Source organism: Bacillus sp. HMSC036E02 (assembly GCF_001836235.1).
Taxonomy (GTDB): Bacteria; Bacillota; Bacilli; order Bacillales; family Bacillaceae_G; genus Bacillus_A; species Bacillus_A cereus.
Genome location: NZ_KV827834.1, coordinates 18,518 through 76,188, shown reverse-complemented (window position 1 = coordinate 76,188; position 57,671 = coordinate 18,518). Strand labels below are relative to the sequence as shown.

Sequence of the window (57,671 nt, the reverse complement as noted above, 5' to 3'; positions counted from 1 at the left end):
GCATAGTAATGCAGGAGGATTATTTATTTCTGTTATGACTCACCCAACGACGGGCGGGGTTTCAGCGAGTTTCGCTTCACTTGGTGATTATAATCTTGCAGAACCAGGTGCACTTATCGGATTTGCTGGTAGACGTGTAATTGAACAAACGGTGCGTGAGAAACTACCGGAAGATTTCCAAACGGCAGAATTCTTACTAGATCATGGTCAATTAGATGCGGTGGTGCATCGTGATGATATGAGAGAATCGCTTCGCAAGATTTTAGAAGTTCATCAAGGAGGGGAAATGGCTGTATGGCAGAGCTAGAATTTGAAAAACCAGTTGTTGAGCTAAGAAATAAGATTCGTGAACTGAAAGACTATACGAAAAACAGCCAGATGGACTTCAGTGAGGAGATTCGTATTTTGGAAGAAAAGCTAGAAAATTTAGAGGAAGATATATACGGCAATCTAAAAGTATGGGACCGTGTTCAAATTGCTCGTCATGCAGAACGACCGACAACGCTCGATTATATTGAGCACTTATTTACTGATTTTTTTGAATGTCATGGAGATCGTCTATTTGGCGATGATGCAGCGATTGTCGGCGGCATTGCGAAATATAAAGGGATGCCTGTAACTGTAATTGGGCATCAGCGCGGAAAAGATACGAAAGAAAATATTCGCCGTAACTTTGGAATGCCTCATCCAGAAGGATATCGAAAAGCACTGCGTCTCATGAAACAAGCGGAAAAGTTTAATCGTCCTATTATTTGTTTCATCGATACGAAGGGAGCTTATCCTGGTAAAGCAGCTGAAGAACGTGGACAAAGTGAAGCTATTGCCCGCAACCTATTTGAGATGGCAGGTTTAACGGTACCAGTTATTTGTATCGTTATCGGTGAAGGCGGTAGTGGTGGTGCGCTAGGTCTTGGAGTAGGAGATTACATTCATATGCTAGAAAATTCCACTTATTCTGTTATTACACCAGAGGGTGCAGCGGCAATTCTTTGGAAAGATGCAGGAAAAGCAAAGGAAGCTGCAGAGGCAATGAAAATTACAGCAGCAGATTTGAAAGAATTAGGTGTAATTGACGAAATTATTCCAGAAGCAAGAGGCGGAGCTCACCGTAATATTTTAAAACAGTCAGAAAATATAGACTTAATGATTCGAAAAACTTTTGAACAATTAAACGGAATTTCGAAAGATGAATTAATCGAAAAACGTTATGAAAAATATATGAAAATTGGGCAAGTTTCGTTTTCAAACGCTTCCATTTGGATAAAATAAGAAAAGCGTGCGTTCCACTTCGCGAATGCACGTTTTTATTATGAAAAGACACATCTTCTCCATTGTATTTTTATATTTTTTCGTGTTATTTTATTATAAGGCAAATAATCTTTATGAGGTGAGTACAAATGAAACGTATTGGTGTATTAACAAGTGGTGGAGATTCACCTGGTATGAATGCTGCCATTCGTGCAGTTGTTCGTAAAGCGATTTTCCATGATATTGAAGTATATGGTATTTACCATGGATACGCTGGATTAATTTCTGGTCACATTGAAAAATTAGAACTTGGTTCTGTTGGCGATATTATCCACCGCGGTGGTACGAAATTATATACAGCAAGATGTCCTGAGTTTAAAGATCCAGAAGTACGACTAAAAGGTATCGAGCAATTAAAGAAACACGGTATCGAAGGACTTGTTGTTATTGGTGGAGATGGTTCTTACCAAGGCGCTAAAAAATTAACTGAACAAGGATTCCCATGTGTTGGTGTACCAGGTACAATCGACAATGATATCCCTGGAACAGACTTCACAATTGGTTTCGATACAGCTTTAAACACTGTTATTGATGCAATTGATAAAATTCGTGACACAGCTACATCTCATGAACGTACATATGTTATCGAAGTAATGGGACGTCATGCTGGTGATATCGCATTATGGGCTGGTTTAGCTGATGGTGCGGAAACAATCTTAATTCCAGAAGAAGAGTATGACATGGATGATGTTATCGCTCGTCTGAAGCGTGGTAGTGAACGTGGTAAAAAACACAGTATTATCGTTGTAGCTGAAGGTGTTGGAAGTGCAATTGACATCGGTAAGCACATTGAAGAAGCAACAAACTTTGATACTCGTGTAACTGTATTAGGTCACGTACAACGTGGTGGATCACCAAGTGCACAAGACCGTGTATTAGCAAGTCGTCTTGGCGCAAGAGCAGTTGAATTGTTAATTGCTGGTAAAGGTGGACGTTGTGTAGGTATTCAAGATAACAAACTTGTTGATCATGATATTATCGAAGCGTTAGCTCAAAAGCATACAATCGATAAAGATATGTATCAATTATCTAAAGAATTATCCATCTAATCGGCGTAATGTCAGATATTTGGGAACGGTTTCATAATTTTCGGAGGTGCAATATGCGTAAAACTAAAATTGTATGTACTATAGGTCCTGCTAGTGAAAGTATTGAAAAATTAGAGCAATTAATCGAAGCAGGTATGAACGTTGCTCGTTTAAACTTCTCTCATGGTAGCCATGAAGAGCACGGAGCTCGTATTAAAAACATTCGTGAAGCTTCAAAGAAAACTGGTAAAACAGTTGGTATCTTACTTGATACAAAAGGTCCAGAAATCCGTACTCACGACTTCGTAGACGGACAAGCTGAGCTTGTAACAGGTGCAGAAGTAGTTCTTTCTACTGAGCAAGTATTAGGTACTGCAGAGAAGTTCTCTGTATCTTATGCTGGTCTTTATGACGATGTAGACCCAGGTTCTCGTATTCTAATCGATGACGGTCTTATCGAACTAGAAGTAATCGAAAAAGCTGACGGAAACATCCGTACAAAAGTTCTTAACAGCGGAACTGTAAAAAATAAAAAAGGTGTTAACGTACCAAACGTAAGCATTAAGCTTCCTGGTATCACTGAAAAAGACGTAAAAGATATCATCTTTGGTATCGAGCAAAAAGTTGATTTCATTGCAGCTTCATTCGTACGTAAAGCGTCTGACGTATTAGAAATCCGTGAATTATTAGAAGAGCATAACGCTCAATACATCCAAATCGTACCAAAAATCGAAAACCAAGAAGGTATCGACAACATCGATTCAATCTTAGAAGTTTCTGACGGTTTAATGGTAGCTCGTGGTGACATGGGTGTAGAAATTCCACCAGAAGAAGTACCGTTAGTACAAAAACGTCTAATTAAAAAATGTAACGTGTTAGGTAAACCAGTTATTACTGCAACACAAATGTTAGATTCTATGCAACGTAACCCACGTCCAACTCGTGCGGAAGCAAGTGACGTAGCTAACGCAATCTTCGATGGTACAGATGCAATCATGCTTTCAGGTGAAACAGCTGCTGGACAATACCCAGTAGAAGCGGTAACAATGATGGCTAACATTGCGGTACGTGTTGAAAAATCATTACAATATGAAGATATGTTCAAAAAACGTATTAAAGAGTTCACTCCAACAATTACAGATGCAATTAGCCAATCTGTTGCGCATACAGCACTTGCTCTTGATGTAGCTGCAATCGTAGCTCCAACAGAAAGTGGATATACTGCGAAAATGATCTCTAAATACCGTCCAAAATCTCCAATCGTAGCTGTAACATCTGACGAGCAAGTAGGACGTCGTCTTGCACTTGTTTGGGGTGTACAAGCATTTATGGCTGAGAAGCGCGCAGCTTCAACTGACGAAATGTTAGATACAGCAATTCAAACAGGTATGGATGCAGGTCTAATCGGACTTGGAGATACTGTAGTGATTACTGCGGGTGTTCCAGTTGCTGAAACTGGTACAACAAACTTAATGAAAATCCACGTTGTTGGTGAAGAAATTGCTAAAGGACAAGGAATCGGTCGTAAAGCTGCAAAAGGTAAAGTAGTTGTAGCAAAAACAGCTGCTGAAGCTGTAGCGAACGTAAACGAAGGTGATATCCTTGTTACAACAAGCACTGATAAAGATATGATTCCTGCAATCGAAAAAGCTGCGGCTTTAGTTGTAGAAGAAGGTGGCTTAACAAGCCATGCAGCTGTTGTAGGCGTATCAATCGGTATTCCTGTTATCGTTGGTGTAAACGGCGTAACAGCAACTTTAAAAAATGGCCAAGAAGTAACAGTTGATGCAGCACGCGGAATTGTTTATAATGGACATGCGGAAGTGCTATAAGTAATACGGAGAGAAGGATCGGAGTCCTTCTCTTTTTTTTACACAAAAACGAGATAGAATTAGCTTGAAACGCCTAGAATTGCTTTTAAAAGCTGTTTGTTATGGGTTTTAATATGAAAGGATATCTATATTTCATATGATGTATATAGGCGTTGTGAGGGTGTTAAAAGTGAGATGTGAGAGAGGTGTAGAACTATGAAGTGGTTGCTATTCTTGTTTATTTTAATACCAGCGATTGAGATTACGGTCTTAATTGGATCGAGTCATGTAATAGGTTTATGGTCTACGTTCGCTATGATTGTATTTACAGGTGTTGTAGGTGTGTATTTGGCGAAAAGACAAGGGTTTAAAGTGCTTGGAGAGATTCAATCTAAGTTGAATAGAGGGGAAATGCCAGGTGAGGCGGTACTAGATGGTATTTTTGTATTTGTAGGAGGTATTCTCTTAGTGCTTCCTGGGTATGTGACAGATGTGCTAGGGTTTATCTGCGTGATCCCTATTACGAGAGCTTTATTGAAGCCGCTTGTTATGAAGTGGATGGAATGGAAATTTAGAAAGAACTCTACTATTATTATTCAGAAATAGCACTTAGATTGTAGAAATCTAAGTGCTATTTTTTGTCTTGTAAGAGGAGAGGAACTTTCTGATTGAAGCTTTGTTTTACCACGCTATTTGTGGGGGGGGATTTCTATCTCGAAATTGGGCTGCTCGTAAGTGTCTGATGTGGGGCGAATGATGAGCGGGGATGAACAAAACGTCTGCTCATTATATTTGCTATATAATTTTCATTTGAACTCTTGTTGTGCTTCGATTAAACTTGTGATTTTTTAGTGCTATTAATTTAGATGAATAAGATGGAGGGAAACGCTGCTAAATTAAAGTTTTGCTTTCTTATATAAAGGAACGATTGGTGTAAAAAATTCATATAAAAGGCGGAGATTGTTAGTTGAAGTCTTATTTTATGCTATTTTGTATATTTATTCATTTACATAAAAAGCAATAAATGTAAATAATAATTATAAAACAAATAGAATAAATATGTAAAAACACCACGAAATATGCGTTTTTTATGCAAAAAAACAAGAGAATTATCTTTTTTGAGTGCAATTCTCTTGTTTTATGTAATGAGTATGAAAAATAAGTACAAGGAATAATCAGTGGGAATTTCCCACTGATTACATGTAAGTTTTTTGTTGTGTATGAATTAGAAACTATTATTTTGAAGGTGAACCTTTAATATATTTCCACAAGTCATGGAAGACATTAGCTTTGTGTAATGTATTAAGTAGTACTAAGGTGACTGGGCCGATGATTAATCCTAAAAAGCCAAAAAGTTTAAAACCGACAAATAGAGCGACGAGTGTTGCTAATGGATCGAGACCGATGTTAGATGAAAGTACTTTCGGCTCCATAATTTGTCTTTGGACAATCACGACGATGTATAAAATGAGAAGACCAATGGCGAATGCGGTATCGCCAGTGAAAAATACGTATATAACCCATGGAACGAAGACTGCGCCTGTTCCTAAGTATGGTAGTAAATCTACAACTCCTGTAATAATCGCAATAGTAATGGCGTATGGTACGCGTAATATTAAAAGTCCGATTAGTACAATGACGGTTGTCATAGATACGAGTGTAAGTTGTGCTTTCACAAAACCAAACAAAGCTTTTCTTAAGTCGACAAAAATAGTTTTTCCATAGCCATGTACACGATTCGGTAGCAATTTTCTTGCTTTCTGAGCAAGACGGTGCCAATCGTAACTAATGAAGAAAGTGGCTAATAAAATGAATACAAGGACAGTTAAAGTTGTTGGCAGTGCACTAATGAAATTCGTTAACCCGCTTATAATGGCGGTTAAAAGTTCTTTCATTTGTGTTGTTGCTTCTGTTCCTAAGTTTTGAATGTTTTGTGTAATTGTATAGCGCTGTGGTTCTCCAAGATGATTAAATTTAGAGATTAAATCATCGTAGAGAGGCATAATATGATTAAGTGCAAATTGCTGAGCGAATGTAACGATATCTGGAAACTTTACTGTAACAAGTTGTAGTAAGTATGTTGTGGCAGATATTGCTTCAGTCACAAGATATGTAACAAGTCCAACGATAGCTCCAAATACGAGAATTAAGCTAACGAGTACTGCTAGTGCGCGAGGAAATTGTAGTTTTTGATTAAGGAAATTGACGACAGGATTAATCAAATAAGCAAATGCAAAAGCGATAATAAAAGGATAGATAAGCCCCGACATGTATAGTAATACATAGAACCCAGCTACCGTTGCTACAATGACAAATATGAGTCGCAATATCATATATAGTAAGTTTCGGTTCAAAGATGTATACCTCCCATTCCAATTTGGATTATCCTAATTCGTTCAACTTATAACGAGTGTGCCCCACTGATTAAAGTTTCACTTTATGTTATAGTGGAATGATGGATTTTTCCTGCTTTTTCAGTATGTGAGTGACTGTGAAAGCTTGGTGTTGATGCTTCTACTATATGGTAAAAACTTCATTTTCTCTTCTTTTTATTTTACCTGTTTCTAATTAGAAAAGAAAGAAGAGACGCCCGTTTTTTAAAATGTATACATGCTTAAATTTTGATGGTGAAAGTCTCAGTGTGTCATTTTAAAATACATGAAAAATGAAGTGATTCATGTTGAATAGGCATCGATATAGCATGTATAACGATAGGTTTAAAGGTATTTTTGTTTGGAAATGAGTTCATTATTTTCAGAAAGGAAGTGCAAACATGATTAGTCAGTCAACGTTATTTTTATTCATACTACTTATTATAGGACTTATTGCTAAAAACCAATCGCTTACTGTAGCTATTGGTGTGTTATTTTTATTGAAGTTTACGTTTTTAGGAGATAAGGTCTTTCCTTATTTACAAACGAAAGGAATTAACCTAGGTGTAACGGTCATTACAATAGCGGTGCTCGTACCGATTGCGACAGGGGAAATAGGTTTTAAACAACTTGGAGAAGCGGCGAAATCTTATTATGCGTGGATTGCTTTAGCTTCAGGTGTAGCGGTCGCTTTGTTAGCGAAAGGCGGCGTACAATTGTTGACGACGGATCCTCACATTACAACTGCGCTTGTTTTTGGGACAATTATAGCGGTTGCGCTATTTAATGGGGTTGCTGTTGGTCCGTTAATTGGGGCTGGAATTGCCTATGCGGTTATGAGTATTATACAAATGTTTAAATAAGGAATTTTATAGTAATATAAAATTTTTGAATTCTTTCTGTTCACAAAAGTCAGATAATTGTTTATAATAGGATTAGAAACTTTGAAAAGTTACATAACAGCAGAGACTTTACACCAGATAAAATAAAAACAACATAAAACAATTTTATAATGATATTGTTTTATGTTGTTTTTATCATAAAACTCTTCGGAATGTATTTTCCTCACTAACTTGTTGTTTTGAGCGTGAGGATTCGGGGAGACATTCACGCTCATGCTTTCCATGTAAACAATGGACAATAAGAGGGGAACATCGCAACAAATTTGCATGATCGTGCATTTTGCTTGCCTAAAGAGTGAACGGGCGTTCATAATTCAAAAGGGGAGCAAATAGATATAAGGAGCAAGGTTGGGAGAATTTTCAGGAAAAGGAGAGAATGTCATGACTGTTATTCGAGGTTTAGAAGGGGTAGTAGCAACAACATCATCTGTGAGCTCTATTATTGATGATACATTAACTTATGTTGGGTATAATATTGATGATTTAGCTGAGAATGCTACGTTTGAAGAAGTAGTGTACTTATTATGGCACCGCAAGCTTCCTAATGAAAAAGAACTAGCGGAATTTAATGAAATTGTATCAGAATACTATAAAGTTCCAGGTGAGATTTTAACATATTTGAAACAAGTAGATTTAAAAATTGCACATCCGATGTCTGTTTTACGAACTGCAATTTCCATGCTATCATTATACGATGAGAGCGCTGAAATTATGGATGAAAAGTCCAATTATTTGAAAGCGGTTAAATTACAGGCGCAAGTCGGAACTTTAGTTGCTGCTTACGCGAGAATCCGTAAAGGTTTAGATATTGTTGAGCCAAGAAAGGATTTATCATTAGCTGCAAACTTCTTGTACATGTTAAATGATCGCGAGCCAAATGAAGTTGAAATTGAAGCTTTTGATAAGGCGCTTGTACTTCATGCAGATCATGAGTTAAACGCTTCTACATTTACTGCACGTGTTTGCGTAGCTACACTTTCAGATGTATATTCTGGTATTACAGCAGCAATCGGTGCATTAAAAGGTCCTCTTCACGGTGGGGCAAATGAAAATGTAATGAAGATGTTAACTGAGATTGGTGAAGAAGAAAATGTAGAGTCATATATTCATAATGCTCTTCAAAATAAAGTGAAAATCATGGGCTTTGGCCACCGTGTGTATGAGCAGGGTGATCCACGTGCAAAACACTTACGTGAAATGTCTAAGAGATTATGCGTGCTTTTAGGAGAAGAGAAATGGTATAATATGTCTATCAAAATTGAAGACATTGTAACAAAAGAAAAAGGTCTTCCACCAAATGTTGATTTCTATTCAGCTTCTGTATACCATTGTTTAGGAATTGACCATGACTTATTTACACCTATTTTTGCAATTAGCCGTATGTCAGGCTGGTTAGCTCATATTCTAGAACAATATGAAAACAACCGTTTAATTCGTCCGCGTGCTGATTATAATGGACCAACGCATCAAGTGTATGTTCCAATTGCACAACGATAAGCGAATAACACTATTTTGATAGTGAAAATACGCTTTCAAAAGTCTGATTTTTTCGGAAAGATGTAATGATTAGAATATTTTAATTTGACTAACGGTTTGAACTGAGGGGTTATTCCCTCAGTTTCATACATATGAAATTTCAAACATGGGGGTTATCACATTGACGACAGGTGAAAAAATTACTGTAACTAATGGTGTTATGAATGTACCAAACAATCCGATTATTCCATTTATCGAGGGAGATGGAATTGGTCCTGATATTTGGGCAGCTGCATCTCGCGTACTAGAAGCAGCAGTTGAAAAAGCTTATGATGGTGAGAAGAAAATCGTTTGGAAAGAAGTGCTTGCAGGGGAAAAAGCATTCAACCAAACAGGCGAGTGGTTACCAGAAGAAACTTTAAACTTAATTCGTGAATATTTAATCGCGATTAAAGGTCCACTTACAACTCCAGTTGGCGGTGGTATTCGTTCTCTAAACGTAGCACTTCGTCAAGAATTAGATTTATATGTATGTCTACGTCCAGTTCGTTATTTTGAAGGTGTTCCTTCACCTGTAAAACGTCCGGAAGATACTGATATGGTTATTTTCCGTGAAAATACAGAAGACATTTATGCTGGAATTGAATATGCACAAGGATCTCCAGAAGCAGAAAAAGTTCTTGCTTTCTTAAAAGAAGCAATGGGTGTTAATAAAATCCGCTTCCCAGAAACATCTGGTATTGGTATTAAGCCGATTTCAGAAGAAGGGACAAAGCGTCTTGTTCGTGCTGCAATTCAATATGCAATTAACGAAAAACGTTCTTCTGTTACATTAGTTCATAAAGGAAACATTATGAAATTTACAGAAGGTGCTTTCAAAAACTGGGGTTATGAAGTAGCGGAACAAGAATTCGGCGACAAAGTATTTACTTGGGCTGAATACGATCGTATTGTTGAAAAAGATGGTAAAGATGCAGCGAATAAAGCGATGGCAGACGCTGAAGTGGCTGGAAAAATCATCGTAAAAGATTCTATTGCAGACATCTTCTTACAACAAATTTTAACTCGTCCACGTGAGTTCGATGTTGTTGCAACAATGAACTTAAATGGTGACTATATCTCTGATGCACTTGCTGCACAAGTAGGTGGAATTGGTATTGCACCTGGTGCAAACATTAACTATGTGACTGGACATGCTATCTTTGAAGCTACACACGGTACAGCTCCAAAATATGCAGGTTTAGATAAAGTAAACCCATCTTCTGTTCTTCTTTCAGGTGTATTATTATTAGAACACTTAGGATGGAACGAAGCTGCGAAATTAGTAACTGCTTCTGTTGAGAAAACAATTGCTTCAAAAGTAGTAACTTATGATTTCGCACGCTTAATGGAAGGTGCAACAGAAGTGAAATGTTCTGAGTTCGCTAATGAACTTATTAAAAACATGGATGTAGCGATAATCAAAAACGCATAATTAAAGCGGGGGGTAAATTATGACAATCAAACGCAAGAAGGTTTCAGTCATCGGTGCAGGATTTACAGGAGCAACAACGGCATTCTTATTAGCACAAAAAGAACTTGCAGATGTTGTATTAGTGGACATTCCACAACTGGAAAATCCAACAAAAGGGAAAGCGTTAGATATGTTAGAAGCGAGCCCAGTACAAGGTTTTGATGCTAACATTATTGGAACATCTGATTACGCAGATACTGCTGATTCTGACGTTGTCGTTATTACAGCAGGTATTGCACGTAAGCCTGGTATGAGCCGTGATGACTTAGTAGCAACAAACTCTAAAATTATGAAAAGTATTACGCGCGACATTGCAAAACATTCACCAAATGCAATTATTGTTGTGTTAACAAATCCAGTAGATGCAATGACATATTCTGTATTTAAAGAAGCAGGATTCCCGAAAGAGCGTGTTATCGGTCAATCGGGTGTATTAGATACAGCTCGTTTCCGTACATTCATCGCACAAGAATTAAATCTTTCTGTAAAAGATATTACAGGATTTGTTCTTGGTGGACACGGTGACGACATGGTACCTCTTGTGCGTTATTCTTATGCAGGCGGTATTCCGTTAGAAACGTTAATTCCGAAAGAGCGTTTAGAAGCAATCGTAGAACGTACACGTAAAGGTGGCGGTGAGATTGTAGGCTTATTAGGAAACGGTAGTGCATATTACGCACCAGCAGCTTCTTTAGTTGAAATGACAGAAGCAATCTTAAAAGATCAACGCCGTGTATTACCGGCTATTGCGTACCTTGAAGGTGAGTATGGTTATAGTGACCTTTACTTAGGAGTACCAGTAATTCTAGGTGGTAACGGAATTGAAAAAATTATTGAATTAGAACTTCTTGCAGATGAAAAAGAAGCGTTAGATCGCTCTGTAGAATCTGTACGTAACGTAATGAAAGTTCTTGTTTAATAATTGAATAGTAGTGAAAAAGATTCGGGATTCCGAATCTTTTTCTACTATTTACCGAATTGTTTTTTTGAAATAATATGAAAACGCTATCATTTGTAATATCCTATAATGAAACTTTAGATTTATACGATACATTGCCCTCATCATAGTAAATTTCGGATAAGGTATCGCTTTTAGTAGGATAATAAGGTGAAAAAATCGGAGGGGGTTGTAACATGTTAAAGAAAAAAGTTCAAATTGGTCGTAAAATGGATGAAATTACAGTAGGAGAGAAATTATCTATCACTGAAAAAATTGAGGATAAAGATTTGTTATTGTACTTAGGGTTAACGAATGATGCCAATCCATTATATATTCAGCATGATTACGCATCCCAAACTCCGTATGAAAAGCCGATTGTACCAAGCATTATGCTAACGGGAATGATTACAACGGCGGTTACGAAATATTTACCGGGTCCAGGAAGTCATATTACGAGAAAGGACCTTACATTCGTGAAACATGTTCACCATTATGAAACGTTACAAATCCACTTTGAAGTTGTGGCTGTTTCTGAGGAGGAACATACAATTGATATGCTTGTATCTGCTCATGATGAAAAAGGAGAAACTGTTGTAAAGGGTTCATTAACAGTAACGCCACCTTATAAATCTGTTTCCATTATGGAAAAAGCATTAGATAACTTTTAAAAGATGAAACTAAAAATAGCGCTAGCATACCTTTAATAAGGATGCTAGCGCCATTTTTAGTTGAAAAACCCTTCTTTGAACCCTTCAGCAAATTCTGAGCAACCCGTTTTAATCGTATCCCAGCTAGGAGCGTTAAAAGCAAGGATACATGTGACTGCTAAAGATAGAATGGATAGTATTAGTCGCATAATAGACCTCCAAATATTATTAATTTATATATTAAGATTAATAATATTATTATCGGTAATTGAAGTCAATTAAAGGAGTGGTTTTTTAGGTGAGGTGGAAAAGAGAAGAGTGATCTTTGAAACGGTAAGAGAAGCTGAAGTGTGGGCAGGCGGGTTTGTGAATGAAATGTACGAGAGAGTATTTGATGGATATGAAACACCAGATTATAAAATAGCGTATGCTTTATCTTTTCTTTTAGCGCAAAATTGAGAACTCAATATTCATACGGAAGTAGAATTTAATAACGATATGGAAGTATATAAAGTATGGATAACAAAACATAATTGAGGCGAACGTAATTGTTTTTAGGAATAACAATAGCACAATCCGAATCCATGAATAGACAATTATATTGAGAGGGACCTTGTTTTCTAGTATGATGAGAATAACGGGGAAAATACTAGGATGAAGAAGGTTTCAAGTCTATAACTTGGAGGAAAAGAATGAACAATCGTATTTTAGTAGTTGATGATGAGGAATTTATCTTAACTTTAATCGAATTTAATTTACAACAAGCTGGGTTTGAAGTTATAACAGCGATGGATGGAGAAATGGCGCTTCAAAAAGCGACAACAGAACGCCCAGATTTAATTATATTAGATTTAATGCTTCCGAAAATGGATGGTATGGAAGTGTGTAAAGAATTACGATTGCAGCGCGTTATGACGCCGATTTTAATGTTAACGGCAAAAGATGATGAGTTTGATAAGGTGCTAGGCCTTGAACTTGGGGCAGATGATTATATGACAAAGCCATTTAGTCCAAGAGAAGTTGTTGCTCGTGTGAAGGCAATTTTGCGCCGCACGAAATTACAACAAGAAGAACAAGTTGCAGAAGCGCCAGACGAAGATAGCATCACAATTGCAGAACTTAAAATTTTACCGGAGTTTTATGAGGCTTATTTCCAAGGAAGAAAGCTTGAATTAACACCAAAAGAATTTGAACTACTTGTGTATCTTGCGAAAAATAAAAGTCGCGTGTTGACACGTGATCAATTATTAAGTGCTGTATGGAATTATGATTTTGCTGGTGATACACGAATTGTTGATGTTCATATTAGCCATTTGCGCGATAAAATTGAACAAAATACGAAAAAACCGACGTACATTAAAACGATACGTGGTTTAGGATATAAATTAGAGGAGCCAAAAGGGAATGAATAAATTTCGTTCCAGGCTTCTTTTTACATTTGTTTCTCTTATTGTATTTATTTTAGTTGGACTAGGTTTATTACTAGAAACTGTGTTTGAAAACTACTATATAGATCATGCTAAAGAGAGAATGGTAAAAGAGACGGAGTATGTTGCGACGTTAGCAGAAGAGCAAGGTTTTAATAATGTCTTAAAAAATCCATACGTATTTGAAAAGTTAGAAGAAAAAATACCAGTTTCTATCGTATTTTTGGATGAAAAAAAGAAAGTTCAATATAGAAAAGGACAAGAATTGGCATTTAGTCCAGAGACGATTAAAGAACTTTCTTCGGAAGTGGCAAAACAACGAAGTAAAGTAATTACGAAAGAAACGGATCGAAAGAATGAATTTTATCATGCGGTGTTCGTTCAAGATGTAGAAGGAAAACAAGGATACATTTTGGTGAAAAGTATAATTGATCCTTTAAGAGACGTACATCAAAAAACGTGGGGATTATTAATTATCGGATTTGTCATTGCTTGTCTCGTAGTTGTATTTTTAGGTATGAAAATTACAGGGCAATATATTAGGCCAATTGAATCGGTTACGAAAGTTGCAATTGAATTGGCAAAGGGTAATTATAAAGCACGTGCATACGAAAGTCATTCGGATGAAACAGGAATGCTGAGTAAAGCGATTAATATTTTAGCACGAAATTTACAAGAGATGACACTTGAACAAGAAATGCAGCAAGATCGTCTGCACACGTTAATTGAAAATATGGGAAGTGGAATGATTTTAATTGATAGCCGAGGATATATAAACCTTGTAAACCGCTCTTATAAGGAAACTTTCCACGTAACAGATGAAGAATATTTAGATCGCTTATATTATGAATCGTTTCATCATACAGAAATTATTGAGCTTGTAGAAGAAATCTTTATGACAGAAGTGAAAGTGCGTAAACAAATGTTATTGCCACTTGGAATTGAACGGAAGCATTTCGAAGTATATGGAGCGCCGATTATCGGGACAAACCATGAATGGAAAGGGATTGTTCTCGTATTCCATGACATAACAGAGTTAAAGAAATTAGAACAAATGAGAAAAGACTTTTTAGCGAATGTTTCTCATGAATTAAAGACACCGATTACTTCTATTAAAGGTTTTTCAGAAACACTCTTAGACGGAGCGATGGATAATAAAAAATTCTGCGAACATTTCTTGCACATTATTTTAAAAGAAAGTGAGCGCATGCAAGGATTAATTGAAGATTTATTAGATTTGTCGAAGATCGAACAACAAGGATTTAAATTAAATATGGGAACCGTTGACATGAAGGGGCTGCTTGAAGATATTCATATGGTGCTTGATAATAAAGCAGGAGAAAAAGAGATCTCTTTACAAGTGAATGTATTAAAACGTGCCTCTGTTATTGGAGATCCAAGTCGTTTGAAACAAATCTTTATTAATTTAATTAATAACGCAATCGTATATACACCGGCTGGAGGCGTTGTTTCAGTAGAGTTAGCGGAAGATAAATATAATGCTTATATAAAAGTATCGGATACTGGAATTGGTATTAGTAAAGAGGAAATTCCGCGTATTTTTGAACGTTTCTACCGGGTGGATAAAGCAAGAAGTAGAAATACTGGTGGTACCGGCCTTGGATTGTCGATCGTAAAGCATTTAGTTGAGGCGCATCAAGGTACGATTACAGTAGATAGTGAAGTTGGAGAAGGGACAACGTTTACAGTTGTTTTACCGAAATCAGCAACTGAAAAATAGGATGAAGGATGTTTACAATATATTAACAATGGCTTAATTAAATATTAATAAAGCTCTGTTAATATAATACATGAAAACCCCTTCATCCAAGGAGTAATTTTGGACGAGAATAGTTAAGCTGTTCTCGTCACTTCCCTTTATGCCAATATAAGTCTGCTTTATATATGAAAGAAAATAGCCGTTATTTTTCTTCTCTCTATTAGTCATGTTAATATAGAGAGAGGAAAGGAACGGTTTTTTTCTGTGAAAAAAATCATTTCAAATTTGTATGGGGAGGTTTTAATTTTGGAAAAAAAGGTCGTATTAGTAGATGGTAATAATATCGCGTATCGTGCTTTCTTTGCACTACCGCTTTTAAATAACGACAAAGGTATACATACGAACGCAATTTACGGTTTTACAATGATGTTAATGAGAATATTAGAGGAAGAAAAGCCGACTCATATGTTAGTGGCGTTTGATGCAGGCAAAACAACGTTCCGTCATAAAACGTATAGTGAGTATAAAGGAGGGCGTCAAAAGACTCCACCTGAATTATCAGAGCAATTCCCATTTATTCGTGAGATGCTGGATGCGTTCAATGTACCGCGTTATGAATTAGAAAATTATGAAGCGGATGACATCATGGGAACGTTAGCGAAAGAAGCGAGTGAGCAAGGGGCAAGTGTAAAAGTTATTTCAGGAGATAAAGATTTACTTCAACTTGTTTCTGATAACACGCTTGTATGTATTCCGCGAAAAGGGATTACAGAAGTGGATGAATATACGAAAGAAGCTTTATTTGAAAAATACAGCTTATCACCAAAGCAAATTATCGATATGAAAGGTTTAATGGGAGACCAGTCAGATAATATACCGGGTGTACCAGGAGTTGGTGAAAAAACGGCAATTAAATTGTTAACACAGTTTGGAACGGTTGAAGCGGTGTATGAAAATATAGATCAAGTAAGTGGGAAGAAATTAAAAGAAAAACTGGAAGAAAATAAAGAACAAGCTCTTATGAGTAAGGATCTTGCAACTATTATTACAGATGCGCCGATTACAGTTCATGTGGATGATATGGCGTATAAAGGATATGAAGCAAGTGATGTCATTCCAATGTTCGAGAGTTTAGGATTTACATCTCTTTTAAATAAATTAGGCGTTACGCCAGAAGAAACTGCTCCAGCTGAATTAGATGATATTACATTTGATATTGTGGAAGAAGTTACAGAAGAAATGCTTCAGCAAGATAGTGCGCTTATCGTTGAAGTACAAGAAGATAACTATCATAAAGCAGACATTCAAGGTTTCGGTATTCAAAATGAAAATGGATGTTACTTTATTCAGACAGACATTGCTCTTAAGTCAGATGCTTTTAAAGAGTGGCTTGCAGATGGAGAAATGAGAAAGCATACATTTGATGCGAAGCGTGCAATCGTTGCACTGAAATGGAATGGGATAGATATGCAAGGGATTGACTTTGATTTATTAATCGCTGCTTATTTACTTGATCCAGCTGATACGGATAAAGACTTCCGTACTGTAGCGAAAATGAAAGAAACGCATGCTGTGAAATCTGATGAAGAAGTTTACGGAAAAGGTGCGAAGCGTGCTGTTCCAAAGTTAGAGGTAGTAGCGGAGCATGTGGCTCGTAAAGTTCATGTATTATATGATGTAAAGCAAACATTCGTTGAAGAGTTAAAGAAGAATGAGCAATATGAACTGTTTACAGAGTTAGAATTGCCGCTTGCACGTGTATTAGCTGATATGGAAGTAAAGGGTGTAAAAGTTGATACAGAGCGTCTTCGTAATATGGGAGAAGAACTTGCGGGTAGATTAAAGGAAATGGAACAGGAAATTTATAAGCTTGCGGGAACAGAATTTAATATTAATTCACCGAAGCAGCTTGGTGTTATTCTGTTTGAGAACTTAAACTTGCCGGTTATTAAAAAGACGAAAACAGGTTATTCTACGTCAGCTGATGTACTAGATAAGCTTATGAATCACCATGAAATTATTCCAAATATTTTACATTATCGTCAATTAGGGAAACTAAATTCAACTTACATTGAAGGTTTACTGAAAGTTGTACATGAAGATTCATCTAAAATTCATACTCGCTTTAATCAAGTGTTAACGCAAACAGGTCGATTAAGTTCAACGGATCCGAACTTGCAAAATATCCCGATTCGATTAGAAGAAGGAAGAAAGATTCGTCAGGCATTTGTTCCGTCAGAAGAAGGATGGATTATGTATGCGGCTGATTATTCACAAATCGAACTGCGTGTATTAGCTCATATTGCAAATGATAAAGGGCTAGTTGAAGCATTCCAACATGATATGGATATTCATACGAAAACAGCTATGGATGTATTTGGCGTTGAAAAAGATGAAGTAACTTCAAATATGAGACGACAAGCGAAAGCTGTTAACTTCGGAATTGTATATGGTATTAGTGATTATGGTCTTTCACAAAACTTAGGAATTACAAGAAAAGCAGCAGCGGAATTTATTGAAAAGTATTTAGAAAGTTTCCCTGGTGTACAAGAATACATGGAGGACATCGTAAAAGATGCGAAACAAAAAGGATATGTGGCTACATTATTAAATCGTCGCCGTTATATTCCAGAAATTACGAGTCGTAATTTCAATTTACGTAGCTTCGCTGAGCGTACAGCGATGAATACACCAATTCAAGGTACTGCCGCAGATATTATTAAAAAAGCGATGATTATTATGGCGGATCGTTTAGAAGAAGAAGGATTACAAGCACGTCTTCTTCTGCAAGTACACGATGAATTGATATTTGAAGCACCAAAAGAAGAAATTGAAAAATTAGAGAAGCTTGTACCTGAAGTAATGGAGCATGCAATTGAACTCGCAGTTCCGCTGAAAGTTGATTATTCTTACGGTCCAACTTGGTACGACGCAAAATAAGGAAGTGATGAAATGCCTGAATTACCAGAGGTTGAAAATGTCAGACGGACACTTGAAAATCTTGTAACAGGAAAAACGATTGAAGATGTTATTGTTACTTATCCAAAAATAGTGAAACGACCGGATGATTCAGAAATTTTTAAAGAAATGCTAAAAGGCGAGAAGATTGAAAATATAAAGCGAAGAGGTAAGTTTTTGCTTCTATATGTAACAAATTATGTTATTGTTTCACATTTGCGTATGGAAGGTAAGTTTTTACTACATCAAGAGGATGAGCCGATTGATAAACATACGCATGTCCGTTTCTTATTTACAGATGGAACGGAATTACATTATAAAGATGTGAGAAAATTTGGTACGATGCATCTCTTTAAGAAAGGTGAAGAAATGAACCAAATGCCTCTTGCTGACTTAGGTCCGGAGCCATTTGATGCGGAATTGACAACGCAGTATTTACAAGAAAGATTGCAAAAGACGAATCGTAAAATAAAAGTTGTGCTATTGGACCAGCGTCTTTTAGTAGGGCTTGGAAATATATATGTAGATGAAGTTTTATTCCGTTCTCAAATTCATCCTGAACGAGAAGCGTCGTCTTTAACAGTGGAAGAAATTGAGCGAATTTATGAGGCTACCGTTACAACGCTAAGCGAAGCGGTGAAGCGTGGCGGAAGTACAATTCGAACGTATATCAACTCACAAGGGCAAATTGGTTCGTTCCAAGAACTCCTAAATGTATACGGAAAAAAGGGAGAACCATGTGTAACTTGCGGTACGATATTAGAAAAAACAGTTGTTGGCGGACGAGGAACGCATTACTGCCCAATTTGTCAGCCTAGAATATAGAAAAGAGATAACATCGGATAGGCATTTGTCATATACATACAGCAGAGCTATGTATAAGGGAGGAGCTTACCGATGTACCTTTATTTATCTCTTATTTTATTAGCTTTTACATTAAGCTTGGATAGCTGTAGTGTAGGGCTAACATATGGTTTAAGAAGCGTAAGAATTCCACTAAGATCAATTATAATTATCGGAATGTGTTCAGCGGCTGTTATGCTTGTTTCAATGGGAATTGGACATATGATCGCGAAAGTATTTTCACCTGTTATCGCAACGCGTATCGGTGGGCTTGTTCTTATTGGAATAGGGATTTGGGTATTATATCAATTTTTTCGAAGTGAGAAAAAAGAAGAACCGAAGCAAGAGGAGAAGGTCTGGAAATTAGAGATTGCCTCGCTAGGGCTAGTGATTCAAATTTTAAGGAAACCGACTGTAGCAGATTTTGATAAATCAGGCACCATTTCTGCAGGAGAAGCATTGCTTCTTGGTATCGCTCTTTCTGTAGACTCATTTGGTGCCGGAATTGGTGCATCTTTATTAGGGTATGCACCCGCTATGATGGCGATATTAGTTGCAATTATGAGTTCTTTGTTTTTATTTATTGGAATGAAACTTGGAACGGTTTTATCGAATATGAAGTGGTTACAAAAATTTACATTCCTGCCTGGAGTATTACTCATTATTATTGGAATTTGGAAAATGTAACTATGGGCGTGGAACATTAGTTTCGCGCCTTTTATTATGAGGAGGATTATGATGACAGTAGTAATTGGATTAACAGGAGGCATTGCAAGCGGAAAAAGTACAGTATCTCAAATGTTTCGTGAACTGAGTATACCAGTAATTGATGCAGATATTATTGCACGAGAAGTTGTAGAGCGAGGAAAACCAGCATATAACAAAATAGTAGAAGTATTTGGAACGGAAGTGTTACAAGAAGATGGAGAACTAGATCGTCCAAAACTAGGAAGTGTCGTTTTCTATAATGAAGAAAAACGATTGCAGTTAAATAAAATTGTTCATCCTGCAGTACGTGAGGAAATGAATAGGCAAAAGGAAATGTACATAAAAGAAGGTATGCAAGCAGTTGTGTTAGATATTCCTCTCTTATTTGAAAGTAAATTAACAAGTCTCGTTGACCGCATTTTAGTTGTAGCGGTTAAGCCGCATACGCAATTAGAACGTTTAATGAAACGAAATAACTTTTCAGAAGAAGAAGCAACAGCTCGTATTCAATCTCAAATGCCGTTAGAAGAAAAAGTGAAAAATGCAGATGAAGTGATAAATAATGATGGCACAATTATGGGAACGAAAACACAATTGCAGGTAATTTTAAGGAAGTGGAACATTATTGACTAAAAAATTGTGAAATTAATGAAAATGCTTAGTGACATATCTCCTTTTTGTGTTATACTATTATTGGGATTGGAGATAAATAGTATAACGCATTCAAGGGGGATAACATATTATGACTCGTGTGGCAATTAATGGATTTGGACGTATTGGGAGAATGGTATTTCGTCAAGCAATAAAAGAAAGCGCATTCGAAATTGTAGCAATCAATGCAAGCTATCCATCTGAAACGTTAGCACACTTAATTAAATATGATACAGTTCATGGCAAGTTTGACGGAACAGTAGAAGCATTTGAAGATCACTTATTAGTTGATGGAAAAATGATTCGCCTTTTAAACAACCGCGATCCAAAGGAATTGCCTTGGACAGATTTAGGTGTTGAAGTTGTAATTGAAGCAACTGGTAAATTTAATTCAAAAGAAAAAGCAATTCTTCACGTTGAAGCTGGAGCGAAAAAAGTTATTTTAACAGCGCCTGGTAAAAATGAAGATGTAACAATTGTAGTTGGTGTGAACGAAGACCAATTAGATATTACAAAACATACTGTTATTTCAAATGCATCTTGTACAACAAACTGTTTAGCGCCTGTTGTGAAGGTGTTAGATGAGCAGTTTGGAATTGAAAACGGTTTAATGACGACAGTTCACGCTTATACAAATGACCAAAAAAATATTGATAACCCACATAAAGATTTAAGAAGAGCACGTGCTTGCGGACAATCAATCATTCCGACAACGACAGGTGCTGCGAAAGCGCTAGCAAAAGTTCTTCCACATTTAAACGGAAAACTTCATGGTATGGCACTTCGTGTACCAACACCAAACGTGTCTCTTGTTGACTTAGTAGTAGATGTAAAACGTGATGTGTCAGTTGAAGCTATTAACGATGCATTCAAAACTGTTGCAAACAGTGCGCTTAAAGGTATTGTAGAATTCAGCGAAGAGCCTTTAGTATCTATCGACTTTAATACAAATACACACTCAGCTATTATCGATGGTTTATCTACAATGGTAATGGGTGATCGTAAAGTGAAAGTACTTGCTTGGTATGATAACGAGTGGGGCTACTCTCGTCGTGTTGTAGATCTTGTAACGTTAGTTGTTGAAGAATTAGCGAAACAAGAAAATGTACAACATATTTAAGTGAATAAGGGGAGGGCAAGTGAATATTTGCCCTCTTCTTTTATTTTTTTCTAAAAAGGTAAAAATTATAGGAGTATATTTTCGAAAGTGGACATACCACGAAACGTTGTGATTACTGTATTTGTGAATCATTTATTTTTTTTAGGGAAAAGTAAAGAGGAAAATATGACAGAAAATCGAAAAAACTGTTGTTGCAAAATGAAAATAAACAAAGTATACTAACACTCGTAAACTTAAGAGCTGAGGTACGTAGTCACTACTTAAAGGGTTAGGACCTCTCTGGACTAACTTTCCCCCGTGGTAGTGGAGCAAGCCAAATTGCAAATTAGTTTTCAATTCGAACAGTTAGAATAAATTTACAAGGGGGAACTGTAGAATGGATACTATGGATACGATGGGTCGTCACGTGATTGCTGAACTTTGGGATTGCGATTTCGACAAACTGAATGACATGCCGTATATTGAACAATTATTTGTGGATGCAGCACTAAAAGCTGGTGCTGAAGTGCGTGAGGTTGCTTTCCATAAATTTGCACCACAAGGTGTAAGTGGAGTAGTAATTATCTCGGAATCACATTTAACAATTCATAGCTTTCCGGAGCACGGTTACGCAAGTATTGATGTTTATACTTGTGGGGATCGTATTGATCCAAATGTTGCTGCAGAATATATTGCAGAAGGTTTAAACGCGAAAACGCGTGAGAGCATCGAGCTTCCTCGAGGCACTGGTAGCTTCGAAATTAAGCAGAGAGAAACAAAAGCTCTTTAAAAAAGAACATAATTGATTTAAAATGTAAAGAGGTGTATAATGCACCTCTTTTTTAGTTTATAAAAAAGGAAAAATATAACGTACTCGTTAGTTGAATAAATTGGATTCTTGCAAATGAGGTAGTGCTCTATATACCATCTTATTTTTAAGGATGAGATGATAAAGTGATGCGCTGAAACTTAAAGTGGTAAGAGAGTTAGAATGAGTTATATAATATTGTATATATATTTTAGGTGAAGTGAGTAGAGAAAAATAAAGAGTATAGTGTAAAGGAGTGAATGTATTGCGTTGTCCATCCTGTTCTCATAATGGTACAAGAGTGTTAGATTCGCGTCCGGTAGACGAGGGGCGCTCTATTCGAAGAAGGAGAGAGTGTGAAAGCTGCTTAAGTCGCTTTACGACCTTTGAAAGGGTAGAAGAGTCACCTCTTATCGTTGTAAAAAAAGAAGGCACACGAGAAGAGTTTAATAAAGAAAAGATTCTACGTGGTTTAATTAAAGCGTGTGAAAAAAGACCAGTATCTTTAAGACAATTAGAAGAAGTAACACAAAGCGTGGAACGTGAACTGCGTAATTTAGGTATATCAGAAGTGAAAAGTGATATGATTGGTGAAATTGTCATGGAAGAGCTTCGCGATATTGATGATGTTGCTTACGTACGTTTTGCTTCTGTATATCGTCAATTTAAAGATTTAAATGTATTTATTGAAGAATTAAAAGATATACTGCAAAAAGAAAGAGAGTAGAAGTTGTATTTTATTCTCTTTACATACCGTAAGTAATAGGATAAGAGAGCTAGAAGCGCAAGCTAATAGCTCTTTTTCACTAAGAATTTATATAATAAAGATAGAACGTATGAAGTAGAGGATAGATTGGATGAGAGAAAGGAAAAGCAAGAATGGAAAAACAGTCATGGATGGAGCTATTGCCGATTGATCGTTATAAAGTAAGTGCGAAAGGGCTACTGCACAATTACGACCGAAAAGTGTTAACGATGTTGTATCAGCCGTTAATAGGTAGTAGAGCTTTTAGCTTATACATGACACTATGGGGAGAGCTAGAGCAAGATCGTGTATTTGGAAAAGAGAATACGCATCATTCCCTTATGGTGACTATGCAAATGCAACTTCCTGAAATATATGAGGAACGAGTAAAGTTAGAGGCAATTGGGCTATTGAAGGTGTATATTAAGAAAGAAAAAGATATTCGAATGTTCATATATGAGTTGCAACCACCTTTATCTCCGAAGCAGTTTTTTGATGATATTGTTTTAAGTATCTTTTTATACAATCGATTGAGCCGGACAAAATATAATCAAGTAAAGCAATATTTCTTAGAAGAAGAATTTGATTTTGCTTCTTATGAAAATGTTACGCGTTCTTTCAATGATGTGTTTGGTTCGTTTAATCCAGGACAGCTGGAGCATGCGCAAGAAGACCTTCGTATTCCAAAAACGACAACTATGCCAAGTAACGAGAAGGGAGACGCTCCGAAAGTTTGGAATGATTTCTTTGATTTCTCTTTATTTGTAGATGGATTGTCCGCTCTTGTTCCTAAAAAGGCGATTACAGATCAAGTGAGAGACTGCGTTATAACACTTGCTTACGTGTATGGTGTAGATGTGTTATCGATGCAAAATATCGTTCTTGGTGCAGTGACAGAGATGCAAACAATTGATACGGAAAGGCTTAGAAAAGGAGCGCGCGATTGGTATCAATTTGAAAATGGTCAAGCATTACCGGTATTAAGTGAAAGAGTACAGCCTCATGCTGCACGTACGATGAAAGAGAAAGAGCCTTCATCGCAAGAGGAGATGTTAATAAAGCAGCTAGAGGAAATCTCGCCAAAACAACTATTGAAAGAGATTTCTGGTGGTGCAGAGGCAACGAAAGCGGACTTGCAGATTGTTGAAGATGTCATGATTAATCAAAAATTGACACCAGGAGTTGTGAATGTACTTATTTATTACGTTATGCTACGCTCAGATATGAAACTTGCGAAAACGTATGTCGAGAAGATTGCTGGGCATTGGGCACGTAAAAAGGTCGGTACAGTAGCGGACGCGATGGCGTTAGCGAAAGAAGAGAACCGTCAATATCAAGAGTGGGCTGAGACGAAGAAAAAAGGCCGTACGGCGAAGAAAACGGTGCGGAAAGAAATGGTGCCAGATTGGCTTAAGGAAGAAGAGCCGAAAGAACAAGAGAAAGAAACAGAGAAGAAAGATATAAATGTAGAAAAAGATGCAAGTACGCTAGAAGATGAAAGAAAACGACTAGAAGAAGTGTTAAAAAAATATAAGCGTGATTAATAGAAGAGAATGAACGCTCTTTGAGGTGAGAAAATGGAGCATATTCAAAATTCATTTGCAAAATTAATGGAAAATGAAAACTTTAAAAATAGATATGAAGTACTAAAGGCAGAAGTAATGGCGCATCCGCGTGTGAAAGAATTTATAGACGAACATAAGGGTGAAGTAACGACTTCTATGATTGAGCGCAGTCTTGTGAAGTTATATGAATATATTGGACAAAGTGTAGGTTGCGTGGATTGTCCGGATTTAGGTTCATGTAAAAATATGCTACAAGGTTATGAGCCAAAGCTTGTTATTCAAGGGAAGATGATTGATATTCAATACGATCGCTGCGTTAGAAAAGTAGCGCATGACGAGAGAAAGAAATATGAAAAACTCGTTCAAAGTGTATATATGCCAACGGATATTTTGCAGGCAACTATGGAAAACTTAGACCCTTCTGATTTAAATGCACGTATCGATGCAATTGGTGCAGCGAATGAATTTTTAAGTACATATGAACCAGGTAAAAAAGCACAAGGTTTATATTTGTACGGTAAATTTGGTGTAGGAAAAACGTACCTTTTAGGAGCAATAGCGAACGAGCTTGCTCGAAAGAAAATAAGTTCGATGCTCGTATACTTCCCGGAATTTTTACGTGAAATTAAAAGTTCAATTCAAGATAATTCGATTGGTGAAAAGATTGATGCGGTTAAACGCGTACAAGTTTTAATGTTAGACGATATCGGGGCAGAAGCGATGTCAAGCTTTGTGCGTGACGATGTGCTTGGTGCAATCTTGCAATTCCGTATGTTAGAAAACTTACCGACGTTCTTTACGTCTAATTTTGATTTTAAACAACTGGAACACCATTTAACGTATACGCAGCGTGGTGAGGCTGAAGAAATGAAAGCAGCACGTATTATGGAAAGAATTAAATATTTAGCGAAACCAATTCCAATTGGTGGGAAAAACCGTCGTCATAAGTAAAAGAGTAAGCTTCTCAGCTTGCTCTTTTTTTGTATTATAGTGATATTTTCTTTTCGAATATGAGATCGAAATATTCAGGTTGTCCAGAACTGCCAAACGTAGGGGCAACAATCTGTACGAACCTCCAGCCATCTCTAGCATGTTCTTGAATAATTTCTTGGTAGTCTTCAGCTGGTTTTGAGCGAGTGAACCCCCAATGTAATTCGACTTTTACGAATTTATATTCAAACATTCAGATACACCATTTTATTGATAAGTAAAGTATACAATAAAAATTCATAGTAGCTTGTATCATTTTTTTCTCCCTCCCTTAATATATATAAAATTAGCAAGCCATATTGAGTGGATTTTCTAACGATAGGAAATGTGATTCTACTAAGAGTGAAATTCACGCGGGACGGACTCTTATAGGATTTGTAACGTATAGATACAGTCCTTTAGAGCGGGGATAAAAGGGGGGACAAAAGTGATTGAAATTTGCTTCGAAGAAAAAAATGATGCTATGCACGTATATAGACAATTGCTGAAAAGAGCGGAAGTGTTATATAAGGAAACGAGTGTGTATTTACAGGAACAAAAAGTGGTGATTCACATACCAGTACGTGAATCGAATTATATTGAAAAAATCTTATTGCCAGTAATGGTGTATTTCATTGTGAATGTGAAACAAAATGAGTGGATTTATACGATTTTAAAAGAAAAGTTTTTTTATGAAGAACAAGAAGAGTGTCATCAAATATTGCACATGGCACATGAGATTTTAAAGGGAAGAAGAAAAGGTGTAGCTCAGGATTTAACGCGTAACGCATTTGAGTCATATATTAAGTCTTCTTTAAATAATTGGCTTTGTGATCCGCTCTCATTCTCGTTTTCATCATATATCCGTTTTCGTCTTCGTACATATAGGGAAATGGTGGCTAAACTTGCGGAAGTGGCAATTGATGAATATAAGATGGAGCAAGAATACCAAATGTTCATTGAGACGCTTCGGCAACAAGTAAGTAGCCGTAAATCACGTTTGTCTTGCGTGCATCTTATTTTTGATGAAAGCTTTATCTTTTATGATGATAAAGGTAGACGTTTAAAACAGGAGAAGTTGGTCCAATATATAGATGAGGAATTATTAAAGCAAAATGATGTATATATTGATACGAAAGTAATTGCGCCGCTTCTTTCTATTTCGCCTAAAAAGATTTATTTATATACGAAAGAACAAGACCATAATATGATTATTACTTTGCGAAATGTGTTCCAAGAACGGGTCCAATTACATGGATTACATGATTTTGAGCGCAATGTGAAAAATTTAAAAAATAAAGGTAACGCCCTTGATTTTCTAAGTTTTTGAGCATATAATTACCTACATAAATGAAATATATTGAAATGTCATGATGAGGACATGAGTAGTTTTCTACGATTTTCAGAGAGGGAAGCCTTAGGGTGTGAGCTTCCTAGTACGGGATTATTACTTACCACCTCTAAACTTTAGCAGTGAACGGTTTTTCTAGTAATTGCTAACGGACAACACCGTTATGTTGAACTTGAGCAATTAACAATTATGTTAATTGGAACAAGGGTGGAACCACGAATTCAACACTCGTCCCTTTTTACGGGATGAGTGTTTTTTATTTTGAGAAAAAGAGGAGTGACCAGTGATGGCAGATGTAGTTAAAATTACTTTCCCTGATGGAGCTGTGAAGGAGTTTCCAAAAGGCGTAACAACTGAAGAAATCGCAGCTTCTATTAGCCCAGGCTTAAAGAAAAAAGCTGTAGCTGGAAAATTAAACGATGAGATGATCGATCTTGTTACACCAATCGAAGAAGATGGTGCAGTTTCTATCATTACATTAGATTCTGAAGATGGCCTATATATATTACGCCATTCAACAGCCCACCTTTTAGCACAAGCGTTAAAACGTTTATATAAAGATGTTAAGGTTGAGCTTGGCATTGGTCCAGTAATTGAAAATGGCTTCTACTACGATATTGATATGGAAGAAGCAATTACAGTTGAAGACTTCAAGAAAATCGAAAAAGAAATGCAAAAAATCGTGAACGAGAACTTAGAAATCGTTCGTCATGAAGTACCACGTGCAGAAGCAATTCGTCGCTTTGAAGAAATCGGCGATGAGTTAAAATTAGATTTAATTAACGATCTTCCAGAAGATGCAGTTATTTCAATCTATGAGCAAGGCGAATTTTTCGACCTTTGTCGTGGTGTTCACCTTCCATCTACAGGGAAAATTAAAGTGTTTAAATTATTAAGCGTTGCAGGTGCTTACTGGCGCGGCGATAGCAATAATAAAATGCTACAACGTATTTACGGTACTGCATTCGTTAAGAAAGCAGAATTAGATGAGCACTTACGTATGCTTGAAGAAGCGAAAGAGCGCGATCACCGTAAATTAGGTAAAGAATTAAAACTATTTACTAATAGCCAAAAAGTAGGACAAGGTTTACCACTTTGGTTACCAAAAGGTGCAACAATCCGCCGCATTATCGAGCGTTACATCGTTGATAAAGAAGCAAGCTTAGGCTATGATCACGTATATACTCCAGTACTAGGGAGCAGAGAGCTTTATGAAACTTCTGGTCACTGGAACCACTACCGTGATGGCATGTTCCCATCAATGGAAATGGATAACGAAGAATTAGTTCTTCGTCCAATGAACTGTCCTCATCATATGATGGTTTATAAAAATGATATTCACAGCTACCGTGAATTACCAATCCGTATTGCAGAACTTGGAACAATGCACCGTTATGAAATGTCAGGTGCGTTATCTGGATTACAACGTGTACGCGGAATGACTTTAAACGATGCGCACATTTTCGTTCGTCCAGATCAAATTAAAGAAGAGTTAAAACGTGTTGTAAACTTAACTCTAGAAGTGTACAAAGATTTCGGTTTAGAGAACTACTCATTCCGTCTATCTTACCGCGACCCAGCAGATACTAAAAAGTATTATGCGGATGATGAGATGTGGGAAAAAGCACAAGGTATGTTAAAAGAAGCTATGGATGAAATGGGTCTTGATTACTATGAAGCTGAAGGTGAAGCGGCATTCTACGGTCCAAAACTTGATGTTCAAGTTCGTACTGCTCTTGGAAAAGACGAAACACTTTCAACTGTACAATTAGACTTCTTACTTCCAGAACGCTTTGAATTATCATACGTTGGTGAAGACGGTAAACAACATCGTCCAGTTGTAATTCACCGTGGTGTTGTATCAACTATGGAACGTTTTGTAGCCTTCTTAATTGAAGAATACAAAGGTGCATTCCCAACATGGTTAGCTCCAGTTCAAGTACAAGTAATTCCAGTTTCTCCGCAAGTACATTTAGACTATGCGAAAAAAGTACAAGACGAATTGCGTCGTGCTGGTATCCGTGTTGAATTAGACACTCGTGAAGAGAAGATAGGTTACAAAATCCGTGAAGCACAAATGCAAAAAATTCCGTACATGCTTGTAGTAGGTGACAATGAAGTAACTGAAAACGGCGTAAACGTACGTAAATATGGTGAACAAAAATCAGAAACAATCGCATTAGATGCTTTTGTTGACATGATTAAAGTAGAAGGAAAACGATAAGAAAAAGCCGCGGTATACCGCGGCTTTTTTATGTAATATACTCGAGAGAAATTAGAAAAAATAACCATGTGACACTTATCATAAAAAAGTATTGCAAGTATGTTAGTTGTTTGTTACAATATTTCTTGTTGTTAGTAAAACACATCGCGTCTTCTTGACAGACGTCATGTCCTATGATAAACTCATCAAGGATAATAGAATATTGTTTTGTGGAACAAGTAGAAGCACCCGCTTCTCACCTGATGGACGCATTCGCAGTTAACAGGTAAATGTATTTCTTACTTAAGATTTTACAAGTGTGGGTGTCGTATGCCCGCACTTTTTTTGTTCGGGTTCTATGACTACAAAATATGTTCTGAGAAAACCTTGGAGGTGGCTTACTATTAGCAAGGATATGATGATTAACGAGCAAATTCGTGCACGTGAAGTACGTTTAGTTGGCGCAAATGGCGATCAACTTGGAATCAAGTCTCGTAATGACGCTTTAGACTTAGCTGCAAATCTTAATCTTGATTTAGTATTAGTTGCTCCAAATGCGAAACCGCCAGTATGCCGCATTATGGACTACGGTAAATTCCGCTTTGAGCAACAGAAGAAAGAAAAAGAGCAGCGCAAAAATCAAAAAGTAATTAGCATGAAAGAAGTTCGTTTAAGTCCAACAATTGATGAACACGACTTTAACACAAAACTTCGTAATGCTATCAAGTTTTTAGAGAAAGGCGACAAGGTTAAAGCGTCAATTCGCTTTAAAGGACGTGCCATTACTCATAAAGAAATCGGTCAACGTGTTTTAGATCGCTTCTCAGAAGCTTGTGCTGAAGTTAGTACAGTTGAATCTAAGCCTAAAATGGAAGGACGCAGTATGTTCTTAGTTTTAGCACCGAAAAACGATAAGTAATAGATAGAGGAGGAAATACCTATGCCTAAACAAAAAACTCATCGCGGCGCTGCAAAGCGTTTCAAAAAGACTGGATCAGGTAAACTGAAACGTTCTCACGCTTACACAAGCCATTTATTCGCTAACAAATCTACAAAAGCTAAACGTAAACTACGTAAAGCTGGTGTAGTAAGCGCTGGTGACTTCAAACGCATTCGTCAAATGCTTGACAACTTAAAATAAGTTCGGCTGATATATAGAACAATTAGGAGGTAATATTATGCCAAGAGTAAAAGGTGGTACAGTTACTCGTCAACGTCGTAAAAAAGTAATTAAATTAGCAAAAGGTTACTACGGTTCAAAAAATACATTATTCAAGGTTGCTAACCAACAGGTTATGAAATCTCTAATGTATGCATTCCGTGACCGCCGTCAAAAGAAACGTGACTTCCGTAAATTATGGATTACACGTATCAACGCAGCAGCTCGTATGAATGGTCTTTCTTACAGCCGCTTAATGCACGGTCTTAAAAATGCTGGCATCGAAGTTAACCGCAAGATGCTTGCTGACTTAGCTGTTCATGACGAAAAAGCTTTCGCTGAATTAGCAACAGTTGCAAAAAACAACATTAACTAATTAATTAGTTGAAACCTTAGAAGAATTTTCTTCTAAGGTTTTTTTATTTGTATTCAAATAGAAGTTAGAAGTGAAAGAAATTCTAAAGATTAACGACTATGTCGTTATCAATATGACAAAATCAATATAAAAGTTATAGCAGTATAGAAGAATATACATATGAAGTCAGGAGAATACTCCTGGCTTTTTTCAATTCTGCTCGTTTGGAAAGAAGAGTATCTTTCCTAGCCGAAACGACACTGCTATAATGGAAAGATGATATGGAACTTTCATCAGATGAACAATTTAAGAGCGATGACTGAAACGTATTTGTAAATTAAGGACAAGCTATTTTATAAAGAGTTAGATAGCTGACTTATTCATAAGAACTGAAACATAATAATGAACTTTGAGATGAAACAACATTGTTGCGTAAAATGCGATGTTGGAGGAGGACAATAGAATGGACTTACTACAACTATTTAAATTACAAAAAGAATTAGATGACCGTATTGCAAAAGAACATGACTTACAACCGAAAAAATTGTTAAAAGAAAAAATGTTAGCTCTTCTTGTAGAAATTGGAGAACTTGCAAATGAAACACGTTGTTTTAAATATTGGAGCAACAAACCAGCATCGGAACGTGAAGTAATATTAGAAGAATACGTAGATGGTTTGCATTTTATTTTATCAATCGGAATTGATTTAGGTATTGATAAAAACTTTCTATTCTATAAATGTGCACAAACGAATAAAACACAAGTGGAAATTTTCTTAGACACATATGCGAAAGTAATTCGTTTTACAGATCAACCATCTATTACAAACTATATTGAATTATTTACGAGCTATCTTCGACTTGGACAAGCACTTGAATTTGAGCAAGAAGAGATTGAAAAAGCATATTTAGATAAAAATGAAGTAAATCATCAGCGTCAAACACAAGGATACTAATTTAATTTTTGAATATTTCAATTTAATTATTGTATAATGAATTGACTGAAGAAAAAGGAGGGTGTTGGCAATGACAAAATTAGACGCGACATTGACAATGCTAAAAGAATTAACGGACGCACGTGGTATTGCTGGTAACGAACGTGAACCACGTGAAGTAATGAAGAAATATATCGAGCCGTTTGCGGACGAACTTTCTACTGATAATTTAGGGAGTTTAGTTGCAAAAAAAGTAGGGGAAGAAAACGGCCCAAAAATTATGGTTGCAGGTCATTTGGATGAAGTTGGATTTATGATTACACAAATCGATGACAAAGGTTTCCTTCGCTTCCAAACGGTTGGTGGCTGGTGGTCACAAGTTATGCTTGCGCAACGCGTGACGATTGTAACGCGTAAAGGAGATGTAACAGGTGTAATTGGTTCAAAACCACCGCACATTTTACCTCCAGAAGCTCGTAAAAAGCCAGTTGAAATTAAAGACATGTTCATCGATATCGGTGCTTCTAGCCAAGAAGAAGCAATGGAGTGGGGCGTACGACCAGGAGATCAAGTTGTACCTTACTTTGAATTCCAAGTGATGAAGAATGAAAAAATGTTACTTGCAAAAGCATGGGATAACCGAATTGGTTGTGCAATTGCAATTGACGTATTAAAACAATTAAAAGGTGAAAAGCATCCAAACGTTGTATACGGCGTTGGAACTGTACAAGAAGAAGTTGGTCTTCGTGGGGCAAAAACATCTGCGAATTATATTAAACCAGATATCGCGTTCGCAGTAGATGTTGGTATCGCTGGAGATACACCGGGTGTAACGTCAAAAGAAGCGCAAAGTAAAATGGGCGATGGACCACAAATTATTTTATATGATGCTTCTGTTATTGGACATACAGGTTTACGTGATTTCGTAGTTGATGTTGCTGATGAATTACAAATCCCGTATCAATATGATTCAGTAGCGGGCGGAGGAACGGATGCGGGTGCGATTCACATTGCTGTAAATGGTATTCCTTCTATGGCAATTACAATTGCAACGCGCTATATCCATTCTCATGCGGCAATGTTACACCGTGATGATTATGAAAATGCAGTGAAGTTAATTGTAGAAGTTATTAAACGTCTTGATAAAGAGGCTGTACATAACATTACATTTAATTAATAGAAAAAGCGAAGGAGATTCTCCTTCGCTTTTTTATGTTTTAAAAAGGCCGTTCTAATCCTGCTGCAGTATGAGCGCCTAAAATAATTAAACGAGTTAATTGCATCGCCATAAAATGCGGAGTATATATCATTCCTCTTTTTAACCATGACATAATCATTCCGATGTGAGCCCCTGTAACATAACTAATCAAAATATCACGAGGAACCATAAGATCTTCATCATCTGGTTGTGAAATAGACAAGCTTAATGTTAAATGCACTTGTATTGTTTTCATCATTTTATAAGAGTAGTTTCCGGCAGCTTTATCCCCAAGCATAACGTTATAAAAGTTTACATTTTCTGCGATATGTTCGAATAAAGCCAAAAATGTAGGGTGAGGTGAATCAAATGTAAGTTGAAAATCTTCTTTATTTCTATTTTTCGGTTTAATTACTTCTGCTAGCTTCTCTAACATTTCTTCAATACTTTTGTCTAATAGGTCATATTTATCATGGTAATGGCTATAAAATGTAGCGCGATTTACAGGAGCGCGTTCTGCGATATGTTGCACAGTTACATTTTCAAAGCCTTTTTCGCCTACTAAAGCGACAAAAGCATCCTGAATGAGTTGTCTCGTTCGCTTTACACGTGGATCATTTGTATTTTTAATAGACATTTTTCTTCTCCTCGTTTAATTTTCTACACTTAAACAACATATTGGTATTATATTGTTGTTTAAGCGACATTTCATACGTAAATTGTCGGTTGTAGATTCAAAATAATTATTTATAATTATAAACGATAGTCCTTCAGAAATCAGCACCGCTCGCAGGTAGATAAATTTCGATTTACGCTGCAGATGGTGTGATTTTTTTGTTAAAAGGTTAATATAATTAACAATTAAACAATCTAAACAATAAGGACATAAATAGTTTAGAAAAAAATTATATGCGATATAAGGAGAGGAATGCAATGAATCAGTTTCGAAGAATGGTAATTATCAACATTATCACATTAATTGTACTAGTTGGCGGCGGTATTGGCGGTTATTACTATTACAACCAAACGGAAAATTACTTAAAAACAGACAATGCAAAGATTGATGGGAAGGTAATTCCGGTTGCTTCACCAGTAGCAGGTAAACTAACTGACTGGAAAGCTGAAGTAGGAAAAAATTATAATGAGAACGATAAACTAGGTACTGTTACTGTAGCGGCAGCTAATGGAGAACAAACAGTAGATGTAACAATTCCACAAAATGCAACGGTTGTACAATCAAACGCAACAACAAATGCTTTCGTTGGAGCTGGTAGCCCGATTGCTTACGCATTCGATATGAACAATTTATGGGTAACAGCAAACATTGAAGAAACAGATGTTGATGATGTTCAAAAAGGTCAAGATGTAGATGTGTATGTAGATGCATACCCAGATACAACGTTAACAGGAAAAGTAGAACAAGTTGGCTTAACAACAGCGAATACATTCTCTATGTTGCCATCAAGCAACGCAACAGCGAACTATACGAAAGTAACACAAGTAGTACCAGTTAAAATTTCTTTAGATCATAGCAAATCAGTAAATATTGTTCCTGGCATGAATGTGACAGTTCGTATTCATAAGTAAGGGGGAGATGAGATGTCCTCAATTGTAATTGCAGGATATGCACTATTTTGTATAATCGTCTTCTTCCTTGTAAATCGTCTTTTGCGAAAGAAAAAAACGAAAATGGGAGAAGAACAAGTCCCAGCCGTAAGTAAAATAGAAATAAGTAAAGTTGAAACAGAAGAGAAAGAAATTGAACGAAAGCAAGAATCGGAAATTTCTAATGTAGTTGAGTTAGAAACAGGAAAGCAAGAAGAAGTAAAACAAGAAAAAGAAGTGCCGAAAAAACAAATGTCTACGCCTGTAGAGAATGTGAACGTAAAAGCAGTTGTAGCTGTATTAATTCTCGGCATGTTCGTTTCTATTTTAAACCAAACAATTATTAACGTTGCATTACCTCCGTTAATGAATGAATTTAACGTATCAACTTCAACAGCACAATGGTTAATTACAGGCTTCATGCTTGTAAATGGTATTTTAGTACCGATTAGTGCATTTTTAGTTTCACGATTTACGTATCGTAAATTATTCGTAGCAGCAATGTTATTCTTCACGGTAGGATCTATCATTTGTGCTACTTCCGGAAACTTTACGATGATGATGACGGGCCGTGTTATTCAAGCGGTTGGTGCGGGTATTTTAATGCCGGTTGGTATGAATATCTTCATGACATTATTCCCGCCTCATAAGCGCGGAGCAGCGATGGGATTACTAGGTGTAGCGATGATTTTAGCTCCAGCTATCGGGCCAACTGTAACAGGTTGGGTAATTGAAAATTACAGCTGGAACTTAATGTTCTATGCGATGTTTATTATCGGTTTAATTATTACGTTCCTATCTTTAAAATTCTTTACACTAGCTCAGCCAGTGTCTAAAACGAAATTAGATATATTCGGTGTGGTTAGTTCAAGTATTGGACTAGGAAGCTTATTGTACGGATTTAGTGAAGCTGGAAATAATAGTTGGACTAGTGCAGAAGTTGTTATTTCACTTATCATTGGTGTAATTGGTTTAGCGTTATTTATTTGGAGAGAGTTAACAACGGACAATAAAATGCTTGATTTACAAGTATTTAAATATCCAGTATTTACTTTCACTTTAGTAATTAACGCAATCGTTACGATGGCATTATTCGGAGGTATGTTATTGCTTCCAGTATATCTGCAAAACATTCGTGGCTTTACGCCAATTGAATCTGGTTTACTACTTCTTCCAGGATCATTAATTATGGGGATCATGGGACCAGTAGCGGGTAAATTATTCGATAAATATGGCATTCGTCCATTAGCGATAATTGGATTGGCAATTACGACGTATGCGACATATGAATTTACAAAATTATCGATGGATACACCGTATAGCGTTATTATGACGGATTATATTATACGTTCAATTGGTATGTCATTCATTATGATGCCAATTATGACGGCTGGTATGAACGCGCTGCCGATGAAATTAATTTCTCACGGTACAGCAACGCAAAATACGTCAAGACAAGTAGCGGGTTCAATCGGAACAGCGATTTTAATTACACTTATGACGCAACAAACGACTGCTCACGTAGCAGATTACGGCAACATGTTAACAACATCAAACCCAATTTTAGTTGATAAAATACACGGCATGGGGCAAAGTTTAGCGGCCTTAGCTGGATCAGCTCAAGCAGGAGACGCGATGAGCACACAACTATTATATGGACAAATTTCAAAGCTATCTGCAATTAACGGTATTAACGATGCCTTCTTAATCGCAACGATACTAGCAGGTATCGCTTGGGTGTTATCGTTCTTCTTACCATCAGGCAATAAACCAAATAGAAAAGCAGGGAATTAAATTCCCTGCTTTTTTGTGTTCTTTATGCAGTTAAATATAAAAGCTGGTAACCAGCTACGGAGCACAGCCCTGTTATAAACAAAATTGTTCCCATAGCACGAATACTTGATATTTGTCTGCCGCTTATAATAGCTAATAGTCCAGCTAAAGAGAAGAGACCCCAATATAAAGTTCCTGAAATTGGAATCATCCCCTCTAAGTCTATTCCATAACCTATACAAATGATAGGAACAACGATAAGAGATATGCTAATGAAACCAGCTATAATAGTAAATGATTTACGACATTTCATACCAGAAATAATTAAAAAAATACCGACGATGAATTCGCATAACATTAAAGTAAAAGCTAAAATCATCCAAATTAATATTCCGAACACTTCTGTATTACCTCCGATTTGTGGGTTTCGAAAAAAGTTATATATAGAATCAATCACCTACAGACATGAGTACCCAGAAGATAACTCCTAATATACCAGCGATAAAAATAATGAATCCCATATTACGTATACTTTTAATTTTTGCTTGGAATCCACTTATCCCTGCTAATAATCCAGTTAAAGAAAATAGGGTCCAGTAAAGAGCAGTTGGAATGGGGAAGATTGTATCCATATTAATTCCTATACTTAAAAAAACAAAAGGTAGTGTGACAAAGGATAGGCTAAGTAGCCCCATTAAACCAACTAGTAATTTCCGATATTTAATTCCTGTTACTATTAAAAAAATACCACCAGCAATCCCGCATAGTAAGAGAAGTGGCGTGAAAAGCATCCAAATAACACTGAACATATGTAAACTCCCTTATATGAATTAAGTTATATTTTACTACATGAGGTTTATTTTGGATATTATTAATAAATATGTATAAATTGATAGAGATGAGAAGTGATCATACGAATTAATAAAAGAGGTATCGTGAGGATACCTCTTTCTAATTCAAGAATGCCAACAAATTATTCATAATATGAAATAACATAGCTGGAATAATGGATTTTGTTTTTTTACATAAAATAGCCATTAATAATCCCATGAAGAAAGTAATGACCATTACGCCAAGTGAGTATGTATGAGCGATACCGAAGAAGAAGCTTGTTATAATCGCTGCAATCCAAAATGGGAAGCGTTCTGAGAAAAAGCGAAGTATAAAGCCACGGAAAATAAGCTCTTCAAAAATTGGTGTGAGTATTGCAAAGCCGAGAAGTAATAATATTTGATACTGCTTAAAGACATCTAAGTTTAGTGCGGAAGATTGCTGCTTTGTTGCGTCTTGGAACACATAATTTAACAAGATGTAATTGAGTAAAATGTTTATAGCGAAGAAAAGAAGTAAGTATACGTATGTACGCCATTCTCTCAGTGCTTTAAAGTTAAATGATTGTAGTAGTAATTTTTTTGCGGGTTCGAATTTAAAAATGAAGAATAACAACACGGCTAGCTGTAATACAATACTTGCAGTATTTACGATAGATTCATACAGGGCAATTTGTTTTTTATCTGTAAGACCGGCTGTATAAATTGTTAAGGGCATTGCGAAGAACACAGTAATAAGTCCGGTTCCGAAAAAAGCGAATACAACGGAGCTAATAAATTGTCCCCATGACATAGAGTATTTCTGTTCATTAGAAAGTTGTGTAGCGGGTTGCATATGTAGAATCACCTCTTTATATTTGTATATTTAATTATAAGGTATTTTGTTTTCAGGCGTAATATTTAAATATTACATATAAAGGTGTATTTTCCATAAAATAATAAAAGAGGTATCACCCTGTAGTGATGCCTCTTTCTCATTGATAACTATGTTCTGTCTTGTTATTCAATTTTGCTTGCTCTATTTGCAATTCACGCTCTACCAATCGATCTAATTGCTGAATTGCTTTAAGTGCTTTTTCATAAGAAATTGTTCGATAATGATGCGCTCCGCCCGGTTCTTCATCTGCTTCATCTGCCCATTTAATAATATTTTGAAGCGATGTTCTTTCAATTTCTTGTTCCACTAAGAAAGAATCTGTATGAAGAAGAATTGCAATAGAAATTTCTTTTGCTAGTTTTGGATGTTCTCCTAATCTAATAAGTAATTTATGTGCTCTTTCAGCACCTTTAATTGCATGGATATCATTCTTTTTATATAAGTCATAATCCCATTCGCCGCCTGTGTACCACGTATGATGTCCGATATCATGAAGGAAGCCAGCTTTTGTGGCAGCATCGACTGAGGCGTGATGCTTTTTGGCTAGGTGAAACGCATGGTAAGCGACAGCGATCGCGTGGACCATTCCAGAACGGTTTACGTATTTTTGTGTAATGTGGTGTTTAAAAATTTGTTCAAGCGTAATACGGTGCATAAAACATTCACTCCTTTTATCTTATGGTGTATATGAAGAAAAATCGATCGGTTTAAATGTATTTTGAACATTGTACTCCATCATAGTTCGTTAGTAAAGTAGAAATGTTTAGGAGAAGAAAAAATTTTTCTGCAAAAAAATCACCTTAGCTTATGCAAAGGTGATTTTCAAATTGCTTATTTTTTTAATCCTTGCTCTAGTGTTTCTAACATTTCGTGCTTTTCATTTTCATCAGCGTTTTTCCAAATGACTTCAAATAAAACGCCAAGACCTGGAAGCATTTTTTCTTCACCGCTTTGAATTGCATCGACGATTGTTTCTTGTAATTGATCTTGTGAATTTCCAGATACATTCGCTAATACGGCACCGCGTAAATTAAAACTCATTGCTTTCACCTCTTCTTCAGAATTGAAACTGACGTTAGTTTTTGTTCTTTTTTATGTAAATATGTATGAAAAATAGGCTATAATGATAAGACAAGAAGAGAGGGAAATACATATTATGAAAAACATTGATTCAGTACAAAATCCGCGTGTAAAGCAGTGGAAAAAGTTGCAAACGAAAAAAGAACGCGATAAAAAAGGTTTATTTTTTGTAGAAGGATTCCACTTAGTCGAGGAAGCTTTGAAGGCAGGAATTGTAACAGAACTTATCGTTTCAGATCAGACAGACCTTCCGAAAGATTGGACAGTTAATGATGTGGAAATGTATATCGTACCTGAGGCGATTGTCAAAATACTTCGTGAAACAGAAACGACACAAGGTGTATTTGCTGTTTGTGAGAAGCATGAGAAAGAAGTAGCTCTTACTGATGGGAAATTCCTTTTATTAGATGGCCTGCAAGACCCAGGTAATTTAGGAACAATTATTCGTACAGCTGATGCAGCTGGTATTCACGCCGTTGTGCTTGGAGAAGGTTGTGTTGATGTTTACAATAGTAAAGTACTCCGCTCTACACAAGGCTCTATTTTCCACTTACCAATTGTAAAAGGGAACTTAGAAGAATGGGTAGACAAGTTAAAAGAAAACAACGTTCCTGTATATGGAACAGCTCTTGAAAATGGAGTTCCGTATGGTGAAGTAACGCCGGCTGGCAGTTTTGCATTAATTGTAGGAAATGAAGGAAATGGCGTACGCCAAGAAATTCTTGCAAAAACGGATCAAAACTTGTATATTCCGATTTACGGCGGGGCAGAATCATTAAATGTTGCGGTTGCAGCAGGGATTTTAACGTATTATTTGCAAAGCCCGGTTGCGAACAAATAAAAAACTTCTTATAATAAGTTGAAGTACATTATATTAAAAGTTAAATAACGAAAAACGTTGATAGAGAAGAGTAACTTACAAAATCGCCATATAGGGAGAGAGTGCCGTAGACTGAAAGCATTCTTATGGTAGACGGAAGTGAATTCACCTCTGGAGTTGACGCCAGGACCATGTATATGTAAAGGCGTTCCGGTCAGAATTGATCGTTATAACTAATGAGTGGGCAGACTTGTTCTGTCAATTTAGGGTGGTACCGCGAATTTACCTCGTCCCTTTTTGGGAGCGAGGTTTTTTTATTTTTAAAATTAGGAGGGTTCCAAAATGGAAGCACGTTTAAAAGAGCTAAAGCAAAAAGCGTTAGAGCTTATTGAAGAAGCGAAAGAGCTAAAGGGCTTAAACGACGTACGCGTAGCGTATTTAGGAAAAAAAGGCCCAATTACAGAAGTATTACGCGGCATGGGAAAATTGTCAGCAGAAGAGCGTCCACGTATGGGAGCATTAGTAAATGAAGTGCGTGAAGCGATTCAAACGCGTTTAGATGACAAAATTAGTAACTTAGAAAAAGCAGTAATCGAAGCGAAATTAGCTACTGAAACAATCGATGTTACACTGCCAGGTCGTCCTGTTGAAACAGGTTGTCACCATCCGTTAACAGCTGTTGTTGAGCAAATTGAAGATGTATTCATCGGTATGGGTTATGAAGTAGCTGAAGGAACAGAAGTAGAAAAAGACTACTACAACTTCGAAGCACTAAACTTACCGAAAGATCACCCAGCGCGTGATATGCAAGATACATTCTACATTACAGAAGAAACGTTACTACGTACACATACATCTTCTGTGCAAGCACGTACGATGGAAAATAATAAAGAAAAAGGCCCAATCAAAATTATTTGTCCTGGTAAAGTGTATCGCCGTGATGACGACGATGCGACGCATTCACATCAGTTCATGCAAATTGAAGGTCTTGTAATTGATAAAAACATTCGTATGAGTGACTTAAAAGGTACACTGCAAGTATTCGTGAAAAAGATGTTCGGTGAAGATCGTGAAATCCGTCTTCGTCCAAGTTTCTTCCCATTCACAGAGCCATCTGTAGAGATGGATATTTCTTGTATGATGTGTCATGGCAAAGGTTGCGGCACTTGTAAAGGAACTGGCTGGATTGAAATTCTAGGCGCAGGTATGGTTCACCCGAACGTACTTGAAATGGCTGGTTATGATTCAAAAGAATATCAAGGTTTCGCATTCGGTATGGGCGCAGAGCGTATCGCAATGTTGAAATACGGAGTAGATGACATTCGTCATTTCTATACAAATGATGTACGTTTCTTACAACAATTCAAACGAGCGTAAGGGAAGGAGAGGATAAATATGTTCGTATCATATCGTTGGTTACAAGAGTATGTAGATATTAAAGATGTAACAGCACAAGAACTAGCAGACAAAATCACGAAAAGTGGTATTGAAGTAGAAGGCGTTGAAGTATTAAATAAAGGTGTAAAAGGTGTTGTAGTTGGTCACGTATTAGAATGTGAAAAACACCCAGAAGCTGATAAATTAAGCAAATGCTTAATCGATATCGGTGAAGAAGAGCCAGTTCAAATTATTTGTGGAGCTGCTAACATTGCAAAAGGTTTAAAAGTACCAGTTGCAAAAGTTGGAGCTGTACTTCCTGGTAACTTCAAAATCAAAAAAGCAAAACTACGCGGTGAAGCTTCTCACGGTATGGTTTGTGCTCTTCAAGAGCTTGGTATTGATGGAAAGTTAGTTTCAAAAGAATACGCAGATGGTATCTTCATCTTCCCAAGTGACGCTGAAGTTGGTGCAGATGCACTTGAAATTTTAAACTTACACGATGAAGTACTTGAGCTTGGCTTAACACCAAACCGTGCAGATTGCCTAAACATGTTAGGTGTTGCTTACGAAGTAGCTGCTATTTATGGCCGTGAAGTAAAACTTCCAGCTATCGACTTACAAGAAACAGCAGAAAAAACTTCTGATTATATTTCTGTAAGCGTAGAAGCGAAAGAAGAAAACCCATTATACATTGCAAAAATGGTTAAAAACGTAAAGATTGGTCCGTCACCAATGTGGATGCAAACTCGTCTTATGGCAGCTGGCATTCGTCCAATTAGCAACGTAGTTGATATTACAAACTACATTTTAATGGAATACGGTCAACCGTTACATGCATTCGATTACGATAAATTAGGTTCAAAAGAAATCGTTGTTCGTCTTGCAAAAGAAGGCGAAAAAATTGAAACGTTAGATGATCAAGAGCGTACATTACAAAGCCACCATCTTGTAATTACAAACGGCACGAAAGCTTTAGCTGTTGCTGGTGTAATGGGCGGGGCGGATTCTGAAGTTACAAATGAGACAGTAAACGTTCTAATTGAGTCTGCATACTTTGCAGGTCAAACAGTACGTCGTACATCAAAAGACTTAGGTCTTCGTAGTGAATCAAGTGCACGTTTCGAAAAAGGAATCGATCCAACACGTACATTTGAAGCAATTCAACACGCAGCTGCTTTAATGGCGAAATATGCTGGCGGTGAAGCACTTGAAGGTGTAGTAGAAGCTGACAACTTACAAGTACAAGAGCGTACAGTATCTGTTACTGCTGAAAAAGTAAACCGTGTATTAGGTACAAATATTTCTGCGAGTGAAATGGGTACAATGTTCACAAACTTGAAATTCCCATTTACAGAAGTAGAAGGAACATTCCATGTAAATGTACCAGCACGTCGTCCTGATATTACAATTTCAGAAGACTTAGTAGAAGAAGTGGGCCGTCTATACGGTTATGACCACATTCCAGTTACATTACCTTCTGGAACGATGACTCGTGGTAAATTAACATCAGCACAAACGAAACGTCGTAAAGTACGCCGCTTCTTAGAGGGTGCTGGTTTATATGAAGCAATTACGTATTCATTAACAAGCGCTGACAAAGCGAAACAATATATGGTTGAGCCAAACGAAAAGGCGCCTGTAGGTCTTGCACTTCCAATGAGTGAAGAACGTAGCCAACTTCGTTTAAGCTTAGTACCGCAATTACTAGAAGCAGTTTCATACAATGTCGCTCGTAAAAACGACAGCGTTGCTTTATACGAAGTAGGTTCTATCTTCTTACCGACAGAAGAAGGAGAACTTCCGAAAGAAGAACAACATCTTGCAGGTGTTATGACAGGTCTTGCTCTTCACCATGCATGGCAAGGTGAGAAGAAAGTAGTAGACTTCTTCGTTGTGAAAGGTGTACTAGAAGGACTATTCGACGTGCTTGGCGTTTCAAATCAAATCACATATGCACCAGCAAAACGTGAAGGTATGCACCCAGGCCGTACAGCTGACATCGTATTAGATGGCGAAGTAATTGGTTTCATCGGTCAATTGCACCCAGAAGCAGAAAAACAATTAGATGTGAAAAATACATTCGTATTTGAATTATCTCTTGTAAAAGTATTCGGTGCAGACGCTGAGGAAACTTACTACTCAGCAATTCCACGTTTCCCATCTATGACACGTGACATGGCTGTTGTAGTAACAAAAGAAACAAAAGCTGGTGAAATGAAGCAAGTCATTGCTGAAGCTGGCGGAGAACTTCTGAAAGACGTAACACTATTCGACTTATACGAAGGTGAAAAAATGGAAGAAGGCAAGAAATCACTTGCATTCTCTATGACTTACTTCGATGCAGAACGTACATTAACAGACGAAGAAGTAACAGAAGCACATAACCGTGTACTAACAACGGTAGAAGCGAAATTCGGTGCGGAGTTACGTAAGTAATTAGAAAATTGCCGGATTCATTCCGGCAATTTTTTTATTGGATTGGTTGTCGGACACTGTCGGTAAGTCGATATATTACAAAAATCGCTCATATATTTTCCGACACCTTGCATCTTTTTCTCGAATGTAGTACATTAATTTTAGTTTAACAAAATGAAAGACGATGATAAGGAAAAGTAGTATATACTATAATCCAAAGCGAGTCAGGGACGGTGAGAGCCTGATGAGGCGGTATATGTGAAGAACACCTTGGAGTTGCTAACCGAAATTGAATTTTGTATTCAAGAGTAGACTTAGACGGGAATCCGGCCTGTTACAAACCGGGAAGTATGTATTACATACGAGTTAAAGTTGGTCTTTATGACAAATTGGGTGGTACCGCGAAGTTTAACCTTTCGTCCCTTTATGGATGAAAGGTTTTTTTGTATTTAAATATATGAGCAAAGGAGAATTTCACTATGGAAAACACATTAGTAAAAAGTCTGTATAGAGATACAGAAAAGTATGCAGATCAAACAGTACAAGTATCAGGGTGGATTCGTAACTTACGTGATTCAAAAGCATTTGGTTTCATCGAATTAAACGACGGTAGCTTCTTTAAAAGCGTTCAAATCGTTTTCGATACAGAATTAGAGAACTTCAAAGAAATTGCAAAACTTCCACTTAGCTCTTCAGTTAAAGTAGAAGGTAAAGTAATTGCAACGCCGGGAGCGAAGCAACCATTTGAAATTAAAGCAGAAAAAATTGATATCGAGGGCTTATCAGATTCTGATTACCCACTTCAAAAGAAGCGTCATACGTTTGAATACTTACGTACAATCGCTCACTTACGTCCAAGAACAAATGCATTCTCTGCAACGTTCCGCGTACGTTCTATCGCAGCATTTGCGATTCACCAATTCTTCCAAGAGCGTGGATTCGTACATGTCCACACACCAATCATCACTGGTAGTGATACAGAAGGTGCTGGCGAAATGTTCCGCGTAACAACGCAAGATTTAAATAACCTACCAAAAGGTGAAGACGGAAAAGTTGATGAGTCAAAAGACTTCTTCGGTAAAGAAACAAACTTAACAGTAAGTGGACAGCTGAACGCTGAAGCTTATGCATTAGCATTCCGTGATGTATACACATTCGGACCTACATTCCGTGCAGAAAACTCAAACACAACTCGTCACGCTGCTGAGTTCTGGATGGTTGAGCCTGAGATTGCATTCGCTGAACTAGGTGACGTAATGAACCTTACAGAAGATATGCTGAAATATGCAATGAAATACGTATTAGAGCATGCACCAGAAGAAATGGAATTCTTCAACAGCTTCGTTGATAAAACAGTTCTAGAGCGCATGAACAACGTAATCAACTCTGACTTCGGTCGCATCACATATACAGAAGCAATTAAAGTGCTTCAAGAATCAGGTGCTGACTTCAAATACCCAGTAGAATGGGGAATTGACTTACAAACAGAGCACGAAAGATACTTATCAGAAGAAATCTTCAAACGCCCTGTATTCGTAACTGACTATCCGAAAGACATTAAAGCATTCTACATGCGTTTAAATGAAGACGGTAAAACAGTAGCTGCTACTGACCTTCTAGTTCCTGGCATCGGCGAATTAATCGGCGGAAGCCAACGTGAAGAAAGAATGGACGTTTTAGTAGACAGAATTAAAGAATTAGGTATGAACGAAGAGGACTACTGGTGGTACTTAGAACTTAGAAAATACGGCGGTACAAAACACGCTGGATTCGGTCTAGGTTTCGAGCGCTTCCTAATGTACATCACTGGTATGGCTAACATCCGTGACGTAATTCCATTCCCAAGAACTCCAGGTTCTTCTGAATTCTAAAATATGAAAAAAAGCGAGAGGATTTCCTCTCGCTTTTTATTTTACATATTGTATAGTTTATTCCCTCGTAGCAAAAAGTAACGCGAAGGGGTGAATATAAATGAGTAAAAAAGTGAAAAAAGATCATTCAAGATCGGGCCTAGGTTCTCCAGAAGTTGAAGGACAAGGAACGACGACACATGAAACAGGTTCTCATAAAGTATCTTCATCAAATAAGAAGCAGAAACGAAGCTAACATAACAAAGGAGAGTCTTAAGGGCTCTCCTTTGTTATGTGTTACATCTTATTATCGTTAATTTCTTTTGTAATCTTATTTATGTCTTTGTCTAATCGATCTAAATAGAAAAACCACAGTAAACTTATGAACACGTAATAGATGGCCATCACGCCAAGATTATCAGATATATTTTCGAATGTGGATTTAGTAGTGAAAAAAGCTCCCCAAATGATAGAAATAGTGAGGTAAGAAAGTGGGCCTACGAGGTGTACGAAAGCATATAGTAGCTTTTTAACTTTTACAGCGTTCATATGAAAAACCTCCTTTTTCTAATCATACATTCAAGTTCTTCACAGAAGTGTTGTAGTTTTGCTGGATTATGTATTAACAAGCGTGCATCGTGTTTCCCGATAAATCTTCGAATCCGAAAGTTTAATAAGAAAGATCGACCGTAGCGCTCTATTAAATCGTTGAAAGCTGGCTGTTCACTTAGTAGCTGAATGTTTTCTCTAATTTCGAACTGTCTTTCATGTGGATCACCTAGTAAAATATTTAGAATCATTTGTAGAAGTAGCAATGTAGATCTCCTCCTATGTTAGAATAATCTGTATATTATAATTATAACAAAACTATAAGGACAATAGTAGGATGAAACAAAAACAGGAGTTTGTAGGCTCCTGTTTTTGTCGATACTATTTTAATAAGCGAAGCGCCTTCTCCGTATTAGCAAAATGCAGTTTCACAAACTCGGGTAATCGTTCTTTACCAAGCTTTTGAATTAATTTAGCAGCAGCGATATCAACTTGTTTACCAGCACCTTTCGGAAGTGGCATACCAGCTTTTTTAATTAGTTCGTCAAACTGTTTTACGAATGAGTAGCGAGCTAAAATAGAAGCAGCGGCTACTGCTAAATGGACGCTTTCACCTTTTGTAGCGAAATAAACATTTTCACGCTGTACCTGTTTTTGTTTTGCTAAATATTTGTAGTATGTATCAGGTTGTGTGAATTGGTCGATTAAGACGCCTTCAGGTTTTGTAGGTGCCATTTTCGCTAATAAGTTTGTAATAGCTTTATTATGTAGCAAGGCTTTTAACTTACCTTGGTTGTTGCCTTTATCAAATAGCTCGTTATATTTTTCATTATGAAGGACAAGAGAGCTGTAAGGAACAACGTGTAGAAGTTGTTTCGCAATGGCAGTAATTTGATCGTCATTTAAGTTTTTAGAGTCTTTTACACCAAGTTCTTTTAGTAGTGGAATTTGCTTCGCATCCACATATACAGCAACGACTGTCATCGGTCCAAAGAAATCACCAGTACCAACTTCATCAGACCCTACAATAGACATTGTACTGATGGAAGTAGGCGGCGCATAACGATGGGAATCGACAGATTTTTTTACAGCTGTTTTCGGCGCGTGAGAGACAGTTTGCCAACGAGAAGCTTCTGCTTCAGCGCGGCCTCCTTGGAACATTACTTTTCCAGATTTATACGCTGTAATCGTGCAAGATGGCACCTTAGCCATAAAGATACCGCCTTGCGGAATTTTCGGGCTAAGCGAATGTTTATATTGTTGTTTCATGTCTTCAATTACTGTAGAATTTGTTTGAATTACGATAGAATTTGACATAATGGTCGCCCCTTTTTTTATATTGTTATTTTTATCATATCGGATTGTTCTTTCTGTTTCCATATTATGAAGGTTCATGGTATGATAAACTTTAGGATTCTGTACGTGATTGGAGGCCGGTGAGTTGTCACAACAAAAGGGAAAGAAAAGTCGAATTAATGTAGAAATCTATGGTCAGCAATATTCAGTTGTTGGCGATGAAAGTACAAGTCATATCCGCATGGTAGCAGCGATTGTGGATGATAAAATGCGCGAACTCAATGCCAAGAATCCTTCGCTTGACACGAGTAGACTAGCGGTATTGACGGCGGTAAACGTCATACACGATTACATAAAATTAAAAGAAGAACATGAGAAATTGAAAGAAAGTATGACAAAAAAAGGAATGGAATAACATGATTGATATTATTATCATTTTACTGCTTGTTATGGGATTTTTCCTCGGCTTACGCAGAGGGTTTATTCTGCAACTTGTAAAGTTAACAAGCTTTATTATCGCATACCTTGTTGCATACTGGTACTGTAAAGATTTAGCGCCAGCACTTGCGAAATTTATTCCGTATCCATTTGATAAAAACGTATCTGTTCCAGAATGGATTGATGCAAATAATATTGAGACAGTATTTTATCAAGCGCTTGCGTTTATCATATTGTTTATTATTACAAAAATAGCACTTTCATTACTTGGTAATTTGTTAAATATGTTTGCAGAAATACCGGTTTTAAAGCAAGTAAATGCGTTTGCGGGGGCAATCCTCGGATTTTTAGAAGTATATATTGTTTTGTTTGTCTTAATTATCATTGGAAACATTCTTCCGATTGAACAAGTACAAACACCATTACAAAAATCATCAATTAGCAAAATAATTGTAGACGATACACCGATTCTATCTGAAAAGGTGAAGGAACTATGGCAGACAGGTAGCAGAGTATAACTTCTCTTTTTTCGGAAAGAGAAGTTTTTTTCTATGAAAGAAAGGCGGGATAATGATGAAAGTAAATAAAAAACAAGTTATCAAATTATTAGAGACAATCGGGCTTTTTATGGAACTAAAGGGTGCGAATCCATTTAAAATATCTGCATTTCGTAAAGCGGCAGCAGCATTAGAAAGTGACGATCGTAGTCTTTCTGAGATTGAAGATTTCACAAAGATTCCGGGCATCGGAAAAGGAACAGCAGCCGTTATTCAAGAATATATAGAATCGGGAACATCTGAAGTATTACAAGAACTTGAAAAAGAAGTACCGAGTAGCTTATTGCCGTTATTAAAACTACCAGGTCTTGGTGGTAAAAAGGTGGCTAAGTTATATAAAGAGCTAGGCGTTATTGATATGGAGACGTTAAAAGCTGCTTGTGAGGAAAATAAAGTACAAGCTTTAGCTGGTTTCGGTAAGAAGACAGAAGAGAAAATATTAGAAGCAATCGATCAAGTAGGCTCTCGTCCAGAGCGTTTACCAATTGCGATGGTATTGCCTATTGCCGGGGAAATAGAGGAGAAATTGTCGAATATTGCTGAAGTAATTCGTTTCTCTCGCGCTGGTAGTTTGCGCCGTGTTCGTGAAACAGTGAAAGATTTAGATTTTATCATTGCAACGACAGAACCAGCAGCGGTACGTGAGCATTTACTACAATTCGATAATATGATTGAGGTAATCGCAAGTGGGGATACGAAAGTTTCTGTTCGTCTTCAATATGAATATGATATTTCAATCGATTTCCGCTTAGTAAAACCAGAAGAGTTTATTACAACACTTCACCATTTCACAGGATCAAAAGACCATAACGTAAAAATGCGTCAAATCGCAAAAGATAAAGGCGAGAAAATTAGTGAGTACGGTGTAGAGAACTTAGAAACAGGTGAAGTGAAAACATTTGAGACTGAAGAAGACTTCTTTGCTCATTTCGGTCTACCATTTATTCCGCCAGAAGTGCGTGAAGATGGAAAAGAAATTGAATTAATTAAAGAGTATCCGAACTTAATTCAGTTTTCCGATATACAAGGTGATTTACATATGCATACAACTTGGAGTGACGGTGCTTTTTCTATTGAAGAAATGGTACAAGCGTGCCGTGCTCGTGGATATAAGTTTATGGCGATTACTGATCACTCGCAATACTTAAAAGTAGCGAATGGTTTAACGAAAGAGCGTCTTCGTGAGCAAGCGAAAGAAATTGAACGTATGAATGAAAAGTATCCAGACATTACAATTTTACGCGGAATTGAAATGGACATTTTACCAGATGCCTCGCTTGATTTTGATGATGAAGTATTAGAAGAATTAGACTATGTCATTGGAGCGATTCACTCTAGCTTCTCACAAGACCGTGAAACGATCATGAAGCGTCTGCGTACTGCACTTGAGAATAAACATGTCACAATGATTGCTCATCCGACAGGACGTCTTCTCGGGCGCCGTGAGGGTTATGATGTAGATACAGATTTATTAATTGAACTCGCAAAAGAGACAAATACAGTTTTAGAATTAAATGCGAATCCGAACCGTCTAGATTTAAGCGCGAAATTATTAAAACAAGCACAAGATGCTGGTGTAAAAGTAGCGATTAATACAGATGCTCATACACTTGAAATGTTGGAAGATATGGAAACAGGTGTAGCAGCAGCACGTAAAGGTTGGATTCAAAAAGATAACGTGATTAACACATGGGATATTGAACGTTTATTAGACTATATTAAACGTAATAAGTAACGCAAGGGGGACCTGCAACATGTTAGAAAGAACGTTGCGTGTATTAGAATACAATAAAGTAAAAGAACAATTACTTGAACATACAGCCTCTTCACTTGGCCGTGACAAAGTGAAGCATTTAGTGCCGAGCACTGATTTTGAAGAAATTGTAGAAATGCAAGATACAACGGATGAAGCAGCGAAAGTTATTCGTTTAAAAGGTAGTGCACCATTAGGTGGTATTACGGATATTCGCTCAAATGTGAAGCGTGCAAAAATTGGGAGTATGTTAAGTCCAAATGAATTACTTGATATTGCGAATACGATGTATGGTAGTCGTAATATGAAACGTTTCATTGAAGATATGGCTGATAACGGTGTCGAGCTTCCGATTTTAGAAACTCACGTCGCTCAAATTGTATCTTTATATGATTTAGAAAAGAAAATTACAAATTGTATCGGTGACGGTGGTGAAGTAGTCGATAGCGCAAGTGATAAACTGCGTGGTATTCGTACTCAAATTCGTACTGCGGAAAGCCGTATTCGTGAAAAATTAGAAAATATGACGCGCTCTTCAAATGCGCAAAAGATGCTGTCTGACTCGATTGTAACGATTCGTAACGAACGTTACGTAATCCCAGTAAAACAAGAATACCGCGGCGTATATGGTGGTATTGTTCACGATCAATCAGCTTCTGGACAAACGTTATTTATTGAACCGCAAGTCATTGTAGAATTAAATAACGCACTGCAAGAAGCTCGTGTGAAAGAGAAACAAGAAGTCGAACGCATCTTATTGATGTTAACAGAAGAAGTGGCAGTAGAAGCCGATATCGTTTTATCAAATGTAGAAGTAGTTGCGAATCTTGATTTCATTTTTGCGAAAGCTTTTTATGCAAAGCGAATTAAAGCAACGAAACCAATCGTAAATAACGAGCGTTATATGGATTTAAGACAAGCTCGCCATCCGCTAATCGATCCAGAAATTATTGTGCCAAATAACATTATGTTAGGTAAAGATTTCACGACAATTGTTATTACAGGACCGAATACAGGTGGTAAAACAGTTACGCTGAAAACAGTTGGTATTTGTGTTTTAATGGCGCAATCTGGTCTTCACATTCCAGTAATGGATGAGTCAGAGATTTGTGTGTTTAAAAATATATTTGCTGATATCGGTGATGAGCAATCGATTGAACAAAGTTTAAGTACGTTCTCCTCACATATGGTGAACATCGTTGATATTTTAGAAAAAGCTGATTTTGAAAGCTTAGTTTTATTCGATGAATTAGGTGCTGGAACAGACCCACAAGAAGGTGCTGCACTAGCAATTTCGATTTTAGATGAAGTATGTAATCGCGGTGCTCGCGTTGTTGCAACGACGCATTATCCAGAATTAAAAGCATACGGATATAACCGTGAGCAAGTTATTAATGCGAGTGTTGAGTTTGATGTAAATACATTAAGTCCAACTTATAAATTATTAATCGGTGTACCAGGCCGTAGTAATGCCTTTGAAATTTCGAAACGTCTTGGATTATCTGATCGCGTTATTGACCAAGCACGCAACCACATTAGTACAGATACGAATAAAATTGAAAATATGATTGCGAAGTTAGAAGAAAGCCAGAAGAACGCAGAGCGTGACTGGAACGAAGCAGAAGCACTTCGCAAACAATCTGAAAAACTTCATCGTGAATTACAACGTCAAATCATTGAATTTAACGAAGATCGCGATGAACGATTATTAAAAGCGCAAAAAGAAGGGGAAGAAAAAGTCGAAGCCGCAAAGAAAGAAGCAGAAGGCATTATTCAAGAACTTCGTCAATTGCGTAAAGCACAGCTTGCAAACGTGAAAGATCACGAGTTAATTGAAGCGAAGAGCCGTCTAGAAGGCGCAGCACCAGAGCTTGTTAAGAAACAAAAAGTAAACGTGAAAAACACTGCGCCGAAGCAACAGTTACGTGCAGGTGATGAAGTAAAAGTATTAACGTTCGGTCAAAAAGGTCAATTACTTGAAAAAGTAAGCGATACTGAGTGGAGCGTACAAATCGGTATTCTGAAGATGAAAGTAAAAGAATCTAACATGGAATACATTAACACACCGAAGCAAACAGAGAAAAAAGCAGTTGCAACGGTAAAAGGTAGAGACTATCACGTTTCATTAGAACTTGACCTTCGTGGTGAACGATTTGAAAATGCAATGGCGCGCGTTGAGAAATACTTAGACGATGCCCAGCTTGCAAGCTATCCTCGCGTATCAATTATTCACGGTAAGGGGACAGGAGCACTTCGCCAAGGTGTACAAGATTACTTGAAGAAGCATCGCGGTGTAAAAACCTTCCGTTACGGTGACATGGGCGAGGGAGGCCTAGGCGTAACAGTTGTCGAATTAAAATAGAAAACAACGAAACAAAGGGGAAACCATTATATGTTTATGGACAAACTTGCAAAAGTATTGTTAGCTTGTTGCGGAATATTTTTGGTGATTGGGGTTATTTATTTAGTTGTTTTTGCGAAGTGAAAAAGCGTCAATCGTGGCAGAATGATATTGCCATAGATTGACGCTTTTAATATATGTGAAAAGGAATAGAACATGAAAATCAACCAATACATAAGCGAAGCAAAATCATGCTCCAGACGTGAAACAGATCGCCTCATTAAAGCTGGACGCGTGGCTATTAATGGTGAAATATGTACGCACGGTGAACTTGTGAGCGATGGTGATGTTGTAACGATTGATGGGCAAGTTATTGTAAAAGAAGAGAAAGAAAAGGTGTACATAGCCTTTCATAAACCAGTCGGAATTACTTGTACAGCAGCTGATCATATTGAAGATAATATTATTGATTATATCAATTATCCAGAGCGAATCTTTCCAGTTGGACGATTAGATAAAGCATCGGAAGGACTTATCTTATTAACGAATGACGGCGGCATTGCGAATCGAATTTTACATGGTGATCATGAGCACGAGAAGGAATATGTTGTCACAGTCGATAAACCTTTTACGGACTGGTTTATTGATGAGATGTCCAGCGGTGTAAAGATTAAAGATGGAATGACGAAGCCGTGCAAAGTGACAAGAGTCGATCAATCAACATTTCGTATTGTTTTAACGCAAGGAATGAACAGGCAAATTCGTAGAATGAGTCGAGCTTTCGGGTTTACTGTAATAAAGCTAAAGCGAGTACGCATTATGAATATAGAGCTAAATGAGCTTGAAGTTGGAAAGTGGCGGAGCGTTACAGCTGAAGAGTTAGAAATTTTAATAGGGCAGTTATAGGGAGGGAAAATTTTCTCCCTATATTTTTTTTGTCAGAAAAAATAAAACTATTGATTTTTTAAAAAATAGCCCATATAATAAAAAACAACAAGTTTCGACAAGATATTTTATAAAAGTAATGATGAGGACATGAGTTGTATTTTACGATTCTCAGAGAGGGAAGCCTTAGGCTGTGAGCTTCCTAATACGAAAAGACAAGCTTACCACCTCTAAACTTCAAGAGTGAACTGCATACATGATGCATTGTAATTCTTGGCGGATAAAACCGTTATCAATTTACACGAGCTATAAAATGAGCTTATTTCGTTATAAATTCATTTTATTAGAATAAGGGTGGAACCACGATTTCAACACTCGTCCCTTTGTTAGGGACGGGTGTTTTTTGCGTTCTTTTACGGGGAAGTATGCTTGAAAGAGGATATGTGACGGATTTTAATTCAGAATATTTTGTTAATTTATTATTTTAGGAGGTTAGTAGAAATGAAATCATCTTTAAAGTTTTCAGAGATGTTTGCAATAAGTTTAATGTTATTTGCACTGTTTTTTGGTGCAGGTAATATGATTTTTCCACCAGCGTTAGGGCAAGGTGCTGGAACGGACGTATGGATCGCGCTGTTTGGTTTTATCGTAACAGGCGTTGGACTACCTTTATTAGGAGTAATTGTTATAGCTTTAAAGGGAGATATTAATGAGCTAGCAGGACGTGTACATCCTATATTCGCACTTGTTTTTATCACTGCAATTTATTTATGTTTAGGCGTATTCGTAAGTGTGCCGCGTACAGGAACAGTAGCTTATGAGATGAGTGTTGCACCGTTTTTACCAAGTGAGATAGCTGGTCAGTCATATCCACTTGTTATCTTTACACTTATTTTCTTTGCAGTCACTTTCTATTTAGCTTTAAATCCTTCGAAATTAGTGGGTCGTATTGGTAAGGTGCTAACTCCAATATTATTAGCTGTTATTGCAATTATCGTAGGTAAAGCACTTATTACACCAATTGGAGAATTTGGTGCACCAACAGAAGCGTATAGTGCTCCTCTCTTCAAAGGATTTATTGATGGATATTTAACTTTAGATGGACTTGCAGCACTGGTATTCGGAAATGTTGTAATTCATGCGTTAAAAGAAAAAGGCATTACAAATAAAAACAGTATTGCAAAAGTAACAATCTTTGCAGGATTTATTGCAGCGCTTGGTCTACTACTTGTGTATTTAGCACTTGCTTATCTTGGAGCTTCTAGTGTGTCACTTGGAATGGGTGCAAACGGAGGAATTATTTTAACAAATGTCGTGAATCATTTATTTGGTAGCTACGGAACTTTATTATTAGGGATCGCAATTACAGCAGCATGTTTAACAACTTCTGTAGGTATTGTTGCAGCTTGTGGTGATTACTTCTCTTCCTTATTACCAAAGCTTTCTTATCAAAAAGTCGTTTTCATTTTCTGTGTATTAGCATTTATGGTAGCAAACCTTGGGTTAACTCAGTTAAATGCATTAGCATTACCAATCTTAATCGCAATTTATCCAATTGGAATCGTACTTATCGTATTATCACTTGTTGAAAACTACGTTCGTCTTCCATTAGCGATGTATGTGGGCGGGATTGTAGGAGCATTTGCAATAAGTTTCTTTGATGGATTACACAATGCAAACCTTCAAATTGCAGCGCTAGCACCTATTTTAGATAAGATTCCATTATATAGTGTAGGAATTGGTTGGTTAGTTCCAGGCATAATCGGTATAGGATTTGGTTATATAGTTTCTAAGTTTCAAAAGCAGGAAATTGCTGTAGAGAAATAGAGAAAAGAGACTTTCTATAATAGAAAGTCTCTTTTTTGTAAAAAAAGCCGCATATAGAGAAATTCAGATATTAAAAATTTTATACGTAATATAGTTGACAAAAAATTTATGAGTAGGCTAAGATTGACTTAGTTGTGGAAATATTGGAAGGGAAGTGAGGGAAAAGGGGTTTCTATAACTATAGTGTTGTTATGGGAAGAGGTGAAAGAAGAGGAGAAGAGATAGTTTATTTTTTTTGATTTGCATTGAGAATGATAATCAATAAATACGTTTTATCATTTTTTCTCAGTTTCTATGCCTTCGTATAAGGAATAGGGTGAGATATTATTTTTAATATTTAATGAGAATGATAATCAATAATACTTATGTTACATAAAAGAATGCTAATTAAATAATAGGTAGAAGAGATTATTTTTTTCTTATGAATTGAGAATAATTATCATTTTCAAAAAGTGAAATGAAAGATAACCAAGGAGGAAACAAGAAAAATGAAAAAGGTTTCTGTATTACCTGCTTTTATTATAACGTTCGTATGTATGTTAGCTTTTCTTGTAATGCCATACGGGAATGTATCAGCAAAACTAGCTGATGGTACTTACGATATTAATTACGTAATTCAAAAAGCGGAAAATGATTCAGCTTCAATGGCAAATGACTATTTTGAAAAGCCGGCAAAATTAATAGTGAAAAACGGTGAGATGAGAGTACAAGTTCCGATGAATCATAGTGCTTGGATTACAGAATTTAAAGCACCAGAGAACGGGAATTTTGTTGATGCGAAAGTTGTTAGTAAAGATGAATCGGCAGATAAAAGAACAGTAGAGTTTAAAGTAGATGATTTATCTAAACCGGCAGCTGTAAAAATTCATGTTGTTGTACCAAATGCAAACTATGACCACCACTACACAATTCGTTTTGCATTTGATGCAAATGTAAAAGCTGTAGGTGGCGATAACGGCGTAGCTGCTACAAAAAAAAATAATGATCAAGCGAAAACAGATACACATGTAAAAGAAGAGAAAACAAAAGTAGAGAGTAAGGAAACAGCTAAAGAAGTGAACAAAGAAACAAAAAATGAAAATGGAAAAGCTGAAAAAACAGATAACCCAAAAACAGGCGATGAAGCACGTATTGGATTGTTTGCAGCGTTAATTCTTATTTCAGGTGCTTTCTTAATTCGTAAAGTGAAGTTGAGTAAATAAATCTTTTGAAGGGTGATGAATATATGTTTAAACAATTTAAAATGATTATTGCCGTATTTGCTGTTTTATTTACGTTTATCGCAACACTAGGTTTACAAGATGCAAAGGCTGCTACAAAACTAGCTGATGGAAAATATAATATTGCTTTTACTGTATGGAAAGGCGATAAAGATGAATCGTCTAGAATGAATAGTTATTTTGAAAGCCCAGCAACATTAACAGTTAAAAATGGAAAACAATACGTTTCATTTAAAGTGAAAGATAGTGCTTCTATTAAAAGTTTCCAAGTAGAAAAAGATGGTCAATTTGTAGAAACAACCGTGTTAAGTGAAAACAAAAAAGATAATACTAGAGTAGTAGAATTTGAAGTTGCTGACTTGTCAAAAAAACTAAATGGAAAGGTGAAAATTAATATTCCAATTATTAATTATAATGCTTCGTATGATATTCGCTTTGTATTTGATGGGAGCAGTATTAAATAATTTTCAAAAGGGAGAGTCGTTCCATTGAACAGGTATACAAAAATTATTGTTGCTATGTTTTTAATGATATTTACATTCGTATCAACATTACAACCACTTGCAGTTCAAGCAGCTACCAAGTTGGCTGACGGTGAATATTCAATTGGGTTCAAAGTTTTAAAAGATACATCAGATGAAGAATCGATGATGAATCAATATTCAGTAAGTCCGGGAACTTTAAAAGTGAAGGATGGGAAAAAGAAAGTATCCTTTACATTAACGAATAGTTCATGGATTACGAAGTTTGAAACAGAAAAAGCAGGTAAGCTAGTTGCGACAAATGTAATTAGTGAAGATAAAGAAAAAGATACAAGAGTAGTAGAATTTGATGTAGAAGATGTAGAGAAGGTATTAAATGCAAAAGTAAAAGTAGATATTGATTTTTTAAATTATCATCATGAGTACGACGTTCGTATTGCATTTGATCAAAATAGTATTACACCAATTCATGTGGAACAACCAAATGAAAAAGAGGACCCAGCTAATAAGCCAGATCCAAATGAAAAACCGGATCCAAGTCAGAAGCCCGACCAAAAGCCTGACCCAGATCAACAACCAAATTCTAACACAATTACAGATGGTGCGTACAGCATTCCATTTAAAGTGTTAAAAGATCAAACAGATGAAGAATCTAAGATGAATACTTACATGGTAAATCCAGGAGTATTAAAAGTAGAAAACGGTAAGAAAAAAGCAATTGTAACATTAAAAAGTAGCTCATTAATTAAAAATTTTCAAACGGAAAAAGATGGCACATTTGTTGATGCAAAAGTAGTAAGTGAGGATACGGAAAAAGATACAAGAGTAGTAGAGTTTGAAGTAAACGATTTATCTAAAAAACTAAATACAAAAGTATTTATCGAAATGGCATCAAGAAATTATAAGCAAACGCATGATGTACAACTTTTATTTGAACAAGATAAACTTGAACAAATTAAAAATGAAGAGAAACAACCAGAAGTAGAAAAACCAGAAGCAGAAA

The 57,671-nt window shown here is 36.6% G+C and carries 56 protein-coding genes, 1 pseudogene and 5 other annotated features (1 of these 62 cut by a window edge); of the genes and pseudogenes, 45 read left to right on the top strand and 12 right to left on the bottom strand.

Going from position 1 to position 57,671, the window contains the following annotated elements:
• From accD to HMPREF2590_RS11045, 5 genes are all read left to right on the top strand, one after another.
• Positions 1-307: the final stretch of an acetyl-CoA carboxylase, carboxyltransferase subunit beta gene (gene accD, locus HMPREF2590_RS11065; protein WP_000942859.1), read on the top strand. The gene continues 563 nt to the left of window position 1, outside the view; only the last 307 of its 870 coding nucleotides appear in the window; the start codon falls outside the window, past its left edge; it ends in the stop codon at positions 305-307.
• Entirely contained in the window at positions 295-1,269 is a 975-nt protein-coding gene (gene accA, locus HMPREF2590_RS11060; protein WP_000818804.1) for an acetyl-CoA carboxylase carboxyl transferase subunit alpha, read from the top strand. The genes accD and accA overlap by 13 nt, the downstream gene beginning before the upstream one ends.
• A gap of 128 nt (positions 1,270-1,397) precedes the next feature.
• Entirely contained in the window at positions 1,398-2,357 is a 960-nt protein-coding gene (gene pfkA, locus HMPREF2590_RS11055; RefSeq protein ID WP_000821157.1) for a 6-phosphofructokinase, read from the top strand.
• Positions 2,358-2,410: 53 nt separating this feature from the next.
• Positions 2,411-4,168, top strand: a complete 1,758-nt coding sequence (gene pyk / locus HMPREF2590_RS11050) for a pyruvate kinase (RefSeq protein WP_001232673.1) — start codon at positions 2,411-2,413, stop codon at positions 4,166-4,168.
• 195 nt (positions 4,169-4,363) lie between these two features.
• On the top strand, positions 4,364-4,753 hold the full coding sequence (locus HMPREF2590_RS11045) for an FxsA family protein (protein ID WP_000871631.1): 390 nt from the start codon (positions 4,364-4,366) through the stop codon (positions 4,751-4,753).
• 629 nt (positions 4,754-5,382) lie between these two features.
• On the opposite strand, the gene ytvI is transcribed toward HMPREF2590_RS11045, so the two are convergent.
• Entirely contained in the window at positions 5,383-6,501 is a 1,119-nt protein-coding gene (gene ytvI, locus HMPREF2590_RS11040) for a sporulation integral membrane protein YtvI (RefSeq protein WP_001081388.1), read from the bottom strand.
• A 419-nt stretch (positions 6,502-6,920) separates the two neighbouring features.
• Between ytvI and HMPREF2590_RS11035 the strand changes: the two genes are divergently transcribed.
• The 5 genes from HMPREF2590_RS11035 to HMPREF2590_RS11010 all read left to right on the top strand — a co-directional run bounded on the left by HMPREF2590_RS11035 (position 6,921) and on the right by HMPREF2590_RS11010 (position 12,018).
• Entirely contained in the window at positions 6,921-7,382 is a 462-nt protein-coding gene (locus tag HMPREF2590_RS11035) for a DUF441 domain-containing protein (protein WP_000625507.1), read from the top strand.
• A 387-nt stretch (positions 7,383-7,769) separates the two neighbouring features.
• Entirely contained in the window at positions 7,770-8,918 is a 1,149-nt protein-coding gene (gene citZ / locus HMPREF2590_RS11025; protein WP_000503652.1) for a citrate synthase, read from the top strand.
• Positions 8,919-9,078: 160 nt separating this feature from the next.
• The gene (gene icd / locus HMPREF2590_RS11020) at positions 9,079-10,371 is read left to right on the top strand and encodes an NADP-dependent isocitrate dehydrogenase (RefSeq protein WP_000206898.1); all 1,293 of its coding nucleotides are present in this window, start codon (positions 9,079-9,081) and stop codon (positions 10,369-10,371) included.
• Between the two features lie 19 nt (positions 10,372-10,390).
• On the top strand, positions 10,391-11,329 hold the full coding sequence (mdh, locus tag HMPREF2590_RS11015; RefSeq protein WP_000153232.1) for a malate dehydrogenase: 939 nt from the start codon (positions 10,391-10,393) through the stop codon (positions 11,327-11,329).
• Positions 11,330-11,544: 215 nt separating this feature from the next.
• Positions 11,545-12,018: a MaoC family dehydratase gene (locus HMPREF2590_RS11010; RefSeq protein ID WP_000914181.1), complete on the top strand. Its 474-nt coding sequence runs from the start codon at positions 11,545-11,547 to the stop codon at positions 12,016-12,018.
• 56 nt (positions 12,019-12,074) lie between these two features.
• Here the strand turns inward: HMPREF2590_RS11010 and HMPREF2590_RS30700 are convergent, their stop codons facing one another.
• A complete protein-coding gene (locus HMPREF2590_RS30700; protein WP_001237022.1) occupies positions 12,075-12,206 on the bottom strand; it encodes a hypothetical protein in 132 nt (43 codons plus the stop codon).
• 89 nt (positions 12,207-12,295) lie between these two features.
• On the opposite strand from HMPREF2590_RS30700, the pseudogene HMPREF2590_RS30695 reads away from it, so the two are divergent.
• The 12 genes and pseudogenes from HMPREF2590_RS30695 to dnaI all read left to right on the top strand — a co-directional run bounded on the left by HMPREF2590_RS30695 (position 12,296) and on the right by dnaI (position 25,472).
• A pseudogene (locus HMPREF2590_RS30695) lies at positions 12,296-12,534 on the top strand (hypothetical protein).
• A 155-nt stretch (positions 12,535-12,689) separates the two neighbouring features.
• Positions 12,690-13,409, top strand: a complete 720-nt coding sequence (gene phoP / locus HMPREF2590_RS11005) for a two-component system response regulator PhoP (protein WP_001065220.1) — start codon at positions 12,690-12,692, stop codon at positions 13,407-13,409.
• Positions 13,402-15,165, top strand: a complete 1,764-nt coding sequence (phoR, locus tag HMPREF2590_RS11000) for a sensory box histidine kinase PhoR (protein WP_001032110.1) — start codon at positions 13,402-13,404, stop codon at positions 15,163-15,165. The genes phoP and phoR overlap by 8 nt, the downstream gene beginning before the upstream one ends.
• A 285-nt stretch (positions 15,166-15,450) precedes the next feature.
• A complete protein-coding gene (gene polA / locus HMPREF2590_RS10995; RefSeq protein ID WP_000412803.1) occupies positions 15,451-18,084 on the top strand; it encodes a DNA polymerase I in 2,634 nt (877 codons plus the stop codon).
• 12 nt (positions 18,085-18,096) lie between these two features.
• The gene (gene mutM, locus HMPREF2590_RS10990; protein ID WP_001114499.1) at positions 18,097-18,927 is read left to right on the top strand and encodes a DNA-formamidopyrimidine glycosylase; all 831 of its coding nucleotides are present in this window, start codon (positions 18,097-18,099) and stop codon (positions 18,925-18,927) included.
• 72 nt (positions 18,928-18,999) lie between these two features.
• Positions 19,000-19,632, top strand: a complete 633-nt coding sequence (gene ytaF / locus HMPREF2590_RS10985; protein WP_000281743.1) for a sporulation membrane protein YtaF — start codon at positions 19,000-19,002, stop codon at positions 19,630-19,632.
• Positions 19,633-19,683: 51 nt separating this feature from the next.
• Positions 19,684-20,286, top strand: coding sequence for a dephospho-CoA kinase (coaE, locus tag HMPREF2590_RS10980; protein WP_000219316.1), 603 nt, complete (start codon positions 19,684-19,686; stop codon positions 20,284-20,286).
• 109 nt (positions 20,287-20,395) lie between these two features.
• A complete protein-coding gene (locus HMPREF2590_RS10975; RefSeq protein ID WP_000198969.1) occupies positions 20,396-21,424 on the top strand; it encodes a glyceraldehyde-3-phosphate dehydrogenase in 1,029 nt (342 codons plus the stop codon).
• Positions 21,425-21,809: 385 nt separating this feature from the next.
• Entirely contained in the window at positions 21,810-22,193 is a 384-nt protein-coding gene (gene speD, locus HMPREF2590_RS10970) for an adenosylmethionine decarboxylase (protein WP_098413228.1), read from the top strand.
• Positions 22,194-22,476: 283 nt separating this feature from the next.
• Positions 22,477-22,938, top strand: coding sequence for a transcriptional regulator NrdR (nrdR, locus tag HMPREF2590_RS10965; RefSeq protein ID WP_001203687.1), 462 nt, complete (start codon positions 22,477-22,479; stop codon positions 22,936-22,938).
• Between the two features lie 152 nt (positions 22,939-23,090).
• Positions 23,091-24,500 carry a replication initiation and membrane attachment family protein gene (locus tag HMPREF2590_RS10960; protein WP_000415028.1) on the top strand — a complete coding sequence of 470 codons (1,410 nt, stop codon included), beginning with the start codon at positions 23,091-23,093 and terminating at the stop codon, positions 24,498-24,500.
• Positions 24,501-24,533: 33 nt separating this feature from the next.
• Entirely contained in the window at positions 24,534-25,472 is a 939-nt protein-coding gene (gene dnaI, locus HMPREF2590_RS10955) for a primosomal protein DnaI (protein WP_000400104.1), read from the top strand.
• Positions 25,473-25,506: 34 nt separating this feature from the next.
• Here the strand turns inward: dnaI and HMPREF2590_RS10950 are convergent, their stop codons facing one another.
• Positions 25,507-25,704, bottom strand: a complete 198-nt coding sequence (locus tag HMPREF2590_RS10950; RefSeq protein ID WP_000464456.1) for a DUF4177 domain-containing protein — start codon at positions 25,702-25,704, stop codon at positions 25,507-25,509.
• Positions 25,705-25,938: 234 nt separating this feature from the next.
• On the opposite strand from HMPREF2590_RS10950, the gene ytxC reads away from it, so the two are divergent.
• The 7 genes from ytxC (at position 25,939) to HMPREF2590_RS10915 (ending at position 32,669) form a co-directional block, all read left to right on the top strand.
• On the top strand, positions 25,939-26,820 hold the full coding sequence (ytxC, locus tag HMPREF2590_RS10945; protein ID WP_000569629.1) for a putative sporulation protein YtxC: 882 nt from the start codon (positions 25,939-25,941) through the stop codon (positions 26,818-26,820).
• 31 nt (positions 26,821-26,851) lie between these two features.
• Positions 26,852-27,080, top strand: a binding site (T-box leader).
• 47 nt (positions 27,081-27,127) lie between these two features.
• Complete coding sequence (thrS, locus tag HMPREF2590_RS10940; RefSeq protein WP_000786083.1) at positions 27,128-29,065, top strand: threonine--tRNA ligase; 1,938 nt, start codon at positions 27,128-27,130, stop codon at positions 29,063-29,065.
• Between the two features lie 210 nt (positions 29,066-29,275).
• Positions 29,276-29,396: a sequence feature (ribosomal protein L20 leader region), on the top strand.
• A 63-nt stretch (positions 29,397-29,459) separates the two neighbouring features.
• Positions 29,460-29,963: a translation initiation factor IF-3 gene (infC, locus tag HMPREF2590_RS10935; protein WP_000973215.1), complete on the top strand. Its 504-nt coding sequence runs from the start codon at positions 29,460-29,462 to the stop codon at positions 29,961-29,963.
• 21 nt (positions 29,964-29,984) lie between these two features.
• The gene (rpmI, locus tag HMPREF2590_RS10930) at positions 29,985-30,185 is read left to right on the top strand and encodes a 50S ribosomal protein L35 (protein WP_001125945.1); all 201 of its coding nucleotides are present in this window, start codon (positions 29,985-29,987) and stop codon (positions 30,183-30,185) included.
• A 37-nt stretch (positions 30,186-30,222) separates the two neighbouring features.
• The gene (gene rplT, locus HMPREF2590_RS10925; protein WP_001138362.1) at positions 30,223-30,579 is read left to right on the top strand and encodes a 50S ribosomal protein L20; all 357 of its coding nucleotides are present in this window, start codon (positions 30,223-30,225) and stop codon (positions 30,577-30,579) included.
• A 442-nt stretch (positions 30,580-31,021) separates the two neighbouring features.
• On the top strand, positions 31,022-31,513 hold the full coding sequence (locus tag HMPREF2590_RS10920) for a dUTP diphosphatase (protein ID WP_000365050.1): 492 nt from the start codon (positions 31,022-31,024) through the stop codon (positions 31,511-31,513).
• Positions 31,514-31,583: 70 nt separating this feature from the next.
• Positions 31,584-32,669 carry a M42 family metallopeptidase gene (locus HMPREF2590_RS10915; RefSeq protein ID WP_000163557.1) on the top strand — a complete coding sequence of 362 codons (1,086 nt, stop codon included), beginning with the start codon at positions 31,584-31,586 and terminating at the stop codon, positions 32,667-32,669.
• 40 nt (positions 32,670-32,709) lie between these two features.
• Here HMPREF2590_RS10915 and HMPREF2590_RS10910 read toward each other — a convergent pair whose 3' ends face one another.
• Positions 32,710-33,327 (bottom strand): TetR/AcrR family transcriptional regulator, encoded by a 618-nt coding sequence (locus tag HMPREF2590_RS10910; RefSeq protein WP_000023661.1) that lies wholly within the window; start codon positions 33,325-33,327, stop codon positions 32,710-32,712.
• Positions 33,328-33,623: 296 nt separating this feature from the next.
• On the opposite strand from HMPREF2590_RS10910, the gene HMPREF2590_RS10905 reads away from it, so the two are divergent.
• Entirely contained in the window at positions 33,624-34,277 is a 654-nt protein-coding gene (locus HMPREF2590_RS10905; protein WP_001071419.1) for an HlyD family secretion protein, read from the top strand.
• A 12-nt stretch (positions 34,278-34,289) separates the two neighbouring features.
• Positions 34,290-36,089, top strand: coding sequence for a DHA2 family efflux MFS transporter permease subunit (locus HMPREF2590_RS10900; RefSeq protein WP_000095271.1), 1,800 nt, complete (start codon positions 34,290-34,292; stop codon positions 36,087-36,089).
• A 22-nt stretch (positions 36,090-36,111) separates the two neighbouring features.
• Here HMPREF2590_RS10900 and HMPREF2590_RS10895 read toward each other — a convergent pair whose 3' ends face one another.
• From HMPREF2590_RS10895 to sspI, 5 genes are all read right to left on the bottom strand, one after another.
• Positions 36,112-36,468, bottom strand: coding sequence for a hypothetical protein (locus HMPREF2590_RS10895; protein WP_009326389.1), 357 nt, complete (start codon positions 36,466-36,468; stop codon positions 36,112-36,114).
• Positions 36,469-36,517: 49 nt separating this feature from the next.
• The gene (locus tag HMPREF2590_RS10890) at positions 36,518-36,877 is read right to left on the bottom strand and encodes a hypothetical protein (RefSeq protein WP_000493174.1); all 360 of its coding nucleotides are present in this window, start codon (positions 36,875-36,877) and stop codon (positions 36,518-36,520) included.
• Positions 36,878-37,019: 142 nt separating this feature from the next.
• Positions 37,020-37,733, bottom strand: coding sequence for a CPBP family intramembrane glutamic endopeptidase (locus tag HMPREF2590_RS10885; protein ID WP_050822119.1), 714 nt, complete (start codon positions 37,731-37,733; stop codon positions 37,020-37,022).
• Positions 37,734-37,872: 139 nt separating this feature from the next.
• On the bottom strand, positions 37,873-38,430 hold the full coding sequence (locus tag HMPREF2590_RS10880; protein ID WP_000554786.1) for an HD domain-containing protein: 558 nt from the start codon (positions 38,428-38,430) through the stop codon (positions 37,873-37,875).
• A 176-nt stretch (positions 38,431-38,606) separates the two neighbouring features.
• On the bottom strand, positions 38,607-38,816 hold the full coding sequence (gene sspI, locus HMPREF2590_RS10875) for a small acid-soluble spore protein SspI (RefSeq protein ID WP_000009509.1): 210 nt from the start codon (positions 38,814-38,816) through the stop codon (positions 38,607-38,609).
• 82 nt (positions 38,817-38,898) lie between these two features.
• Here sspI and HMPREF2590_RS10870 point away from each other — a divergent pair, with 82 nt between their 5' ends.
• The 5 genes from HMPREF2590_RS10870 (at position 38,899) to HMPREF2590_RS10850 (ending at position 45,576) form a co-directional block, all read left to right on the top strand.
• On the top strand, positions 38,899-39,696 hold the full coding sequence (locus HMPREF2590_RS10870; RefSeq protein ID WP_001986644.1) for a TrmH family RNA methyltransferase: 798 nt from the start codon (positions 38,899-38,901) through the stop codon (positions 39,694-39,696).
• A gap of 48 nt (positions 39,697-39,744) precedes the next feature.
• Positions 39,745-39,973 (top strand) — a binding site (T-box leader).
• A 44-nt stretch (positions 39,974-40,017) separates the two neighbouring features.
• A complete protein-coding gene (pheS, locus tag HMPREF2590_RS10865; RefSeq protein ID WP_000388219.1) occupies positions 40,018-41,052 on the top strand; it encodes a phenylalanine--tRNA ligase subunit alpha in 1,035 nt (344 codons plus the stop codon).
• 18 nt (positions 41,053-41,070) lie between these two features.
• Positions 41,071-43,491: a phenylalanine--tRNA ligase subunit beta gene (gene pheT / locus HMPREF2590_RS10860; protein ID WP_000498190.1), complete on the top strand. Its 2,421-nt coding sequence runs from the start codon at positions 41,071-41,073 to the stop codon at positions 43,489-43,491.
• 154 nt (positions 43,492-43,645) lie between these two features.
• Positions 43,646-43,897 (top strand) — a binding site (T-box leader).
• Positions 43,898-43,949: 52 nt separating this feature from the next.
• Entirely contained in the window at positions 43,950-45,341 is a 1,392-nt protein-coding gene (gene asnS, locus HMPREF2590_RS10855; RefSeq protein ID WP_000432177.1) for an asparagine--tRNA ligase, read from the top strand.
• A 100-nt stretch (positions 45,342-45,441) separates the two neighbouring features.
• A complete protein-coding gene (locus tag HMPREF2590_RS10850; RefSeq protein ID WP_000039590.1) occupies positions 45,442-45,576 on the top strand; it encodes a YuzL family protein in 135 nt (44 codons plus the stop codon).
• 41 nt (positions 45,577-45,617) lie between these two features.
• Here HMPREF2590_RS10850 and HMPREF2590_RS10845 read toward each other — a convergent pair whose 3' ends face one another.
• From HMPREF2590_RS10845 to rnhC, 3 genes are all read right to left on the bottom strand, one after another.
• A complete protein-coding gene (locus HMPREF2590_RS10845; protein WP_000994749.1) occupies positions 45,618-45,869 on the bottom strand; it encodes a hypothetical protein in 252 nt (83 codons plus the stop codon).
• Entirely contained in the window at positions 45,866-46,135 is a 270-nt protein-coding gene (locus tag HMPREF2590_RS10840) for a hypothetical protein (protein WP_000925537.1), read from the bottom strand. Before HMPREF2590_RS10840 ends, HMPREF2590_RS10845 begins: the two co-directional genes overlap by 4 nt.
• Before the next feature lie 115 nt (positions 46,136-46,250).
• Entirely contained in the window at positions 46,251-47,186 is a 936-nt protein-coding gene (gene rnhC / locus HMPREF2590_RS10835) for a ribonuclease HIII (RefSeq protein ID WP_000071569.1), read from the bottom strand.
• 124 nt (positions 47,187-47,310) lie between these two features.
• Between rnhC and zapA the strand changes: the two genes are divergently transcribed.
• From zapA to HMPREF2590_RS10785, 9 genes are all read left to right on the top strand, one after another.
• Positions 47,311-47,580 carry a cell division protein ZapA gene (zapA, locus tag HMPREF2590_RS10830; protein WP_000082701.1) on the top strand — a complete coding sequence of 90 codons (270 nt, stop codon included), beginning with the start codon at positions 47,311-47,313 and terminating at the stop codon, positions 47,578-47,580.
• A 1-nt stretch (position 47,581) separates the two neighbouring features.
• Positions 47,582-48,121 (top strand): CvpA family protein, encoded by a 540-nt coding sequence (locus HMPREF2590_RS10825; protein ID WP_000565412.1) that lies wholly within the window; start codon positions 47,582-47,584, stop codon positions 48,119-48,121.
• Positions 48,122-48,176: 55 nt separating this feature from the next.
• Positions 48,177-49,895: a DNA polymerase/3'-5' exonuclease PolX gene (polX, locus tag HMPREF2590_RS10820; RefSeq protein WP_000867517.1), complete on the top strand. Its 1,719-nt coding sequence runs from the start codon at positions 48,177-48,179 to the stop codon at positions 49,893-49,895.
• A gap of 19 nt (positions 49,896-49,914) precedes the next feature.
• A complete protein-coding gene (locus HMPREF2590_RS10815) occupies positions 49,915-52,275 on the top strand; it encodes an endonuclease MutS2 (RefSeq protein WP_000893716.1) in 2,361 nt (786 codons plus the stop codon).
• 195 nt (positions 52,276-52,470) lie between these two features.
• On the top strand, positions 52,471-53,160 hold the full coding sequence (locus HMPREF2590_RS10805) for a 23S rRNA pseudouridine(2604) synthase RluF (RefSeq protein ID WP_000700746.1): 690 nt from the start codon (positions 52,471-52,473) through the stop codon (positions 53,158-53,160).
• 109 nt (positions 53,161-53,269) lie between these two features.
• Positions 53,270-53,525 (top strand) — a binding site (T-box leader).
• A 115-nt stretch (positions 53,526-53,640) separates the two neighbouring features.
• A complete protein-coding gene (brnQ6, locus tag HMPREF2590_RS10800; protein WP_000842650.1) occupies positions 53,641-54,966 on the top strand; it encodes a branched-chain amino acid transport system II carrier protein BrnQ6 in 1,326 nt (441 codons plus the stop codon).
• A 488-nt stretch (positions 54,967-55,454) separates the two neighbouring features.
• Positions 55,455-56,168 carry a heme uptake protein IsdC gene (gene isdC, locus HMPREF2590_RS10795; RefSeq protein ID WP_000757960.1) on the top strand — a complete coding sequence of 238 codons (714 nt, stop codon included), beginning with the start codon at positions 55,455-55,457 and terminating at the stop codon, positions 56,166-56,168.
• A gap of 23 nt (positions 56,169-56,191) precedes the next feature.
• Positions 56,192-56,650: an NEAT domain-containing protein gene (locus tag HMPREF2590_RS10790; RefSeq protein ID WP_000476165.1), complete on the top strand. Its 459-nt coding sequence runs from the start codon at positions 56,192-56,194 to the stop codon at positions 56,648-56,650.
• 24 nt (positions 56,651-56,674) lie between these two features.
• Positions 56,675-57,671: NEAT domain-containing protein (locus HMPREF2590_RS10785; protein ID WP_176748655.1), on the top strand; the 997-nt coding region annotated here is incomplete at its 3' end.

What these genes read in the sequence shown, in the direction of transcription:
- accA (WP_000818804.1), top strand. Translation starts at nt 295, where the DNA reads ATGGCAGAGCTAGAATTTGAAAAACCAGTTGTTGAGCTAAGAAATAAG.
- pfkA (WP_000821157.1), top strand. Translation starts at nt 1,398, where the DNA reads ATGAAACGTATTGGTGTATTAACAAGTGGTGGAGATTCACCTGGTATG.
- pyk (WP_001232673.1), top strand. Translation starts at nt 2,411, where the DNA reads ATGCGTAAAACTAAAATTGTATGTACTATAGGTCCTGCTAGTGAAAGT.
- HMPREF2590_RS11045 (WP_000871631.1), top strand. Translation starts at nt 4,364, where the DNA reads ATGAAGTGGTTGCTATTCTTGTTTATTTTAATACCAGCGATTGAGATT.
- HMPREF2590_RS11035 (WP_000625507.1), top strand. Translation starts at nt 6,921, where the DNA reads ATGATTAGTCAGTCAACGTTATTTTTATTCATACTACTTATTATAGGA.
- mdh (WP_000153232.1), top strand. Translation starts at nt 10,391, where the DNA reads ATGACAATCAAACGCAAGAAGGTTTCAGTCATCGGTGCAGGATTTACA.
- HMPREF2590_RS11010 (WP_000914181.1), top strand. Translation starts at nt 11,545, where the DNA reads ATGTTAAAGAAAAAAGTTCAAATTGGTCGTAAAATGGATGAAATTACA.
- HMPREF2590_RS30700 (WP_001237022.1), bottom strand. Translation starts at nt 12,206, where the DNA reads ATGCGACTAATACTATCCATTCTATCTTTAGCAGTCACATGTATCCTT.
- phoP (WP_001065220.1), top strand. Translation starts at nt 12,690, where the DNA reads ATGAACAATCGTATTTTAGTAGTTGATGATGAGGAATTTATCTTAACT.
- phoR (WP_001032110.1), top strand. Translation starts at nt 13,402, where the DNA reads ATGAATAAATTTCGTTCCAGGCTTCTTTTTACATTTGTTTCTCTTATT.
- mutM (WP_001114499.1), top strand. Translation starts at nt 18,097, where the DNA reads ATGCCTGAATTACCAGAGGTTGAAAATGTCAGACGGACACTTGAAAAT.
- ytaF (WP_000281743.1), top strand. Translation starts at nt 19,000, where the DNA reads ATGTACCTTTATTTATCTCTTATTTTATTAGCTTTTACATTAAGCTTG.
- coaE (WP_000219316.1), top strand. Translation starts at nt 19,684, where the DNA reads ATGACAGTAGTAATTGGATTAACAGGAGGCATTGCAAGCGGAAAAAGT.
- HMPREF2590_RS10975 (WP_000198969.1), top strand. Translation starts at nt 20,396, where the DNA reads ATGACTCGTGTGGCAATTAATGGATTTGGACGTATTGGGAGAATGGTA.
- speD (WP_098413228.1), top strand. Translation starts at nt 21,810, where the DNA reads ATGGATACGATGGGTCGTCACGTGATTGCTGAACTTTGGGATTGCGAT.
- HMPREF2590_RS10960 (WP_000415028.1), top strand. Translation starts at nt 23,091, where the DNA reads ATGGAAAAACAGTCATGGATGGAGCTATTGCCGATTGATCGTTATAAA.
- dnaI (WP_000400104.1), top strand. Translation starts at nt 24,534, where the DNA reads ATGGAGCATATTCAAAATTCATTTGCAAAATTAATGGAAAATGAAAAC.
- HMPREF2590_RS10950 (WP_000464456.1), bottom strand. Translation starts at nt 25,704, where the DNA reads ATGTTTGAATATAAATTCGTAAAAGTCGAATTACATTGGGGGTTCACT.
- thrS (WP_000786083.1), top strand. Translation starts at nt 27,128, where the DNA reads ATGGCAGATGTAGTTAAAATTACTTTCCCTGATGGAGCTGTGAAGGAG.
- infC (WP_000973215.1), top strand. Translation starts at nt 29,460, where the DNA reads ATGATGATTAACGAGCAAATTCGTGCACGTGAAGTACGTTTAGTTGGC.
- rpmI (WP_001125945.1), top strand. Translation starts at nt 29,985, where the DNA reads ATGCCTAAACAAAAAACTCATCGCGGCGCTGCAAAGCGTTTCAAAAAG.
- rplT (WP_001138362.1), top strand. Translation starts at nt 30,223, where the DNA reads ATGCCAAGAGTAAAAGGTGGTACAGTTACTCGTCAACGTCGTAAAAAA.
- HMPREF2590_RS10920 (WP_000365050.1), top strand. Translation starts at nt 31,022, where the DNA reads ATGGACTTACTACAACTATTTAAATTACAAAAAGAATTAGATGACCGT.
- HMPREF2590_RS10915 (WP_000163557.1), top strand. Translation starts at nt 31,584, where the DNA reads ATGACAAAATTAGACGCGACATTGACAATGCTAAAAGAATTAACGGAC.
- HMPREF2590_RS10910 (WP_000023661.1), bottom strand. Translation starts at nt 33,327, where the DNA reads ATGTCTATTAAAAATACAAATGATCCACGTGTAAAGCGAACGAGACAA.
- HMPREF2590_RS10905 (WP_001071419.1), top strand. Translation starts at nt 33,624, where the DNA reads ATGAATCAGTTTCGAAGAATGGTAATTATCAACATTATCACATTAATT.
- HMPREF2590_RS10900 (WP_000095271.1), top strand. Translation starts at nt 34,290, where the DNA reads ATGTCCTCAATTGTAATTGCAGGATATGCACTATTTTGTATAATCGTC.
- HMPREF2590_RS10890 (WP_000493174.1), bottom strand. Translation starts at nt 36,877, where the DNA reads ATGTTCAGTGTTATTTGGATGCTTTTCACGCCACTTCTCTTACTATGC.
- HMPREF2590_RS10885 (WP_050822119.1), bottom strand. Translation starts at nt 37,733, where the DNA reads ATGCAACCCGCTACACAACTTTCTAATGAACAGAAATACTCTATGTCA.
- HMPREF2590_RS10880 (WP_000554786.1), bottom strand. Translation starts at nt 38,430, where the DNA reads ATGCACCGTATTACGCTTGAACAAATTTTTAAACACCACATTACACAA.
- sspI (WP_000009509.1), bottom strand. Translation starts at nt 38,816, where the DNA reads ATGAGTTTTAATTTACGCGGTGCCGTATTAGCGAATGTATCTGGAAAT.
- HMPREF2590_RS10870 (WP_001986644.1), top strand. Translation starts at nt 38,899, where the DNA reads ATGATAAGACAAGAAGAGAGGGAAATACATATTATGAAAAACATTGAT.
- pheS (WP_000388219.1), top strand. Translation starts at nt 40,018, where the DNA reads ATGGAAGCACGTTTAAAAGAGCTAAAGCAAAAAGCGTTAGAGCTTATT.
- pheT (WP_000498190.1), top strand. Translation starts at nt 41,071, where the DNA reads ATGTTCGTATCATATCGTTGGTTACAAGAGTATGTAGATATTAAAGAT.
- asnS (WP_000432177.1), top strand. Translation starts at nt 43,950, where the DNA reads ATGGAAAACACATTAGTAAAAAGTCTGTATAGAGATACAGAAAAGTAT.
- HMPREF2590_RS10850 (WP_000039590.1), top strand. Translation starts at nt 45,442, where the DNA reads ATGAGTAAAAAAGTGAAAAAAGATCATTCAAGATCGGGCCTAGGTTCT.
- HMPREF2590_RS10845 (WP_000994749.1), bottom strand. Translation starts at nt 45,869, where the DNA reads ATGAACGCTGTAAAAGTTAAAAAGCTACTATATGCTTTCGTACACCTC.
- rnhC (WP_000071569.1), bottom strand. Translation starts at nt 47,186, where the DNA reads ATGTCAAATTCTATCGTAATTCAAACAAATTCTACAGTAATTGAAGAC.
- HMPREF2590_RS10825 (WP_000565412.1), top strand. Translation starts at nt 47,582, where the DNA reads ATGATTGATATTATTATCATTTTACTGCTTGTTATGGGATTTTTCCTC.
- polX (WP_000867517.1), top strand. Translation starts at nt 48,177, where the DNA reads ATGAAAGTAAATAAAAAACAAGTTATCAAATTATTAGAGACAATCGGG.
- HMPREF2590_RS10815 (WP_000893716.1), top strand. Translation starts at nt 49,915, where the DNA reads ATGTTAGAAAGAACGTTGCGTGTATTAGAATACAATAAAGTAAAAGAA.
- HMPREF2590_RS10805 (WP_000700746.1), top strand. Translation starts at nt 52,471, where the DNA reads ATGAAAATCAACCAATACATAAGCGAAGCAAAATCATGCTCCAGACGT.
- brnQ6 (WP_000842650.1), top strand. Translation starts at nt 53,641, where the DNA reads ATGAAATCATCTTTAAAGTTTTCAGAGATGTTTGCAATAAGTTTAATG.
- isdC (WP_000757960.1), top strand. Translation starts at nt 55,455, where the DNA reads ATGAAAAAGGTTTCTGTATTACCTGCTTTTATTATAACGTTCGTATGT.
- HMPREF2590_RS10790 (WP_000476165.1), top strand. Translation starts at nt 56,192, where the DNA reads ATGTTTAAACAATTTAAAATGATTATTGCCGTATTTGCTGTTTTATTT.